The organism is Pseudomonas sp. R43(2017) (assembly GCF_002112345.1).
Classification (GTDB): Bacteria; Pseudomonadota; Gammaproteobacteria; order Pseudomonadales; family Pseudomonadaceae; genus Aquipseudomonas; species Aquipseudomonas kribbensis.
Genome location: NZ_NEHJ01000001.1, coordinates 611728 through 669398 on the forward strand (window position 1 = coordinate 611728; position 57671 = coordinate 669398).

Genomic DNA, 57671 nt, shown 5'->3' on the forward strand with positions numbered 1-57671 from the left:
TGCGAAGCATTCGAACGCCGTGCGGGGCAATGGCCACCGTTGCCGCCAACCCTTCAGGAAGCCTCGCAAATCACCACCGATACGGCCATGGCCCGGCTCGCACACAGCTTCACCGAGGTGGCCGGCGAGGTCTGGGCAACACCGGGCTGGCGGGTGATCTGGACCCACGACCAGTCATTGCAGCCTTCACCGTTGTTTCGCAGCCTGCTGCTCAAGCCAATGCCGCACGCACGGTCGATCGAGACGTTGCTGCCATGGCGAAACGTGCTGCAAAGCTGCGCGCTGATCTGCCCGGAACGGCAGATTGCAGCGCTTTCACGGATCCTGATCGCCGCCGGTGTCACCCGGATTGCTCCGGTGTCGGCGATTCACGATGGCTACGAAGGCGAACCCCATGACGGTGTCTATGCCTTGCAGCGCCTGAGCCGGCGAGTCTCGGTAAGTCTGTCACCGACACAGCTGCCCTCCCATGCTTCGCTCGACGGCGCACCCACTGCGCCCTGCCTGACGAACCTGCCGATCATGAGCAAGGAAGATTTCATCGCTCGCCCGATCAACCCGACGGCCCAGCTGTATTTCCGCTCCGGCGGCAGCAGCGGCGTGCCGGCGCTATCGGGTTTCAGTTATCGCGATTTCCACCGGCAGATGCGCGCTACGGCCGACGGTCTGTTCGCCGCCGGACTCGATCCGGGCCGGGACCGGGTGATGAACCTGTTTTTCAGCGGCGGTCTGTATGGCGGTTTTTTCAGCTTTTCCAAAGTACTGGAGCAACTGGACGTTACACACCTGCCGATGGGTGCCCCGGCCGATGATGATTACCGGGAGATTGCACAATTGATCGTCGATCAGCGGGTAAACACGCTGATCGGCATGCCAAGCACCCTGCACCGCTTGTTCCTCAACGAACAAATGCGTCTGCGCGCCTATGGCGGGGTCGAAAAAGTATTTGTGGGCGGCGAGCACCTCGGCGAACAGAGCCGCCATTTGCTGCAGGATTGCGGCGTCAGCCTGATCCGCTCGGCGATCTACGGCAGTGTCGATGCTGGCCCGCTCGGTCACGCGTGCTCAGCCACCGGCGACGGTGTGTTTCATCTTTTGAGCGATATCCAGCACCTGGAAATTGTCGCGTTCGAGGCCGATCGTCCTGTCCATGACACCGAAACCGGTCGCCTGGTGTTCACCTCCATCGAACGGCAAGGTCAGAACGTGCAGCGTTATGACGTCGGCGACAGCGGTCGCTGGGTGCCCGGACAGTGTGGCTGCGGCCTGACGACGCCCCGTTTCGAATTGCTTCAGCGCCATGGCAGGCTGGTGCGCATCGGCACCGATTTCATCTGTCTGTCAGAGCTGGCGCAGCACCTGCAGAGCGAATTCCAGGTGATCCTCGAACATGCCCCCGACGGACTCGAATGCATGAAATTCAGAAGTCCGCTCGAACCCCGCGAGGTGCATGAACGATTGCTGGGCTATGCGACGCTGGCCACCCTCGTGCAGACCGGGCTGCTGACGGTAGAGGCACAAATGTGCGCCATCGACGGTTTCACCCGAAACAAACACAGCGGCAAGACGCCGCTGCTGATCGATAACCGGAGAGTTCGCGCGTCCTCCGTTCTGCAAGGAGCACACCATGAAGCCAGTAACTGATTGGCAAGAGCTGGTGGCTTTTGCGCGTCAGCATTCAAGCTTTTACGCCAGCCACTTCAGCGAGGTGCCCGAGCAGATAACGTCGCTCTCCGAACTGCCGGTCATTGAGCCTGCGCACTACTGGAAAGGTAGCCACGACCTCGACCACTGGCCGGTGCTGACCGCAGGCCTGGATAACGCATTGGTCTTCAAGACCGGCGGGACGACCGGCGATGGCAAATTGTCGGTTTTCGGGCGCTGTGAATGGCAAACGCTGGTGGAAGATTTCGCAGGCAGCCTCAAGGGTCGGTTGAACAAGGGTGACCGGGTCGCCAACCTGTTTTTCGTCGGCGATCTGTATGCCAGTTTCATCTTCACCCACGATGCCCTGGCCCATGTACAGCCGGGCATCGTGGAGTTTCCTTTCACCGGCCACGTCGATCCGGCCGTCCTGGCAGAGGCGATTTTCCGGCACCGGATCAATGCGCTGACAGGTTTACCCGCGCATTTGCTGTCCTTTGCCGCATGGCTGGAGCGCCAGGGACGGCGGCTGGAGTGCGTCGAATCCCTGCTCTATGCAGGTGAAAGCCTGTTCCCGGCGCAGTTGCAACTGCTCGGTCGGGTATTCCCCAATGTGCGGGTTGCCTCCATGGGTTACGCCAGTGTCGACGCCGGCTTCATCGGCGCCAGCCATTTCGACTGCGCATTGGGTGAACATCGAATGACGCAGGGCCACAGCGTGCTGGAAATCCTCGACGAGCAGACCGGCGAAGTGATCGAGGAATGCGATCGCACCGGACGTCTGGTGATGACCAATCTCACCCGGCGGTTGATGCCGTTGATTCGCTACCCGGTCGGCGACCGCGCCTGCTGGCGAGAGGTTGCGCAAACCCCCGCACGCAAATTCGCATTGATGGGCCGTTGCGCCGACAGCCAGCGAGTCCGGGTGGGCATTCTGACGTTACTGCCTGATGAAATTGGCAATGCCGTACAACGCATTACCCGCAGTGACGACTGGCAACTGGTGATCGAGCAGACCGGGACAAAGGACATCCTCACCCTGAAGTGGGCTCCGGATGCTGTGCGACCCGCGTCGGCGGAATCAGAGCGGATGCTGCGCAGCGCATTGATCGAGCGCTATCCGTTGATTTCGCAATTGAACGCCGATCATCTGCTGGATTTACAGATTGACTGTTGCACCGTTCAGGACCTTTCACGCCACCCACGCTCCGGCAAGCGCCAGCGCGTGCTGGACCTGCGTGTCTACAACAGTCCCCGTGCGGAGCTTCGCTGATGGAGCGCGTAACGCTGCGGAACTACCGCAACGGCGACGCAAAAGCCGTGAGCAGGCTGTTTCGCAAGATCTATGGCGACCTCTACGCCCAGTCCCACGTTTATCTGCCCTGCATGATTGACCGCAACCATGCGCAAGGCCGCTGGCATTCACGGGTGGCGGTGAACGGAGATCAAGTGTTGGGGAGCGCGACATTGCTTCACGCCGAAGATTCGTCTGTCGCCGAACTGGCGCTCAGCGTGGTTGCCTCCGAAACCCGCGGCCAGAATATTGCCACCCGGCTGGGGCGGCAGCTGTTGATCGATGCCCGGACGCTGGGATTGCGGGGTGTGACGATCAAACAGGTGACCTGCCACCCCTACACACAGCGCATGGCAGCCCGCCTCGGCTTTCACAATACGGGATGGCTGCCCGACGGTGTCCCGTCTCCGCATGACGCCTCGGCACGGGAGTCGCTCGTCATCGGTTACCTTCCCATTGATGGAAACCGGCGGCCGCTACCGGCACTGGCATGGCCCGACAGCTGTCGGGACTTCATGCTGCAGATGTGCAGTGTGTTCGGGACGCAGGAAAAGGCTGCGCCATGGGTGGGCGAACCGGCGCATCTTGAACAGCGATGGGATCGTTATGAAGGGACTTTCAGGGCGCTGGATGGCTGTTTGCTCAGGCAGTTGCAGGAACTGCCGGCGCATTGGCTCATTTCAATCCGGTTGAGGCTGGCGCAGGGGTTTGACAGCGCGTGGCACGCGTTGACGACGGCGGGTTTCGTGTTCAGCGGACTGGCGCCAGATGAACGAGGTGCAGGATGGCTGGCGTTGTTTCATCGCGGCGCAAAACCACCCTCGCTGAAGTTGATTTGCCCGCAGATGCAGCGGCTGCACGATGACCTGCAATTGAAAATGGCGAGCGTGGCGCACTAACGAAAAGCCCCCTTTATCGGGGGCTTTTCGTTGCTGGGTCATGCCTTGGCGCTGACACCTTTGTCGGTCGGCGGAGGCGGACGATCACCACCCTGCCCGTAGACTTTCAGGTTCTGCAGTACGTAAATGGCTTTCTTGTACTCGGGAATCAACCCGTTGGCGTACTTGTTGCCCTTGAGATTGTTGTTCTGAATGGTGTCCAGTTGTGTGGCGAAATATTCCAGTGCGTTGAACTTGGTGTCCGGGTCTTTCTGAATGCCGAAACGATCGAACTTGTCACCGGCATTGAGCAGTGTCATCGCCGTGATATCCGTAATGAGTCCCCGACTGCGCAGGAAGTCAGTCAGTTTACCCAGTTGCTTGGGCGTCACGTTTTCCGGGTCGAAACCCTTGACGCTCTTGTGAATCCCCTGCTTATCCATCTCCCGGGTGTTGAGTACGGTCGGATCGTTGCCGACTTTCGCCAGCATCTGCTTGACCTTCACACTTTGTGAAACCGGTTTGCTCGATGGCGAATTATCGCGGACCAACAAACCTGCCTTGGGCTGCCAGGCGCCGGTATAACCAACGGTCATGAGCGTGCTCCTTGCGGAAAGAACATGAAAATATCCTTGTGGAACGTCTTGAATTGCCCGGAGTATCGGCCGGCAAACCGATGGCACCAATCTGTTTTTCACTTTTTTACAAATTTCGTACATTCTCGATACAAACAGGCAGAAGCCCCGCAGGCGCTGGCCTTGAGCCTTTTAAAGAGCCTGGCTTGATTCGACTTTTTACTCTAACGAACGGGCTGGTTAGTTTGAATGTGTCGAGCCTGTTACTTGCCGATCTTCGTTTCAACACTTTTTAGTACGTGAGTACCTAAAGCTTCCTCTCGCAACGACGATACGTAAGGGATACCCCTACTGTTTTGCTCCTTGCCCCTAACAAGAAACGAAGGACCGGTCTCCATGCCCGCATTCCGTACCATTCAGGCTCGCTATACGTTGTTTCTGGTTCTGTTCATCCTGTTGCTGTCGGTCCTGACCGTGGTGGGTATCAGCCAACTGGTCGCCCCCAAGCTGCGGCATACCGAAGAGCAAGTGGTGCTCAACCGAATCGCCGAAGTCGCCGAACAGATCCAGGGCGAACTGAACAAGGTTCAATCCCAGCAGCGCAGCATCACCCAGACCATCCCGCTGCTCGACAGCGCCGCCATCGATACGGTGCTGCCGGGGCTGGTGGACCAGTACGGTGAACTGAAGGTGTTCGGCGGCGGTATCTGGCCACTGCCCGGCCAGCGTGAGTCGGGTCGCAACAAGTTCAGCACCTTCTGGCACCGTGACAGTTCCGGCAAACTCGCCGTGAACACTTTCTGGAACAGCGACGCAGCGCCCAATTACTACGACCAGAGCTGGTACAAGGGCGGCCTGCAGACTCCGCGTGGCCAATGCGCCTGGGCCGCCGCCTATAAAGATGATGCCAGTGCCGAGCCGCGCACCAACTGCGCCATGGCCATCCAGAAAAACGGCACGACCTGGGGCGTATCGACCATCGACGTGACCCTGGGCTTCTTCAACGACCTGGTGGCGCGCAAGGAAAAAGACCTCAACGCCGAAATGCTGATCGTCGAGGCCGACGGCAAGATCATCAGCAACAGCTCGCGCATCAATGGCCCGATCGTGCTGAAAAACATCAGCGAACTGGTCGGCAGTTCACCGTTCGCCAGTCAGGTAAAGGCTGGCCTGCAACAACGTGATCAGGCCCAGCGCGTCGAGTTCGACAACAACGGCGTAGCCAGCACCTTCTTCATGCGCCCGATCGAAGGCACGCCGTGGTTCCTCGCCACTGCACTGCCGACCAAAATGCTCACCGCGCAACGTGATGACGTACTCAGCAGCCTCAGCCTGTTGCAGATTCCGCTGGTGATCCTGCTGGTGCTGCTGCAGGTCTACGCGATTCGCCAACTGGTTACGCGCATGAAAGCGCTCAAGGCCAACATCGATTCGCTGTCCAGCGGCGATGCCGACCTGACCCGTCGCATCACCATCCGCGCCGAAGACGAGCTCGGCGCGATCGGTCACTCGGTCAATACGTTCATCGCCTATCTGCAGAACATGATCGGCGAAGTCACCCAGGCCACCGGCGCCATGGCATCCAGCCTCGACAACCTGCAACGCACCTCGGCGCACACCAGCCAGATCCTGCTGCGCCATGCCTCGGAAACCGACCAGACTGTCACCGCGATCAACGAGATGAGCTCGACCGCTGAAAGCGTCGCGCAGAATGCTGCCGAAACCGCTGCGTTTACCCAACGGGCCAACGAAAATGCCGACCGCTCTCGGGTCGTGGTGGGTGAAGCGACCAGCAGCGTCGTCGCGCTGATCGATGAAGTGGCCAGCGCCACCCACAAAGTCGAAAACATGCAGCAGGACGCCCAGCGCATCACCGAAATCCTCGGTGTGATCGGCGCCATCGCCGGCCAGACCAACCTGCTGGCACTGAACGCCGCCATCGAAGCCGCCCGGGCCGGTGAACAGGGTCGCGGTTTTGCCGTGGTTGCCGACGAGGTGCGCGCCCTCGCCGCCCGGACCCAGGCCAGCACCTCGGAAATCAACGAAATGCTGGCCCGCCTGACCCAAGGCGTGAGCTCGTCGGTCAGCGCCATGGAAAACACACAGGCCAGTTGCCAGTCGGCTGCCGACGCCACCGCACGCGTCACCACCGGACTCGATGACATGGCCGGTTCCGTCAGCCATATCAACAGCCTCAGCGCCCAGATCGCCACCGCCGCCGAACAGCAGAGCGCCGTTACCGAGGAGATCAACCGCAGCATGGTGCAGATCCGCCACATGGTGGATGAGCTGGTACAAAGCGGTCATGCCAGTGAAACCAATACCCGCCAGCTCCTGGAGGCCAACGGTCGGGTGAGCGCAATCATGGGTCGGTTCAAGGTCAGCTGACAAACTTGTCATCTCGCGCTCAGGAGGCTGTCAGCTTTGATCTACGATCATGCTGACAGCCTGCCTTGTATCAACTGGAAACACTCCGTTGATGCCCGGTCGGAAAAACCGGTCAAAATGCGTTCTTTTTGACCGTCACCCGAGTCGAGAATCCTGCATGAAAAACCCTGTGCGTCTGGCCGCCCTGAGCGCCCTGCTCCTTTCCTCCCTGGCGCAAGCCGCCGACCTCATTCCGATCGAAGTCCATCGCGACGCCAACTGCGGCTGCTGCAAGAAGTGGATCAGCCATCTGGAAGCCAACGGCTTCAAGGTCGAAGATCATGTCGAAGCGGACATGAGCCGCTTCAAGCAACAACACGGAGTGCCACCACGCCTCGCGTCCTGCCACACGGCAATCATCAACGGCAAATTCGTCGAAGGCCATGTCCCGGCGGAACAGGTGCTGGCCCTGAGCAAACGTGACCATCTGCTTGGCGTGGCCGCGCCGGGCATGCCGATGGGCTCGCCGGGCATGGAAATGGATGGCATGAGCGATGCCTATCAAGTGATCGGCCTGAAGAAGGACGGTGCCGACGTGGTGGTGGCGGATTACCCGGCCCATTGATGACAGCGGGTTACATCGGGCTGTTCTTCGCCGCGTTTGGCGCGGCCACACTGCTGCCGCTGCAATCGGAAGCCGTGCTGGTCGGGTTGCTGGTCAGCGATCGCTATTGGTTGTGGGGACTGTTGGCAGTGGCGACGCTGGGCAATGTCCTCGGCTCGCTGGTGAACTGGTGGCTGGGACGTGGACTGGAGCGGTTTCAGGATCGACGCTGGTTTCCCGTCAGCCCGAAGCACATGGAGCGCGCCCGTGTTCACTATCAACGTTATGGACACTGGTCGCTGCTGCTCAGCTGGCTGCCGGTCATCGGCGATCCCCTGACACTGATCGCCGGGGTCATGCGCGAACCGCTCGGGCGATTCCTGTTGATCGTCACCCTGGCCAAAGGCGCCCGTTACGGCGTGCTGGCCATGCTCACCCTGGGCTGGCTCGGTTGAACGATCACGCGCGGGCATTGCCTGTGTTTAACGTCGCCCTAATCCGGCCGTTCCAGCATCGGCCGATTTCCTGTGGAGTTGTCCCATGTCTGTGTCGCTGAACCGCTGGCTGCCCGGCCTGCTGCTGACCGCTGCCCTGCCCCTGCTGGCTCACGCCGAAGGCCCGCAATATGGCCCGGAATTGCAGGGTTTCGATTATCCCTACACCCTCAAACACTTTGCCTTTCAGTCCCAAGGCCAGTCTCTGCAAATGGGTTACATGGACGTCGCCGCCCACGGCAAGGCCAACGGACGCACCGTGGTGCTGATGCACGGCAAGAATTTTTGCGGCGCGACCTGGGACAGTTCGATCCAGGCTCTGAGCGAGGCCGGTTACCGGGTGGTCGCCCCGGATCAGATCGGTTTCTGTACCTCCAGCAAACCCGATCATTACCAGTACACGTTCCAGCAACTGGCGGCCAACACCCAGCAATTGCTCAAGGCGCTGGGCATCCAGAAAGCCACTCTCCTCGGCCACTCCACCGGCGGCATGCTGGCCACCCGCTATGCCCTGCAATACCCGGATCAGGTCGAGCAATTGGCGCTGGTCAACCCGATCGGCCTGGAAGACTGGAAAGCCCTCGGCGTGTCGTATCGCAGCGTGGACCAGTGGTATCAGCGCGAACTGAAGGTCACTGCTCAGGGTATCCGTGACTATGAGCGCAGCACCTATTACGACGGTCGCTGGAAACCTGAATTCGACCGCTGGGTGGACATGCTTGCCGGCCTGAGCAACGGCCCGGGCAAGACTCAGGTCGCATGGAACTCCGCGCTGATCTACGACATGATCTTCACCCAGCCGGTGTACTACGAGTTCAAGGACCTGAAGATGCCGACCCTGCTGCTGATCGGTACTTCCGACACTACAGCCATCGGCAAGGACATTGCGCCACCCGAGGTGAAAGCGAAAATCGGCCACTACGAGGTGCTGGGCAAGCAGGTCGCCAAGCTGATTCCCCAGTCCACGCTGGTGGAATTCCCCGGCCTGGGCCACGCCCCGCAGATGGAAGAACCGGCGCAGTTCCACCAGGCGCTGCTCGGCTGGCTGAACAAAACCAATCCAGTTCGTTAAGGAGTCAAGGCTGATGGCGGTGCAGATTGCAGTGATCGATGACTGGCAGGACGTGGCGCGGGACGTGGTCGACTGGTCGGTGCTGAACAGTCTCGGCGAAGTGACCTTTGTCCATGAGTACCCGGCGGACAACGCCACGCTGGCCGAACGACTGGGCCGGTTCGAGGTGATTTGCGTGATGCGCGAACGCACGCGCTTCGATGAAGACCTGCTCAAGCGTTTGCCGAACCTCAAATTGCTGGTCACCGGCGGCATGCGCAACGCGGCGCTCGACATGCCCGCCGCCGCCCGCCTCGGGATCAAGGTCTGCGGCACCGACAGCTACAAACATGCCGCACCGGAACTGACCTGGGCGCTGATCATGGCCGCCACCCGCAATCTGGTGAACGAAGCCAACGCCTTGCGCGCCGGCCAGTGGCAGCAGGGACTGGGTGGTGACCTGCATGGCAAGACCCTGGGCATTCTCGGGCTCGGCAGCATCGGCCAACGGGTCGCGCAATTCGGTCAGGTGTTCGGCATGCGCGTCATTGCCTGGAGTGAAAACCTCACCGCCGAGCGCGCCGAACAGGCCGGCGTCACCTATGTCAGCAAGCAGCAATTGTTCGAACAGGCCGACGTGCTGTCGGTGCATCTGGTGCTCAGCGACCGCAGCCGTGGATTGGTCGATGCCCGGGCGCTGGACTGGATGAAACCCACCGCTCTGCTGGTCAACACGGCGCGCGGGCCGATTGTCGACGAAGCGGCGCTGATCAAGGCTTTGCAGAAACAGCGCATCGGTGGTGCGGCGCTGGATGTATTTGATGAAGAACCGCTGCCGGCACTGCACCCGTTTCGCACACTGGACAATGTGCTGGCCACACCTCATGTCGGGTATGTCAGCCGACAGAACTACGAACAATTCTTTTCGCAGATGATCGAGGACATTCAGGCGTGGTCTGCGGGAGAACCGATCCGTCTGCTGAATTGATCCACGCCTGCTTCGCGGACAGCCCATGCCCGCGAAGCAGCATCCGCTGCCCGCACACCAACACAACTGTCCGCACCGCAACAGTGCATCCGCACGATCCTTGCGCCCGAAAACGTGACCGACCGGTCACCGTTTTGCACCGTCCGCCCCTTCAAACATGCACTTCGTCGGTGCGATGCCCCGCTCAAAGCCACGGTTTCCGTGGCCCTGCAACACATTGTCGAACAATTCGTCCGATTGCCCTGGCCCGCTCTAGGATCTGGCCTAGACTGGTTTTCGCGAGGCGAAACCGACCGGTCACAACGCGGAAATTTTGTCGAAACTTTTGCTGATCGCGACGGGTCATCTGAAAGACAGGGCCAAAGCGACTGGTTCATTCCTTGCAACGGCCTCTTCACCCATTCTGCTTGCGCGTGTTGGGTAGCGTTTGCTCACCGATGCGTGGCGCGTTTGCGCCCGGCCACAGGATTTGGCCATGGACATCGCTTGTTCAAGACAAGAATCAGATCAACAAAACGGGAGATTCATATGATCAGTGCGGCATTGGATATTCAGGGAGAGCGCGCTCACCAGCCGGTCGGCGAGTCGAGCACCGCGAGCGTTCCCGGCAGCCGGTCGATCAACGTCCCGGGCACCAGGACGCTGGCACCGGTAGCCAGTCAGAATCCCAACAAGAAGAAAGTGTTGTTCGTGACCTCGGAAATCGCCGATCTGGTGAAGACCGGCGGTCTTGGTGACGTTTCTGCCGCCCTGCCCCGCGCGATGGCGCATCTGCATGATGTCCGGGTGCTGATCCCCGGTTACCCGCAAGTGATGAACAGCGAGAATCCGATTCATATCATCGGTGAACTGGGCGGCCATGCCGCGCTGCCGCCCTGCAAGATCGGGCGCATGGACATGCCTGACGGTCTGGTCATTTATGTGTTGATCTGCCCTGAACTCTACGCCCGCGACGGCGGCCCTTACGGTGCCAACAACGGTCGCGACTGGCCGGACAACCACATCCGCTTCGCCCGCCTGGGCCTGGCCGCCGCCGATATCGCCGCCAACCTCGCCCAGATCCACTGGTGCCCGGATCTGGTGCACGCCCACGACTGGCCGGCCGGGCTGGCGCCTGCCTACATGCACTGGCGCGGACAACGCACGCCGACCCTGTTCACCATTCACAACCTCGCCTATCAAGGCGTGACCAGCCTCGGTTCGTGCCCGGAACTCGGGATTCCCGCCCATGCCCTGCAACAGGAAGGCATGGAGTTCTACGGCAAGATGTCGTTCCTCAAGGCCGGCATGGCCTATTCGAGCCACATCACCACGGTCAGCGCCACCTATGCGCAGGAAATCACCACCCCGGATTTCGGCTGCGGTCTGGACGGTTTTCTCGCCGCCAAGACCCAGCAAGGCTTGCTCAGCGGCATTCCCAACGGCATCGACGAGAGCTGGGACGCCGCCACCGATCCGCACCTGTTTGCGCCGTTCGCCATCGGTGACTGGGAAGGCAAAGCGATCAACGCCGCCCATGTGCGCGAGCTGTTTGGCCTGAAAGACTCCGAAGGCCCGCTGTTTGCCGTGGTGTCACGGTTGGTCTATCAAAAAGGCCTGGACCTGACCGAAGCCGTCTCCGAGTACATCGTGCAGAACGGTGGCCAGATCGCGATCATCGGACGTGGCGAACCCGAAGAAGAACAGGCCATGCGCGAACTGGCCCTGCGCTTCCCCGGCCAGATCGGCGTGCGCATCGGCTTCAATGAAACCGACGCCCGACGGATGTTCGCCGGCAGCGACTTCCTGCTGATGCCGTCACGTTACGAACCTTGCGGCTTGAGCCAGATGTACGCCCAGCGTTTCGGCTCGCTGCCGGTGGCGCGCAACACCGGCGGGCTGGCCGACACCATCGAAAATGGCGTCACCGGGTTCCTGTTCAACGAGTCCACGGCCGACAGCTACCGCGAGGCCCTGAGCCGCGCGTTCAAGGTATTTGCCTTTCCGGACCTGCTGCACGCCATGCGCTGCCGGGCGATGGCGGCACCGTTCAACTGGTGCCAGGCCGTCGAACCCTACGCCGAACTCTACGAACAACTGGTGGCCAAGGCGCTGGGTAAAACGCACCACAAATAACCAGGGAGGTTTTCAACGATGCCGTCACGGTCCCCTGAAACCTGGCCCCACGGCGCGATCATGCTGGATGCCGACCACACGCAATTCGCGTTGTGGGCGCCGGATGCGTTTTACGTCAGCGTCGAGCTGGACAATGGCCAGTCCCTGCCGATGCTGCCGCAGGGCGATGGCTGGTTTGTGATCAAAAGTCACTGCCCCGCCGGCCGTCGCTACCGCTATAACATCGACGGCGAACTGGAGGTGCCCGACCCGGCCTCCAGGGCGCAGGACGGCGACCTCGACCGTCACAGCGTGGTGGTCGATCCGCACGCTTATCACTGGCGGCACAGTACATGGCAAGGCCGGCCATGGAACGAAGCGGTGATCTACGAACTGCACGTCGGCGCCCTCGGCGGTTTTGCCGAAGTCGAACAACATCTGGCGCGACTGGCCGGGCTGGGCATCACCGCCATCGAGCTGATGCCGATCGCGCAGTTTCCCGGCGAGCGCAACTGGGGCTACGACGGCGTGCTGCACTTTGCGCCGCAGGCTTCCTATGGCACGCCGGAACAGCTCAAACACCTGATCGACAGTGCCCACGGTTATGGCCTGGCGGTGATTCTCGACGTGGTCTACAACCACTTTGGCCCTGATGGCAACTATCTGCACCGCTATGCCAAGGGCTTTTTTCGCGAAGACAAACACACGCCCTGGGGCGCGGCCATCGATTTCCGTCGCTGCGAAGTGCGGGACTTCTTCGTCGAAAATGCGTTGATGTGGCTGCTGGAATACCGCTTCGATGGCCTGCGCCTGGACGCGGTGCACGCCATCGAAGACCCGGATTTCCTGCAAGAACTGGCGCAACGCATCCGGCAACAGATCGATCCGTCCCGGCATGTCTGGCTGACCGTGGAGAACGAACACAATCAGGCCAGCCTGCTGGAAGACGCCTACGATGCCCAGTGGAACGACGACGGCCACAACGCGCTGCACGTACTGCTGACCGGTGAAACCGATGCCTATTACGCCGACTACGCCGAGTATCCCACCGAACAACTGGCTCGCTGCCTGAGCCAGGGTTTTGTGTTTCAGGGTCATCTGACCCGCCACGGCACGCCCCGTGGCGAGCCGAGCGAACATCTACCGTCCACCGCATTCGTGCTGTTCCTGCAGAACCACGACCAGATCGGCAACCGCGCCTTCGGCGAACGCCTGCATCAACTGGCCGATCCTCGCGCCCTGCAAGCCGCCACCGTGTTGTTGCTGTTGTCACCGATGATTCCGTTGATGTTCATGGGCGACGAGTTTGCCGCCGAGCAACCCTTTCTGTTTTTCACCAGTCACCACGGCGAACTCGCGAAGTTGGTGCGCGAAGGCCGGCGCAACGAATTCGCCGCGTTCAGTGCGTTTGCCGATCCACAGCGCCGCGAGCAGATTCCCGATCCCAACGCCGAGCAGACCTTCCACGCCTCGCAACCGCGACTGATCGGCAGCGGCACGCCGAAACAGCAAGCCACCCTGGCGCTGTATCGACAGCTGTTGCAGTTGCGCCACCAACACATCATTCCGCACTTGCCCGGTACCCAGGCGCTCGGCGCTCAAGTGCTGGGGCCTGGCGCCGTCAGCGCGCGCTGGCGTCTGGGGAATGGCAGCGAGCTGCGAATCGACCTGAACCTCGGCGACAGCCCGGTGGTCAACCCACCACAGGCCGAATCGGTGTGGCTGCTGCGCCAGCCGCCCGCTGCCGACCTGACGGATGAAGGGCAACTGCCTCCGTATTGCGCGCTCGTCAGCCTCACGGCCGCAACCCCTTTGCCACCCCTGGATGGAGAGCGCCTATGAGCGATGCGCAACTGGAAATTCTCGCCAGCCGAGCCGGCCTCGCGGTCGACTGGATCGACGCCAATGGCCGTCAGCAAAAAGTCGCCCCGGCGGTGCTGCGCAATGTCCTTACCGGGCTCGGTCACCCGGCCGGCTCGGCCCAGGAAATTGACGCCAGCCTGCTGGAACTGCAACAAGTGCAACAGGACCGCCAATTGCCGCCGCTGCTGACCGCCGATGTCGGCGTGGGCCTGGACCTGGCGCGTTACTTCGAACCCGAAAGCCCCTGTGAGATTCATCTTGAGGACGGCACGCGGCTGTCGCTCAAACTCGATGCCGATGCGGTGCTGCCCGGCGAAATTCCGGTCGGCTATCAGCAAGTCCATATCGCCGATCAACATTTCACCCTCGCCGTGGCACCCGAACGTTGCTACAGCGTGGGCGATGCCGTGGACAACCCGATCCCCCGCGCCTGGGGCCTGAGCGTGCAGCTTTACAGCCTGCGTCGCCCCGGTGACGGCGGTTTCGGCGACACCCAAGCGTTAGAGGAGCTGGCCCGCAGCGCCGGCGAACGCGGGGCCGACGCCCTGGCGATCAGTCCGTTGCATGCAATGTTTAGCGCCGATACCGGTCGCTATAGCCCTTATTCGCCGTCCAGCCGCCTGTTCCTCAATTCCTTGTATGCCGCGCCGGGGACGATTCTCGGCGAGCGCGCCCTGCGCGATGCCATCGACGCCGCAGGTCTGAATGATCAGTTCCAGCAACTGGAGAACCTGAAACTGATCGACTGGCCCAGCGCCGCCGACGCCAAGCAAAAACTCCTGCAAGCGCTGTATGAAGGCTTCATCCGTGGTGAACATCCGTTGCAGGCGGATTTCTCCAGTTACCGCGACGCGGGCGGCGAAGCGCTGGAAAATCACTGCCGCTTCGAAGCCATCCAGGAAATGCGCGCCGCCCGTGGCGAGAACCTCGACTGGCGCGAATGGCCCGAGCACTGGCACGACCCACGCGGCGCGGCACTCAGTGCGTTTGCCGAGGAATACGCCGAACGCATCGGCTACTTCGCGTTTTGCCAGTGGTTGATCCACCGCTGTCTTGAGCGCGCGCAAAACGCCGCCCGCAGCGCCGGCATGGGCATCGGCCTGATCGCCGATCTGGCGGTGGGTGCTGACGGTGCCGGCAGCCAGGCCTGGAGCTTTCAGGACGAATTGCTGGCGTCGCTGACGGTCGGTGCGCCACCCGACATCCTCAATCGCTCCGGCCAGGGCTGGGGCATCTCGGCGTTCTCCCCGGAAGGTCTGGTGCGCAATGGTTTTCGGGCGTTCATCGACATGCTGCGCGCCAACTTCGCCCACGCCGGCGGCCTGCGCATCGACCATGTCATGGGCCTGCAACGGCTGTGGGTGATTCCCAACGGCGCAGCGCCGGCGGACGGCGCGTACCTGTATTACCCGGTGGACGACCTGCTGCGTCTGCTGACCCTCGAATCCCATCGCCATCAAGCGATCGTGCTGGGCGAGGACCTCGGCACCGTGCCCGATGGCCTGCGGGAAAAACTGGTCGCCCGGGCCATGCTCGGCATGCGCGTGCTGTTGTTCGAACAGGACAACACTTGGTTCAAGCCGATCCTCGACTGGCCGGACAACGCTTTGGCCACCACCAGCACCCACGATCTGCCGACGCTCAATGGCTGGTGGCATGGCCGGGATATCGACTGGAATGCCCGACTCGGGCTGATCGACGCCAACGGCGAAATCGACTGGCGCCGCTACCGAGAGCGCGAACGCGACGGTTTGCGCAACGCCCTGAGTCAGGACCCGCAGAACTTTCGCGAGGAGTCCCACGAGGCCGATCAGGTGGTCGACGCCAGTGTCCGCTTCCTTGGCCACACCCGCGCGCCGCTGGTGTTGCTGCCGCTGGAGGACGCGCTGGGCCTGGACGAACAGGCCAATTTGCCCGGCACCATCGACACTCATCCGAACTGGTCGCGGCGCCTGCCGGGCACCAGTGACACCTTGCTCGATGGCGTCGATGCCGCGCGGCGTCTGGAACTGCTCGCCTGTGCCCGCCTTCAGGCCGCCGAGCGTGACCAATGAGTGCAGTGCAAAACCTGACCTTGCGCGCCACGGTGCGTCTGCAGTTTCACAAGGGTTTCACCCTCGATGAGGCGGTGCCGTTGGTGGCGTACTTTGCCCGCCTCGGCATCAGCCATGTTTATGCCTCCCCGCTGCTCGCCGCCCGCGCCGGCTCCATGCACGGCTACGACGTAGTCGACCCGACCCGGGTCAACCCGGAACTCGGCGGCGAACCAGCCTTGCGCCGGCTGGTCGCGGCCCTGCGCGAACACGGCATGGGGCTGATCCTCGACATCGTCTCCAATCACATGGCGGTCGGTGGTGGTGACAATCCGTGGTGGCTCGATCTGCTGGAATGGGGCCGGCTCAGTCCCTATGGCGAGTTCTTCGATATTCAATGGCACTCGCCTGATCCGTTGATGGAAGGCCAGTTGTTGCTGCCGTTCCTCGGCAGCGATTACGGTGTTGCGTTGCAGGACGGCACGCTGCCGCTGGTGTTCAACGCCGAGTCCGGGACTTTTCACGTCGAGCATTACGAGCATCACTTCCCGATCTGCCCCGGCGATTACGGCGAACTGCTCAAAGCCAACGAGCCGGCGAACGAAGCACTCAAGTCACTGGCCGATCGTTTCAGCAGCCTCAGCTACCAGACCGATGCCCGCTCGCTGGCCATCCCGCTCAAGGAAGAGCTGCAGCAACTGGCAAGCGACCCGCACATCCTGCAAGCCATCCAGCGCAACTTGACGCATTACGACTCGAAAACCGACGAGGGCTTCCAGCGTCTGCATCAACTGCTGGAACGGCAAAGCTATCGCCTGGCCAGTTGGCGCACCGCAGCGGACGACATTAACTGGCGGCGCTTCTTCGACATCAACGAACTCGGTGGTCTGCGGGTCGAGCGGCCAGCGGTGTTCGAGGCGACCCACCGCAAGATCTTCCAGTTGATCGAAGAAGGCCTGATCGACGGCTTGCGCATCGACCACATTGACGGCCTCGCTGATCCACGAGGTTACTGCCGCAAACTGCGGCGACGCCTCGACTTTCTGGCACCGGGGCGACACTTGCCGATCTACGTCGAGAAAATTCTCGGCGACGGCGAAACCCTGCGCACCGACTGGGCGGTGGATGGCAGCACCGGTTACGAGTTCATGAATCAACTGTCACTGCTGCAACACGACCCGGCCGGCGAGCATGTACTCGGCGACTTGTGGCAGCGCCGCACCGAGCGCCCCGCCGCATTCATCGAAGAAGCAAGGCTGGCGCGTCAGCAGATTCTCAATGGTTCGCTGGCCAGCGATTGCGAAAGCGTTGCCCAGGCGCTGCTGCAAGTGGCGCGGGACGACCTGATGACCCGCGACCTCACGCTCGGCTCGATCCGCCGGGTGTTGCAGGCGTTGATCGTGCACTTCCCGGTGTATCGCACCTACATCAGCGCGATGGGCCGCTCGGCGCAGGACGAGGTGTTTTTCCAGCAGGCCATGGAAGGTGCGCGGCAGACACTGAGCGAAAGCGACTGGCCGGTGCTCGAGTCCGTGGCCGGTTGGCTCGGCGGCCAGCCGTGGCGGCGCAAACCCCGTGGGCGTTCGCGCAAGATCCTGCGCCACGCCTGCGTACGCTTTCAGCAACTCACCTCGCCTGCTGCCGCCAAAGCCGTGGAAGACACGGCGCTGTATCGCTCGGCGGTGCTGCTGTCGCGCAATGACGTGGGCTACAACACCGAACAGTTCAGCGCCCCGGTCAGCGACTTTCATGCGACCAACCAGCAACGTCTGGCGACATTCCCCGACAACCTGCTGGCCACCGCCACACACGACCACAAGCGCGGCGAAGACACCCGTGCACGGCTAGCCGTGCTCAGCGAGCGCAGCCACTGGTACGCCGAACAGGTCGAGCTGTGGCGCGCCCTCGCCCGGCCACTGCGTAATGACGATCAGATGCCGTCGTCCGCTGACGAATTGATCCTTTATCAAGCGTTGCTCGGCAGTTGGCCGCTGGAGCTGCACAACGACGATCAGGGCGGATTCACCGACTACGCCAGACGCATCTGGCAATGGCAGCAGAAAGCCCTGCGCGAAGCCAAACTGCAAAGCAGCTGGAGTGCGCCGAACGAAGCCTATGAAAACGCCGCCCAGTCATTCACCGAGCAGCTTTTGCTGGCTCCTGAAGGTGAACTGCTGCGCGGGGCGCTGGCCAAGAGCGTCAACAGCATCGCTGCTGCCGGCGCCCTCAACAGTCTGGCGCAAACCTTGCTGCACATGACCGTGCCGGGCGTGCCGGATCTGTATCAGGGCAACGAGTACTGGGATTTCAGTCTGGTGGATCCGGACAACCGCCGGCCGGTGAACTACGACTTGCGAGAGCAATCCGTGAAACCCGCGCCCGTAGCGGAACTGCTGTCGAACTGGCGCGACGGGCGCATCAAGCAAGCATTGATCGCGCAAGTACTGAACTTGCGCGCCGAACACACCGAGCTGTTTCGCCGAGGTTCGTACCAGGCCCTCGAGGTGCTGGGCAGCCAGGCGCACAACGTGCTCGCGTTTGCCCGTGAGCACGAGGGGAAACGGGCCATCGTCATCGTGCCGATCCGTTGCGCGACCCTGCTGGAAAACGGTGCCGCCCCGCAGGTCGATGCGCTGCGTTGGGGCGATACGCGGGTGGAATTACCGTTCGCCGCCTCCGACGAAAATCTGAAGGGACTTTTTTCAAGCACCGCAGTCACAAAAAACAGGGAGCTGGAGGTCAGCGCTGCGCTGGGGGACTTCCCGGTCAATCTGTTTATCCAACACTTCTAGAAGCATGAGTACAGTTCAGGAGCATTGCGATGAGTACCGACGATAAACGCATCCGCGAATTCGCCTATCAGATCTGGGAATCGGAAGGTAAGCCAGAAGGTCAGGAATCACGCCACTGGGAGATGGCGCGCAAACTGGCCGAAGCCGAGGCACTGGCTCCGAAAAAATCGCCGAAGGCGGCCGCTGCCAAAACGGCGAGCACCAAGGCCTCTGCGCCCAAGGCAACGACGGCCAAGCCTAAAGCCACAACGGCAAAAGCCAAGCCAGCCAGCGCCGCCAAAGTGATTCCCCCGGGCGAAAAAGCCGCCGAGAAAAAGCCCCGCGCACCGCGCAAGCCCCCGGCCATCTGAGGCTTTTCCAACCGTAGAACTGAATGACCGTGTGGCGGGTTCGCTCGCCACAGCGTGTTCACTCGCCCTTTAAAAATGCCCACCCCGATTTGCAGGAGCAATCATGACCCGTCCAAAGAAAGCCGAGCCCGCCGCACATGCCGAACCCACGCGAATCCGCGAGGGTCTGCCCTTCCCGCTCGGTGCGACCTGGGATGGGTTGGGGGTGAACTTTGCGCTGTTTTCCGCCAACGCCACCCGCGTCGAACTGTGCATTTTCGACGATGTCGGCGAAGTCGAACTCGAACGCATCGAACTGCCGGAATACACAGACGAGATTTTCCACGGCTATTTGCCCGACGCCCATCCGGGGCTGATTTATGGCTACCGGGTCTACGGTCCCTACGACCCGGCGAACGGTCACCGCTTCAACCACAACAAATTGCTGATCGACCCCTACGCCAAGCAGCTGGTCGGCCAGTTGAAATGGTCCGAGGCGCTGTTCGGCTACACCATCGGCCACCCGGACGCCGACCTCAGTTTCGACGAGCGCGACAGCGCGCCCTTCGTGCCCAAATGCAAGGTCATCGACCCGGCACATACCTGGGGCAACGACCACCGCGTCAGCGTGCCTTGGGACAAGACCATCATTTATGAAACCCACGTGCGCGGCATCAGCATGCGTCACCCCGCCGTGCCGGATAACGTGCGCGGCACGTTTGCCGGGCTGATGGTCGACGATGTGCTGGAACACATCCGCAAGCTCGGCGTGTCGACCGTTGAGTTGTTGCCAATCCACGCCTTCGTCAACGACCAACACCTGCTGCACAAGGGCATGACCAATTACTGGGGCTACAACAGCATCGCCTTCTTCGCCCCGGACCCGCGTTACCTGGCCAGCGGCAAGATCGCCGAATTCAAGGAGATGGTCGCGCACCTGCACGAAGCCAATCTCGAAGTGATCCTCGACGTGGTCTACAACCACACTGCCGAGGGCAACGAGCAAGGCCCGACCCTGTCGATGCGCGGGATCGACAACGCCTCGTACTACCGGTTGATGCCGGACGACAAGCGCTTCTATATCAACGATTCCGGCACCGGCAACACCCTGGATCTAAGTCACCCGTGCGTGCTGCAAATGGTCACCGACTCGTTGCGTTACTGGGCCAGCGAAATGCACGTCGACGGCTTCCGCTTCGATCTGGCGACCATCCTCGGGCGCTACCACGACGGTTTCGACGAACGCCACAGCTTCCTCGTAGCCTGCCGTCAGGACCCGGTGCTGCGTCAGGTAAAACTGATTGCCGAGCCATGGGACTGCGGGCCCGGTGGTTATCAGGTCGGCAACTTTCCGCCGGGCTGGGTCGAATGGAACGACAAATTCCGCGACACCGTGCGCGCGTTCTGGAAAGGCGACGACGGTCAGCTCGCCGACTTCGCCAGCCGCATGACCGCTTCCGGCGAGATGTTCAACCAGCGTGGCCGCCGTCCTTACTCGTCGGTTAACTTCGTCACTGCCCACGACGGTTTCACCCTCAACGACCTTGTCTCCTACAACGACAAGCACAACGAGGCCAACGACGAAAACAATCAGGACGGCAGCAACAACAATCTGTCGTGGAACCACGGCGTCGAAGGGCCAACCGACGATCCGGAAATCAACGCGCTGCGTCACCGGCAGATGCGCAACTTCTTTGCCACCCTGCTGCTGGCCCAAGGTACACCGATGATCGTTGCCGGCGACGAATTCGCCCGCACCCAGGACGGCAATAACAATGCCTACTGCCAGGACAGCGAGATCGGCTGGGTCAACTGGGACCTGAGTGAGGACGGCAAGGCGCTGCTGAAATTCGTCAAGCGCCTGATCAAGCTGCGCCTGACCTACCCGATCCTGCGTCGCGGGCGGTTTCTGGTGGGCGAATACAACGAAGACATCGGCGTCAAGGACGTGACCTGGCTGGCACCGGACGCCACGGAGATGACCACCGAGCACTGGCACGATGCGCACAACCGCTGCCTCGGCATGTTGCTCGATGGCCGCGCCCAGGAAACCGGTATCCGCCGCAAGGGCGCCGACGCGACGTTGCTGCTGGTGGTCAACGCCCATCACGACATCGTCAACTTCACCTTGCCGGAAGTGCCTGAAGGCAGTTTCTGGACCTGCATGGTCGATACCAATCAACCGTCGATCCGGGGTCAGGAGCGCTTCGATTTCGGCCATCAGTACTCGGTCACCGGGCGCTCGCTGCTGTTGTTCGAACTGCAACGCGACGAGGAAGACTGAGATGGATCTTTCGGACTATTTCTCGCGTCACACGCCGGACTACCGGGATAGCGCAGCGCTGGGGCGGTGCCTGCGGGAAATGGTCGAAGCGGGCCTGGATCGTCTGCCGTTGCCCGGCAGCGGTCGCACGCTGGAGCGCTGGCAACGACTGTCCGAGGTCGGCGGCCATGATCTGGGTTTGTGCAAACTCTACGAAGGTCATACCGATGCCTTGGCGATCATCGAGCAGCTCGGCGGCACACCGACACCCGACAGTACGTGGGGCATGTGGGCGGCCGAACCACCGCAGGCGCGGGTCCGGGTCAGCCGTTCGGGGCAACTGGTGCGGTTGAACGGGCGCAAGGCCTGGTGCTCCGGGGCGGCGGTGCTCACTCATGCCCTGCTCACGGCGTGGGATGACGAGGATCGACAGCAACTGGTGGCGGTGGCACTCGATCAACCGGGTGTACGCGTGACCGATCAGGGCTGGCAAGCCATCGGTATGGCGGCCACTGGCAGCGTCGAGGTGCTGTTCGATGATGTGGAGGCCCAGGCGATCGGCGACCCCGGCGACTACCTGCAACGTCCGGGTTTCTGGCACGGCGGGATCGGGATCGCCGCGTGCTGGTACGGCGCCGCGAAAGAGATCGCCGAGCGCTTGCGCCAGCAGTGTGCACGACATGAAGAGCCTCATGCGCTGGCCAGTCTCGGCGCCGTCGACAGCGCCTTGCACGCCGCGTCTCAAGTGCTGCGTGTCAGCGCTCTGGACATCGACAGCGATCCCGGGGCCGACGCCGAATTGCTGGCCCGTCGCGTTCGCGCCGTGGTCGAGGATGCCGCCGAACAGGTCGTCCGCGAGACCGGACGGGCACTGGGGGCCGGGCCGTTCTGCAAGGATCCGCACTTTGCCCGCCTGGCGGCCGACCTGCCGGTTTACCTGCGCCAGAGCCACGCCGAACGGGATCTGGCGGTACTGGGTCAATTGATTGCGCAACAACCACGCGGGGGCTGGGCGTTATGAAACGCAACCCGATCGTCGGCGAGGGAACCTCCCTGCATGAATGGCAGGGCTCACGTCGTCTGACGGCGTTGGACAGCATCGACATTCTCGACCTGGTGCCGCCGGGATCGAGGGCCGTTGTGATTGCTCCACACCCGGACGACGAGGTACTGGGATGCGGCGGACTGCTGCAGCTGCTCGCTGCGGCGGGGCGCACACTTCAACTGATTTCGGTCACGGATGGCAGCGCCAGTCATCCCGGCTCGGATCGCTGGCCGGTGGAGCGCCTGAGCGTGGTGCGCCCGCAGGAATCCGCCGAAGCCCTGCGTCGTCTCGGCCTGCCCATGCACCAGTTGCAATGGTTGCGCGGCGGCTTCCCCGACACGCAAGTCGCCGCGCGCGAGTCGATGCTGTGCGAATACCTCATCCACTACCTGCAACCCGACGACGTGATCTTCACAACCTGGCGCGAGGATGGCCACAGCGACCACGAAGCCGTCGGCCGCGCCAGCATCAAAGCGGCGCAACACGTGGGCGCGATTTGCCACGAACTGCCGGTCTGGACCTGGCACTGGGCAACCCCCGAAGACGCCATCGTGCCCTGGGAACGGGCGCGCAAAATCCTGCTCAGCCCGGCGCAGGTCGCGCGCAAGCGTCATGCGGTGCATGCGTTTGCCAGCCAACTGGAGGGCGATCCCGACGCGGGCCTGCCACCGGTGCTCGCGCCCTATGTCATCGATCGACTGCTGCAACCGTTCGAGGTGGTCTTCCTGTGAGTGTCGAGAATCGCTACTTCGAAGGCCTGTTCGCGGGCAACAACGACCCCTGGGGATTCCGCCAGCGGTGGTACGAGCAGCGCAAACGCCTCGTGACCCTGGCGGCCCTGCCCCGCCCGCACTACCGGGCAATCTTCGAACCCGGGTGCGCCAACGGTGAACTGAGTGCGGCACTGGCCGAGCGCTGTGATCGGCTGTTGTGCTGCGACACGTCTACCGCTGCGGTCAATCTGGCCCGAACCCGACTGAGCCTGTTCGACCACACCGAGGTGCGCCACGGTCGTCTACCTGGCGACTGGCCTGAGGAAAAATTCGACCTGATCGTCTTCAGCGAAATCGGCTACTACCTCGATCGACAGGATCTGACAGAGGTCATCCGCCGCGTCAGCAATTCACTGACCGCAGACGGGCAATTGCTCGCTTGTCACTGGCGGCCGCCTATCGAAGGTTGCCCGCTCAATGCCCGTCAGGTTCACGACCTGATCCATGAGCACTTGCATCTGCCGCGACTCGTCCTGCATCAGGAAGCGGATTTCCTGCTCGAAGTCTGGAGCCGCGAGCCCCGCTCGGTGGCCGCACTGGAGGGGTTGCGATGATTGGCATCCTGATTCCTGCCCACAACGAAGAAGACTGGCTCGATGACTGCCTCTGCGCCGCCCTGCGCGCGGGTGACCATCCTTTGCTGGCGGGTGAACCGGTGGAAATCCTGGTGGTGCTCGACAGTTGCACAGATCGTTCGGCGCACATCGTCAGCCAGTACCCGGTGCTGGCGCTGAACATCGACGCGCGCAATGTCGGGCAGGCTCGCGCCATTGGCGCACAACAACTGCTTGAACGCGGAGCGCGCTGGATTTCCTGCTCGGACGCCGACAGCCGGGTCGCCGAAGACTGGCTGGTGGCACAACTGGGGCTGGGCATGGATGCCGTGTGCGGCACGGTGACGGTCGAACGCTGGCATGAATCGTTCGATGAAGCGGCGCAGATTCGCTATCACCGTGATTACCAGGCCTGCGAAGGTCACCGGCACATCCATGGCGCGAATCTGGGTGTCAGTGCGCAAGCCTACGTCCGCGCCGGAGGGTTCGAGCCGTTGCCCTGTGACGAGGACGTGCAACTGGTCCGGCAACTGGAGCGTTGCGGGGCCAGCATCGCCTGGAGCCATCGCCCGCAGGTCATTACCAGCGCACGCCTGGACAGTCGCGCACGCGGTGGTTTTGGCGACTATCTGCGACACTTGGCACAGACTGAATAAAAAAAAGCGGAGCAGATTGATCTGCGACGCGACGAACCGTCCTTCTTGAGCAATACTCTGCATCGCGGCAATCCAGGGTTCGGAGCGCTGCCGGGTAATCAACCAGTCTTCAGGGGTCGTACATGCGTGGTCGTGTGCGACTGAAGGCCAGACACAACAAGGACGTCCTGCCTCATGAAACCGTTATCTCTCAACGAAAGCGGCCTGCCGGCGCAAATATGGAACAGCGCCGCGCAACTCGACAATATTCCGGTCATCAACACCCACAGCCTCGTGCCGCCCGGTGCCCGTGCGGTGGTCATTGCGCCCCATCCCGGCGATGAAGTGGTGACCTGCGGCGGCCTGCTGCAACTGTTGTCGGCCCTCGGCCATCCCCTGCAATTGCTCTCGATCACCGATGGCAGCGCCAGTCACCCCGGCTCGCGCCAGTGGTCAGAAAAACGCCTGAGCGTGTTCCGCCCCCAGGAGAGCGTCGAGGCCCTGCGCCGTCTGGGCCTGCCGATGCACAGCCTGAAATGGGTGCGCGGCGGTTTCACCGACAATGCCCTGCTCGATCAGGAAACCCAGCTGACGGAATTCATTTCCCGCTACCTGCGCCCCGGTGACGTGGTGTTCAGCACCTGGTGCGAGGATGGCAGCGCCGATCATGAAGTGGTCGGCCGGGCCAGCGCCAAAGCCGCCCGACAGGCCGGCGCCACGTACCACGATGTGCCGGTCTGGGCCTGGCACTGGCCGGAACGTGATCAGGCACAGATCCCGTGGCACCGCGCCCGCAAGCTGCGCCTCGACACCTGGACCGTCGCACGCAAGAGCCACGCCACACATGCCTACGCCAGCCAGTTGAACGGCGAGCCGGCCATCGGCATTGCACCGCTGTTGCCCAAGGCTATTCTGGAGCGCATGCGCCTGCCTTATGAAATTGTCTTCGTCGACTGACAGGCGGGCGCGGGCAGTCACTCAATGTGAACTGCCCGCGCCCGGATCAGTCGCAAGAAGAGGCAGTCATGATTCATAGGAGCGACCGTGTCCAGCGATCCCAAGCGTCATGCCATCGACGTGTCCGCCATTCATCGCCTGCGGGTGTTGACGGTCAATACACACAAGGGTTTCACCGCACTCAATCGGCGTTTCATCCTCCCGGAGCTGCGTGAAGCGGTACGCAGCACCAGCGCCGATCTGGTGTTTCTTCAGGAAGTGGTGGGTGAACACGAACGGCACTCGAACCGTTACAACGAGTGGCCGCAAACCTCGCAATACGAGTTTCTCGCCGACAGCATGTGGAGCGATTTCGCCTACGGGCGCAATGCCGTCTACCCCGACGGCCACCACGGCAATGCGCTGCTGTCGAAGTACCCGATCCGCGAATACCGCAACCTCGATGTCTCGATCACCGGCCCCGAACGACGGGGCCTGCTGCATTGTGTACTGGACGTACCGGGGCATGCCGAGGTGCACGCCATCTGCGTGCACCTGAGCCTGCTGGAAAGCCACCGGCAATTACAGCTGCAGCTGCTCTGCCAGTTGCTCGAATCCCTGCCGGACGATGCACCGGTGATCATCGCCGGCGACTTCAACGACTGGCAGATGCAAGGCAACGTCGCCCTTGCCCGTCGCGACTACCTGCATGAAGCCTTCGAGCGCCATCACGGGCGGCCGGCCAAGACCTACCCGGCGCGCTTTCCGCTGCTGCGGCTGGACCGGGTCTACCTGCGCAATGCCAGCAGTCATGACCCGCAGATTCTTGGCAGCAAACCCTGGACGCATCTGTCGGATCATCTGCCGTTGGCAGTCGAAGTGCACATTTAAGGCATAAATGCCGCATTACTGCAGTTATGCCCTCATCCACTGTCAGTTCTGACAGTAGTCGATTGTCACAAGCCTTGTTAGGTTCAAGCCATTGCGCCGCGCGTCGGCGCCAATGAGCGGAGACCTTCCATGAAAGCTCCCGGCCCCTACACCACCCGCCACTACAGTCTGCTGGCTGTTTCCATCTGGTTCTTGCTCGAATCGCCGGATCCGGCGTTCGCCCTTTGCACCTTCAACCCGACGCCCGGCGATGACGCGTACACCTGCGACAGTCCTGGCAGCACGCCGCTCACTGACCTGTCGGGAAACAACAGCCTGACGTTCCCTGCCAATGGCAACGGCAACATTCCCGGCAACGTCACATTCGGTGCCGGAGCCGACCGTGTACTCATGCAGTCGGGCGCCATCAGGGGCGTTCTCGACATGGGCAATGGCAACAATGTGCTGCAGATCGACAACGGCACCATCAGCGGCGCGGTTCACCAGGGTAATGGCGTGGACACGTTCATCATGCACGGCGGCACCATCGCTTCGTTGACCCAGGGTGATGGATTCGACCGCTTCACGATGACAGGCGGAACCATCACCGGCGCCTTCGAAGACGGCGATTTCGCGCAAATGAGCGGCGGTACCATCGGCCGTGTCGACATGAAGCTCGATGACAATGTCTTCGAACTGTCCGGAGGACAGATCATCGGCAATCTGGTGACCGGCTTCGACAATGACACCATCCGTGTTTCCGGCGGACGGATCGGGGGAAACCTCAGCGTCAGTGGTGGCAGCGACAGCATCACGCTCACCGGTGGCGAAATCGTCGGCGAGATACGGGCCGGCACGGGCGATGACCGGTTAGTGTGGGACGGTGGCGGTATCGTGCGCTCGGCGATCCTCATGGGGGACGGCAATGACAGTGCGATCCTGCGCAACCTCGACGACAGCCTGCTCGCGCTGACGCCACGGATCGATGGCGGCAATGGCAGCGATGTGCTGACGTTCGACAACAGCCGCACCGCGCTTGCCCCGCACTTTACCAATTGGGAAACGGTAAACCTGAACAACGGCTCACGGATGGATCTGGGCGCAGACAGTCTGACCCTTGGGGATGCCACCACAGGCCGGGGCGTACTGAATATCGACGCCAGCAGCACGCTGGCGTCGGTTCAAGGCGCCGTCTCGCCTGCCGTGGCCGGACAACCCGTGACCCTCAACAACGCTGGCGTCATCGACATGACCGCCAACAACAATCGCACCAGCGATACCCTGACGGTGCAAGGCAACTACGTCGGCGCCGGTGGTCAATTGCGATTGCAGAGCGTGATTGCCGGCGATGACGCCCCCAGCGACAGACTGGTGGTCAGCAACGGTAGTCTTACCGGCACGACAGCCATTACCGTGACCAACCTGGGCGGCAATGGCGCCCTGACCGCACAGAACGGCATTCAGCTGGTGCAGGCACTGGGCAGCACACTCAGTAGCGACAGCGCGTTTTCCCTGACCAGTCCGGTGTCGGCCGGCGCGTACGATTACCGACTGTTCAAGGGTGGGGTGACGGCAGGCACGGAAAATAACTGGTATCTGCGTTCGGCCATCGTTGCACCGGCAGTGGTAAGCGTGCCCAATCCAGATCCTGGCCTTGCGCCGATACAGGTTCCGGTGGTGGCCACTCCCGTGGCAGCCGTCGCTCCCGCCGGCAGCCCGCCGTTACCGGCGCTGCCTGCCGCCATCCCCGGCGCCGCGCCGATCGCCCTGTACCGTCCGGAGGTTCCCGTCTGGTCAGTGCTGCCCCCGGCCGCAGCGCAATTGACGCTGAATGCACTGGGGACGTTCCATGATCGTCAGGGCACTCAGCAACTGCTGGACCAGACCGGAACCTTCAGCTCCGGATGGGCACGGATCTATGGCAAGATCCTCGACCAGACCTGGGCAGGTACGGTGACCCCGCGCCTGGACGGTTCGCTCAGTGGCGTACAGGTTGGTCATGATCTTTACAGCGAGCATTCGGATGCCATGACCTGGCGAGTCGGCCTGTTCATCGGTCACAGCCGTTTGCGAGGCGACGTCAGCGGTTTCAGCGACGCCATCGAAGACAACAGGGCTGGCAATATCAAACTGCAGGGCGACAGTTACGGGTTGTACTGGACGCTGATCAACCCGCAGGGGGCTTACCTCGACACCGTACTGATGGGCACCCGCTTCGATGGCGACAGCCGCTCGGTTCGTGGCGCACGACTGGATAATCGCGGCCACGCCCTCAGTGCTTCGGTCGAAAGCGGGTATCCGCTTCCCATCAACGACCGGTGGCTGATCGAACCCCAGGTTCAGGTCATCCACCAGACTGTCTCCCTCGACAGCCAGAACGACGGAATCTCACGGGTATCCTTCGACTCCGACAGCAGCCTGACCGCTCGGCTGGGAGCCCGTATCGTCGGACATTACCGTCTGCGGGGTCAGACGCTGGAGCCCTACTTGCGCGCAAACCTTTGGCACACCTTTTCCGGGACCGACTCCGTCACCTTTGCAGACACCGATGTCATCCGCAGCCAACAGAGGGCCTCAACGGCGGACATCGGTCTGGGCGTGGCGCTGCGCCTGGATCCGTCAATCAGTGTCTACGCCAGTACCGATTACAGCCGCAATATTGACAGCAACGAGCAGCGCAGCGTGGCCGGCAACCTGGGTATCCGTATCGACTGGTAGACCGACCGTCGGTTGCTGGCCCCCTCTACCCTGCCGCTTTCGTGGTGATACTCCATACAAACAAGAACTTATATAGATAAACAAAAACAGAAGGTTGTGACTCCCGATTCGGACCAACCGCTCATCGTCCATTTTCTTGACGCAATGTCAGCCGTCTTCTTAGCTCTACCGTACTACCCCCGGAATCACTACTCGGGGCGAGCCTTCGGACACTCGTGAAACGGGCTGCCCCAGGTTCGCCTCGCTCCATTCGGTCGCCCCTCATTCGGGGTAGGAGAGACGCCAAGGCGAGATACCGCATGCGCTAGCAAGGTAGACCTTCATGAAAACCTCACTCACCCCACACGAGATCAAAATCACCTTTTGCACCGTTTCAAGTTCTATCTTGCTCTGCTCATCCATGGAGGCACAGGCGGGTCCTGTGGCGGATGAGACCACCCCCTGGTATCGCCAGGACGTGCCGATCATGACGCTGCCCGCGACCGTCATCACGCCCGATCCGCAACGCCTGAGCCCGCGCCCTGACCTGCGCGGCACGCATTTGCTCACCGAGGATCTCGCCCCCTCGGACTGGGATCAGCTTTACGGGCAGCCCTCTCGCCTGGCACAGACCGACATCCTCGGCACCGGGTTTGCGGTGCCCGGCTCGGGAGAAGTCAAAGGGCCGGCCGTGCTGACCTTGCATGGCAGCGGCGGCGAGACCCAGCGCATCGGCCTGATCGGCGGCCTGAATCAGATCCAGGGCAACAGCAACGGCCTGATCGTCAACCGCGCCCTCGCCGACCCGACCACCGACACCCTCAATCTGCAGGGCCAGAGCCTCGGCGCCTATTACAGCCTCACGGGTTCCGCAGGCTGGCACGTGGATCTGTCGGCCAGTGGCGGCCGGGTCAGTGGTTTCAGCCGCAATGAACAGGGCGCGCGCCTGGCCACGGAAGGCAGCGCGATGACCCTTTCGGTGGAAGGTGGCTACCCGATCGGTCTTAGCGAAAACTGGGTAGTCGAACCCCAGGCGCAGTTGATCAATCAGCGCATCACTCTCGACACGCCTTACGCGGGCTCGGGCAATGCTTCATCGACTGACATTTCGTCCTGGAGCGGCCGGGTCGGCGCCCGCCTGAAAGGCAGTTACGACCTGAGCGGTCTGCCGGTCGAACCCTACGTGCGCACCAACCTGTGGCACACGGTGTACACCGGCAACGCGGTGACGCTCGATCAGGTGGACAAGATCAGTAGCAGCCGCAAGTCGTCGACGGTGGAACTCGGTCTGGGCCTGGTGGCGAAGGTCACGCCGAGCGTGAGCCTGTATGTCAGCGCCGACTACAGCAGTGATGTGGATGACAACGATCTGAACGGGCTGATCGGCAGTCTGGGGGTGCGGATGCGGTGGTAAGTACGCTCCTGCGGGAGCAAGCCGTTTGCTCCCGCAGGTTTATCGTCAACCCTCGGGCTTGAGGATCAACACCGCCAGCGGCGGCAGATTCAGCTCCAGCGACAACGCCTGTCCGTGACTGGCCACGTCTTCGGTAAACGCCCCGCCGCCGTTGCCATAGTTGGAACCGGCATAGGTGTCAGCATCACTGTTGAGCAGCTCCTTCCAGCGTCCGGCAAACGGCACGCCCACCCGGTACGACTGACGCGGCACCGGCGTGAAGTTGGCCACCACCAGCACCGGCGTTCCCTCCTTGCTCCAGCGCAGCCATGCATAGACGCTGTTGATCGCATCGTCACCGATCAACCACTGGAACCCCTGCGGCGCATCGTCCTGCTCGTGCAGCGCCGGCTCTTCGCGGTACAACCGATTCAGATCGCCAACCAGTTTCTGCACGCCTTTGTGCTCGGAATACTGCAGCAGATACCAGTCCAGTTGTTGATCGTGATTCCACTCGCGCCACTGGCCGAACTCGCAACCCATGAACAGCAGCTTCTTGCCCGGATGGGTCCACATGAAGCTCAGATAGGCCCGCAGGTTGGCGAACTTCTGCCAGCGGTCTCCGGGCATCTTGTCGATCAGCGAGTGCTTGCCGTGCACCACTTCGTCGTGGGAGATCGGCAGAATGAAGCGCTCTGACCAGGCGTACACCAGACCAAAGCTCAACTCGTTGTGATGATGGGCGCGGTACACCGGATCCTGCTGGATGTAATGCAGCGAATCGTGCATCCAGCCCATGTTCCATTTGTAGGCAAAGCCGAGGCCGCCCTGCTGGGTGCTTTGACTGACGCCCGGCCACGCCGTGGATTCCTCGGCGATCACCAGCGCGCCCGGTGCTTCCAGCGCCACCACATCGTTCAAGTGGCGAAGGAAGTCGATGGCTTCCAGATTCTCGCGACCGCCATGGCGATTGGGCACCCACTCCCCGGCCTTGCGCGAATAGTCGCGATAGAGCATCGACGCCACCGCATCGACTCGCAGCCCGTCGACATGGAAATGCTTCAACCAGTGCAACGCCGATGCCAGCATATAGCCGTGTACTTCGGTGCGGCCGAGGTTGTAAATCAGCGTATCCCAGTCCTGATGGAAGCCTTCCAGCGGGTTGCCGTACTCATACAGCGCCGTGCCGTCGAATTGCGCCAGGCCATGGGTATCGGTCGGAAAATGCGCCGGCACCCAGTCGAGAATCACCCCGATATCGGCCTGATGGCAGGCGTTGACGAACGCAGCGAACTCATCCGGCGTGCCGTAACGCGCACTCGGCGCGAATTGCGACAGCAACTGATAACCCCAGGAGCCACCGAACGGGTGCTCCATGATCGGCATCAGTTCGATGTGGGTGAAGCCCAGCTCCTTGACGTAGGGAATCAGTCGCTCAGCCAATTCCGGCCAAGTGTACTGACGGGCCACTTCGCCCAGATCGTCCAGTTCACATTGCCAGGAACCGGCATGCAGCTCATAGATCGACAGCGGCGCATTGTGTTGCTGGCGCTCGCGGCGGCCGGTCATCCAGTCCTGATCCTGCCAGTCGACCTGCAACGGCGAGGCGACTTTCGACGCGGTGTCCGGCGGCAGGCTGGTGGCCAGGGCCATCGGGTCGGCCTTGAGCGGCAGGATGCCGTGGGCACCAAGGATTTCGTACTTGTACAGATCCCCCGCCTGCAGGCGCGGAATGAACAGCTCCCAGACCCCGGACGGATGGCGCAGCCGCATCGGATGCCGGCGCCCGTCCCAGACATTGAAATCGCCCACCACCGACACCCGCCGGGCATTCGGCGCCCACACGGCGAAACGCACACCGTCGACGCCATCCACGGTTTTCAGTTGCGCACCGAGGCAACTGCTGAGGTCGCGGTGATTGCCTTCGGCGAACAGATACAAATCCATTTCACCGAGCAACTGGCCAAAGCTGTAGGGATCTTCCGCGACCTGTTCGCCACCGGCCCAACGCGTACACAACAGATAAGGCCGCGCCGATTCGAAATGCCCGACAAACAGCCCCGGCGTCTCGGTCGCCTCCAGCGGGCCGCGCTCCTCGCCGCTGTCCTTGTCCAGTACGCTGACACTCAATGCGCCGGGCAGGTACGCCCGGATGAACTGCCCGCCGGCACCATCGCCGTGGGGCCCGAGAATGGAAAACGGGTCCTGATGTTCTGCGCGCACCAGGGCATCGATGTCCCTGGCCCCGGGCAGCAAACGTTCTTTAACGTGACCCTGTTCCTTGTTCGAGAAACTCATGACTACTCTCCACCAAGATCGGAAAAGGGTTCCAGCCCCGTCAATAACCCATACAGACCGTGCAACGGCACGGGCAGCCAGGTGGGGCGATTTTCGGCTTCATAGGCCACTTCGTAGGCCGCTTTCTCCAGACCGAACAACGCCAGTGCGGCGTCGGCACCTTCAGGATCCTGCCAAGCATGATCAAGACTAGCTGCCGCGCGCTGATATGCCTCGACAAATGCCTCGCGGGCCTCACGCAGATAACGCTCGGCCACCCGTCGACGCGCCGCTTCGGCCTCGGGACTGTTGTCGACGTTATGCACGTTGATGGTCATCGCGGCCGCGTAATCGAAGGAACGCAGCACACCGCTGACATCCTTGTACGGACTGTGCTTGCCACGACGCTCGGCCAGTGGTCGCGCCGGCTCGCCTTCGAAGTCGATCAGATACGCATCGCCCTTGATCACCAGCACTTGCCCCAGATGCAGATCGCCATGCACGCGGATGCGCAAACCGCCGGCGGATTTCTTCGCCAGTTCCTGCACATGGGCGAGGATGGTTTTCTTGTGCTCAAGCAGTCGACCGACAAGCTTCTGATCCGCCGCATCGAGTTCGCCCTGATGCTGCTTGAGCAGTTTCAGCGCGTGTTCGACCTGAGCGCCGACATCCTTGCCGGTGGCTTGCGCATCCTTGGCCGAACTGACCTGTGGCGCGAAGTCCGGGTTGTCGGTGGGCGCCGCCAGTACCTGATGCATTTCCCCCAGACGCTGCCCCAGCATGCCGGCAAAATCCTTCAGTTCGCCGAGGGCGTTGTAGTGCTGCGACTGCTCGGACACAGCGTCCGCCAGCTCATCGCGCAACGCCCGCTCAAGGTTGTTCTGCGTCCATTCCCAGGCGTCGCCCTGATTGCTCAAATAGCCCTGGGCAATCATCAGCAGGTTGTCTTCGCCCTGCCCGTCGCGGCGAATCACCGAACCGAGCAGCGGGGAGATATTGGCAAATCCGGCGGCGGTCAGGTAAGCGCTCATCTCCAGTTCCGGGTGTACGCCAGAAGCGACTTTGCGGATCAGCTTAAGCACCAGACTGTTGCCGATCACCACCGAACTGTTGGATTGCTCGGCCGACAGATAACGCACTTCCGACTCGCTACCGAGTCCCAGGCTTTCCAGTTGCGGCGTGGACTCGAAACGGATTTCGCCATCGCTGGAGTCCAGCACCGTGCCACTTTGCATGCCTTGTAAAACCGCCCGAATAAACGCTTCAAGGCTGAACGCATCGGTAATCAGACCGACCTGACGTACCCGACGCACACGGGACAACGCCAGCTGCTGCGGCAACGCGGGCCCGACCTGATCTTCCGAGATAAAGCCGAACGGCAGTTGGTAACGGCTGGTCTGCCCACCGCTGCTGACTTCGATCTCGCTGAGCAGCACCGGATGCTGCGCGTCGCCGAAACGCACGCCATAAGCCAGCCGGACGTGCTCGATGGCCGCATCCTTGCCGGCGAACCAGCGGCGGTTCTGCAGCCAGCTCGGCAGGATGCCCTGTTCGAGGGTGGCCCGGGACGGCGCCTCCAGCAGTTCTTCCATGCGTTTTTTCAGCACCAGCGTGGTGAAGTCCGGCAGGCTCTGCGCCGGTTCGACGTGCCAGCTCGGCATCTGGTTTTCCGCCGCCAGGCCGAACCAGTAGAAACCATATGGCGCGAGGGTCAGCAGAAAGTTGAGCTGGCCGATGGGCGGAAAGGCGTTACCGCCAAGCATCTCCACCGGCACCATGCCGACGTAGGCCGACAGGTCCAGCTCCACCGCCTGGGCGCTTCGCGAAACGTTGGCCACACAGAGGATGATTTCGTGCTTGCCGTCCGGCCCGGTGTATTCGCGGGTGTAGGCCAGCACGCGGCGGTTGGCCGGCGAGAGCATTTTCAGGGTGCCGCGACCGAACGCCTTGGATTGCTTGCGCACCGTCAGCAGGCGTCGGGTCCAGTTCAGCAGCGAATGCGGATCACCGGCCTGGGTTTCGACGTTGACCGACTGAAAGCCGTACTGCGGGTCCATGATCGGCGGCAGCACCAGACTGGCCGGATCGGCCCGGGAGAAACCGCCGTTACGGTCGATCGACCATTGCATCGGCGTGCGCACGCCGTCGCGGTCGCCGAGGTAGATGTTGTCGCCCATGCCGATTTCATCGCCGTAATACAGGGTCGGCGTGCCGGGCATCGACAGCAGCAGACTGTTGAGCAGCTCGATACGGCGACGGTCGCGCTCCATCAGCGGCGCCAGACGCCGGCGGATGCCGAGGTTGATCCGCGCACGGCGGTCGGCGGCGTAGTAATTCCAGAGGTAGTCGCGCTCCTTGTCGGTGACCATCTCCAGCGTCAGTTCATCGTGGTTGCGCAGGAAGATCGCCCATTGGCAGTTGGCCGGGATCTCCGGGGTCTGGCGCAGGATGTCGGTGATCGGGAAGCGATCTTCCTGGGCCAGCGCCATGTACATGCGCGGCATCAGCGGGAAGTGAAATGCCATGTGACATTCGTCGCCATTGACGCCTTCAGCGTCGGTGTCACCGAAGTACAACTGGGTGTCTTCCGGCCATTGGTTGGCCTCGGCCAGCAGCATGCGATCCGGGTAGTTGGCGTCGATTTCGGCGCGGATCTGCTTGAGAACGTCGTGAGTCTCCGGCAGGTTTTCGTTGTTGGTGCCGTCGCGCTCGATCAGGTACGGAATGGCATCCAGCCGCAGGCCGTCGATGCCCATGTCCAGCCAGTAACGCATCACCGACAGCACGGCTTTCATGACTTGCGGGTTGTCGAAATTGAGGTCCGGCTGGTGCGAATAGAAACGGTGCCAGAAGTACTGGCCGGCCACCGGGTCCCAGGTCCAGTTGGACTTTTCGGTGTCGAGGAAAATGATCCGCGTGCCGTCGTATTTCTGGTCGTCATCCGACCACACATAGAAGTCGCGGGCCGCCGAACCGGGCTTGGCCTTACGCGCCCGCTGGAACCACGGGTGCTGGTCCGAGGTGTGGTTGATGACCAGCTCGGTAATGACCCGCAAACCCCGTTTGTGCGCCTCGGCGATGAAGCGTTTGGCGTCGGCCATGGTCCCGTAGTCGCTGTGTACGCCACGGTACTCGGCGATGTCATAACCGTCATCGCGTCGTGGCGACGGGTAGAACGGCAGCAGCCAGATGGTGTTGACGCCGAGTTCGGCGATGTAATCGAGCTTGGCGATCAGGCCTGGAAAATCGCCGATCCCGTCGTTGTTGGAGTCGAAAAAGGACTTGACGTGAACCTGATAGATCACCGCGTCCTTGTACCAGAGCGGGTCCTTGATGAAGGTGGCTGACTTGGGTTTCTTCGCCATGTGAAACTCCTGTTCAATGCATGAATGCGTCGGCCCGGATCAGGCAGCGGTAATGCGCCAGATCCCGAACGGCTGATAAGCCGGGTCGATCCGCATGAACTGGTACTTGCCGTGCCAGTCCCAGCGATGGCCGTTCATCAGGTCCTCGCCGTGGGTGGTGGCGTCGTCCGCCAAGCCCATTTCCCACAGTGGCAACTCGAAATTCGCCTCCTGCGGGTGATGCGGGTCGAGGCTGACGGCCACCAGGATGAAATTGCTGCCATCGGCGCTGCGCTTGCCGAAATACAGAATGTTGTCGTTCCAGGCGTTGTAGATTTTCAGGCCCAGATGACTGTGCAGCGCCGGGTTCTGCCGGCGAATGCGGTTGAGCTGGGCGATCTCGGCGATGATGTTGCCGGGCTGGTTGAAGTCGCGGACGCGGATCTCGTACTTCTCGGAATCGAGGTATTCCTCCTTGCCCGGCACCGGCGCCGATTCGCACAACTCGAACCCTGAATACATGCCCCACAGGCCCGAGCCCATGGTCGCCAGCGCCGCACGGATGAGAAATCCCGGGCGCCCTGATTGATGCAGGAACGCCGGGTTGATGTCCGGCGTGTTGACGAAGAAATTCGGCCGGTAGCATTCGCGCCAGGGCGATTCGTTGAGTTCGCTGAAGTAACTCGCCAGTTCAGCCTTGGTGTTGCGCCAGGTGAAATAGGTGTAGCTCTGGGTGTAACCGACCTTGCCCAGCCGCGCCATCATCGCCGGAGTGGTGAACGCCTCGGCGAGGAAGATCACTTCGGGGTGCAACGTGCGCACATCGGCAATCAGCCATTGCCAGAACGGCAGCGGTTTGGTGTGCGGATTGTCGACACGAAAGATCTTCACGCCCTCCTCGACCCAGCCGACGACGATGTCCCGCAGTTCGACCCACAGGCTCGGAATCGCTTCCGGCGCATAGAAGTCGACGTTGACGATGTCCTGGTATTTCTTCGGCGGGTTCTCCGCGTATTTGATCGTGCCGTCCGGCCGCCAGTTGAACCAGCCCGGATGCTGTTTGAGCCACGGGTGATCCTGGGAACACTGGATGGCGAAATCGAGGGCGATCTCCAGTCCATGGTCAGCGGCTGCCGCCACCAGTCGACGAAAATCCTCGCGGGTGCCGAGCTGGGAGTGAATCGCTTCGTGGCCGCCCTCTTCGCTGCCAATTGCGTAAGGGCTGCCAGGATCGTCGGGCCCGGCGGTCAGGGAATTGTTGCGGCCCTTGCGATGGCTGCGGCCGATCGGGTGGATCGGCGTGAAATACAACACGTCGAAGCCCATGTCCTGAATCATCGGCAGGCGCGAGTGCACATCGTTGAACGTGCCGTGGCGGGCGGGATCGTCGGTGATCGAGCGGGGAAACAGCTCATACCAACTGGCGAACTCCGCCAGTTCCCGTTCCACGTCCAGCGGAAATTCCGGGCTGATGCTCAGATACGGGCGGTGATCGGCCTCGGCCATCAATTGCGCACTTTGCGGGTGCAGAAACAACGCGACCTGCTCGGTTTCGAGCAGGCCGGACAATTCGTGGTGCAGCGCCGCCAGCCGCTCGCTGAGCTGGCCTTCGCTGCGTTCAGCCGCCTGCTGCACCATCGTGCGGCCTTCTTGCAGCTCAAGGCTGACCGGGACGGCGGCGAGGTGTTTTTTCTCCAGTTCGTACTGAAAACTGGCGAACTGGTCGATCCAGGCTTCGATCAGGTAAAGATAGCGACCCATGCGCTGGGGCCGGAACCGGCCTTCCCAGCCATTGTTGCCCTGATCACTCATGACTTCGCTTTGCCAGACTTCCTCGCCTTCCTCACGCCAGCGGATACGCACCGCCAGTTTGTCGTGGCCGTCGGCGAAGATCTTGCTGGTGACCACGATCTCGCGCCCGACCACCGCCTTGACGGCAAACTGCCCGCCATCGAGGGTCGGCCGGGTGTTTTCAATGACAATGCGCGGCAGCAGCAACGCCTGCGACAGCGGGATGTGCGGGTTGTAGCTCTGTTCGGAGGGTTTTTCAGCAGTCATTGAGCATCTCTCCTTAACGCCCCAAGGACGCTCGTTTGCCTGTTCGATACTCACGGCCGGATCTGTGCCCGACCATGAACGCTCTCAGGTTCCGAGCGAACCTCGGCGACAAAAGTTCACAGGGATTTGCCCCGTCACAAAATCGGATCGATTTCGCGCAGAAGTGGTCAACCCACTTAAGCACTTCTCACGCCATGTGCCACACGGAGGTTCATCTGATGACGATTCCGATCCCCGCTGAAACGCCCGACCCGAACATCGACAAACCGGTGCTGCCCGAAACCGAGCCGCAACCGATACCGGAACAGGAGCCACCGGGCACCACGCCACCGCCCAAGGAAGAGCCACCGTCGACCATGCCGCCGGTGATTGTCTGAATCCTTGAGACAGAACTGATCCTTTAGCGGGCATCGTCGTGATCCTTGTCGAAGAGCTTCACGATCCTCGGCATCACGCTGAAAATCCCCAGTGCCAGCAAGGTGCTGAACACCGCCGTCGCTTCGCGGCCCAATCCGGCCGCGACGCCGATGGCAGCGGTCATCCACAGGCCGGCCGCGGTCGTCAAGCCTTTAACGTGCCCCTCGTCGCCCTCCTGATTTTTCAGGATGGTGCCGGCCCCCAGAAAACCGATGCCGGCGATCACCCCTTGCACCACCCTGCTCATCGCATCGGCCTGTGAACCGGACAGCTGCGGCACCAGCACGAACAGCGCCGCCCCCAGCGCGACCAGCATGTGCGTGCGAACCCCGGCGGCTTTGCCCTTGTGCTCGCGCTCAAACCCGAGAATCCCGCCCAGCACCGCCGCCATCAACAGGCGCACGGTGATCCGCGTCAGTTGCGACGCATCACCAATGTCAGCGAATTCCTCTTGCAGGGTTTCCCACACTTCATGCCACCAGGCGTTCATCGCGCAATCCTTGTGAGGGTCAGATAGAGGATGGACAGCAGCGACCATTAATCGGTTGCGTAGAACCATCGGCCCGGGGCGAATCTCAACCTGTTATCGCCCCCCGAAAAAGGACAGCCCCATGACCGTACGCATCGAAAACCAGACCTGTTTTTTCGCCACCGAAAACGGTGAGCAGATTCGCCTGTGCGGAGACCTGACGGTGATCACCGACAGCGAGAAATCGATGTCTGCCGTGGAAATCGAAGGCCGGCGCATTTACATCACCGAGGCCGAAGCCGATGCCCTGACCGTCGCAGGCGCCAGGGACGGGCGCAAACACCTGAAAGCCACCGACAGTGATTCGGTGATTTGACTGACCCCGGTCAATAACCCGCGCAGCCGTCCGGGATAGGCGCCTGCGCCCTGCACCGCCGGCTGCTTCAAGTTGTCGCAGGGCCGGGCGCAAAACCCATCTGATACGCTTTTTATTGAAATACCTGAGCCTGTTATGCAAACAGATCGGCGCTCATAGTTCACTGGCCTGATGGAGGCTGATGAGCGAACGACCATGAGCGAACGAATCCCCGTCCGAACCGTAGAAGCATCTCCCCAGATAAAAAAAGTACCGGCGCGCCCAATGAAGGCGAAACACGCCACCAGCGACAACCAGATTTTCACCCGCAGCTTCACCGGCCTGTTCCGCACCTTGCGCATGAGCGGCGCGGGGTTTCTGTTCCTGCTGTTTTTCGGCACCGTGTGGCTGAACTGGGGCGGGCGTCAGGCGGTGCTCTGGGACCTTTCCGAAAGCAAGTTCCACATCTTTGGTGCGACCTTCTGGCCGCAGGATTTCATCCTGCTGTCGGCGCTGTTGATCATCGCCGCGTTCGGCCTGTTCGCCATCACCGTGTTCGCCGGCCGGGTCTGGTGTGGTTACACCTGCCCGCAGAGTTCGTGGACGTGGATCTTCATGTGGTGCGAGAAGATCACCGAAGGTGAACGCAACCAGCGCATCAAACTGCAAGCCGCGCCCTGGAGCCTGAACAAACTGGCGCGGCGTGCGGCCAAGCACACCCTGTGGCTGGCGATCAGCGTGCTGACCGGCCTGACCTTCGTCGGCTACTTCACCCCGATCCGCCCGCTGGCCGAAGAGCTGCTGACCTTGCAGATCGGCGGTGTCAGCCTGTTCTGGGTGCTGTTCTTCACCGCCGCTACCTACATCAACGCCGGCTGGCTGCGCGAAGCGGTGTGCATGCACATGTGCCCGTATGCGCGGTTCCAGAGCGTGATGTTCGACAAGGACACCCTGGCGATTTCCTACGACGCAGCCCGCGGCGAAAACCGTGGCCCACGCAAACGCGACGTGAAACCGGCCGAAGCCGGCCTCGGCGATTGCATCGACTGCCAGTTGTGCGTGCAGGTCTGCCCGACCGGCATCGACATCCGCGATGGCCTGCAAATGGAATGCATCGGCTGCGCGGCGTGCATTGACGCCTGCGATTCGATCATGGACAAGATGAACTATGCGCGGGGCCTGATCCGCTACACCTCCGAGCGCGAATTGCAGGGTGGCAAGACGCATCTGCTGCGTCCGAGGTTGATTGGTTACGTCGCGGTACTCGTGGTGATGATCGGCGCTCTCGCCCTGGCGTTGGTCGAGCGGCCAATGGTGTCGCTGGACGTGACCAAGGACCGTGGCCTGTTCCGCGAGAACGGACAGGGCCAGATCGAGAATATCTACACCCTCAAAGTCATCAACAAGACCCAGCAGCGCCAGGACTACAACCTGACCCTGGTGGACGGCGACGGCTTCCAGCTCCAAGGCAAGACCGAACTGAGCCTGGCCCCGGGCGAGATCGTCGATGTGCCGGTGTCGGTGGCCATGACCACGGAACGCCCGGCCAGCAGCTCGCAAACCTTGAGCTTCAAGATTGCCGACAGTGATGAGCCTGAGGTTTATAGCGTGGCGAAGAGCCGGTTTGTTGCGCCGATGAATCGATGATCCCTTAGACTGCGGCGCGGCCATTCGCGAGCAAGCTCGCTCCCACAGAGGAATACGGTCAACTGTGGGAGCGAGCTTGCTCGCGAATGAAGGCGACACGGTCTTCCAGAAAGAAATCAATCCGGACCCAAGATGAAACGCTACGAAAAATTCGCCGACGACATCGCTGAACTGATCCGCTCCGGCGTCCTCGGCCCCGGCCAGCGGGTGCCGTCGGTGCGCTACGCGAGCCAGACCTATGGCGTCAGCCCGTCCACGGTGTTCCAGGCCTATTACCTGCTGGAACGTCGCGGCCTGATCCGCGCCCGGCCGCGCTCCGGCTACTTCGTCAACACCCACGCCCCGAGCCCGTTCTCGGAGCCGGTGATCAGCAGCCAGGTCAATGAATCCACCAAGGTCGATGTCAGCGAACTGGTGTTCTCGGTGCTGGAATCGATCAAGGACCCGAGCACCGTGCCGTTCGGCTCTGCATTCCCCAGCCCCGAATTGTTCCCGCTGCAACGCCTGTCACGTTCGCTGGCCAGCGCCGCCCGGGAGATGGACCCGCGCATGGTGGTCACCGACATGTCGCCGGGCAACCCGCAACTGCGCCGGCAGATCGCCCTGCGCTACATGGTCGGCGGGCTGATGTTGCCAATGGAAGAACTGCTGATCACCAACGGCGCCCTCGAAGCGCTGAACCTGTGCCTGCAAGCGGTGACCGAACCCGGCGATCTGGTCGCCATCGAAGCCCCGGCGTTCTACGCCAGCCTGCAAGTGCTGGAGCGGTTGAAGCTCAAAGCCGTGGAAATCCCCGTGCACCCGCGCGACGGCATCGATCTCGGCGTACTCGCCCAGACCCTGGAGCGCCATCCGATCAAGGCCTGCTGGTGCATGACCAGCTTCCAGAACCCGATGGGCGCGACCATGCCCGAAACCAAGAAACAGGAACTGGTGGAACTGTTGAAACGGCATCAGGTGCCGCTGATCGAAGACGATGTCTACGCCGAACTCTATTACGGCCAACAAGCGCCGAAACCGGCCAAGGCTTTCGACACCGAAGGGCTGGTGATGCATTGCGGCTCGTTCGCCAAGAGCCTGGCCCCCGGCTACCGCATCGGCTGGGTCGCCGCCGGGCGCTACGCGCAGAAGATCGAACGCCTCAAACTGATGACCTCGCTGTGCGCCTCGATGCCGGCCCAGGCGGCCATTGCCGACTACCTGCAACACGGTGGCTACGACCGTCACCTGCGCAAATTGCGCTACGCCCTCGAAGAACAGCAAAGCGCGATGCTCGCGGCCATCGCCCGCTACTTCCCGGCCCAGACCCGCGTGAGCCAACCGGCGGGCGGCTACTTCCTGTGGCTGGAACTGCCACCGCAGATGGATTCGTTGAAGTTGTTTCAGATGGCGCTGGCGCAGGGGATCAGCATTGCGCCGGGGCCGATCTTCTCGCCGACCCAGCGCTTCAGAAATTGCATTCGTTTGAACTACGGCAGCCCGTGGACCGAGGCTTCGGAGAAAGCAATGGAGACGTTGGGGCGGATTGTGCGGTCGTTTTGACAGACTGATGGCTCTGCATTGATCCCATCGCGAGCTTGCTCGCGATGGGGCCAGTTCGGGCAATGCAAGTTCTGGGACTTAACGCCCGCCGCCAAGATCGACAAAAGTCCCGGTCGCATACGAAGCCTTGTCCGACAGCAACCACACAATCGCCTCCGCCACTTCATCCGGCCGCCCGCCACGGGCCATCGGAATCGCCGACTCCAGCTTGCTGACCCGGTCCGGATCGCCGCTCAGCGCGTGGAAATCGGTATAGATGTAGCCCGGACGCACCGCATTGACCCGAATCCCCTCACCCGCCACTTCCTTGGACAGACCGATGGTGAACGTGTCGAGGGCACCCTTGGACGCCGCGTAGTCGACGTACTCGTTCGGCGAGCCCAGGCGCGCGGCCACCGAAGACACGTTGACGATGCTGCCACCCTGCCCGCCGTGTTTGGGCGACATGCGCAGGATCGCGTGCTTGGCGCAGAGGATCGGCGCCAGGACGTTGGTTTTCATGATTTTGAGGATGCGGAATTCGGACATTTCGTCGACCCGCGATTTGTGCCCGACAGTGCCGGCGTTGTTCACCAGTGCGGTGACCCGGCCCAGCTCGGTGTCGACCCGGTGAAACAGGCCGATCACTTCGTCTTCGATACTGACGTCGGCGCGAACGGCAATGGCGGTGGCGCCGCGCTCGCGTACCTGATCGAGTACGTGATGGGCCGCCTGTTCGTCAGACTGATAATTGATGCAGATCCGATAGCCTTGCTCGGCAGCCAACAGCGCCGTGGCGGCCCCGATTCCGCGCCCGCCGCCGGTGATCACAATGACTTTATCCATGCTGGCCTTCCCCCCAATGCACACGTAACAGTCGGGGCAAGAATAACCGTCATTGCGGGGTTTTGCATGGCCTGCGTCAGCGGTTCAGCTCGCCGCCAATTGTTTGCCGCGCTCGATATCCTGCAGGAAGCGATCGGCCGGCATCGGATGGCCCAGCAGATAGCCTTGCAGCGAATCACAGCCCAGTTGCGTCAGGAAGTCCTGCTGCACGCCGGTCTCCACACCTTCGGCGACAATACGCAGGCCCAGTGCCTGACCCAACGCAACAATCGCCGAGACAATCGCCGCGTCATCGCTGTCATGTTCCAGATCACGGACAAAACCGCGATCGATCTTCAGCTCGTTGGCCGGCAGGCGCTTGAGGTACATCAGGCTCGAATAGCCGGTGCCGAAGTCATCGATGGAAAGATCGACACCCATGTCGGACAGTTCCTGCAGCACTGTCATGCTCGCGTCGGCGTCGCTCATGGCGGTGGTTTCGGTGATTTCCAGGGTCAGGCTGTTGGCTGGCAAGTGGTGCGTGGCCAGGGCTTTGGCCACGCTGCGCACCAGTCCGGTGTGACAGAACTGCAAGGCCGACAGGTTCACCGCGATCCGCCAGTCGGTGTAACCCAGCACGTACCATTCGCGCATCTGCCGGCAGGCTTCGTTGAGCACCCATTCGCCGATCGGAATAATCAGCCCGGTCTTCTCGGCGAGGTCGATGAACTTGTCCGGCATCAGCATGCCGTGGAGCGGGTGCTCCCAACGCAGCAACGCTTCGGCACCGACCGGGTGACCATCGGCGGCATGGAACTTGGGCTGGTAATGCAGGCTGAACTGATTGTGTTCGAGCGCCGCGCGCAGGTCCTGCAACAGTTGCAGTTGCTTGCGGGCGTTGCTGTTCATCGAGGCGTCAAAGAAGCTGTAGCCGTTCTTGCCGCCGCCCTTGGCGTGGTACATCGCCGCGTCGGCATTCATCAGCAGTTCCTGGGCGTTCTGGCCGTTACCCGGATATACCGCGATACCGACGCTGGCAGAGATCTGCAGCTCATGCTCGGCGACCCGGAACGACTGCGCGATCAAGCCGACCTGACGCGCCGCCAGGCCCAGCGCATCGTCGGGCTCGCTCAAACGCACCAGCAGCACGAATTCATCGCCGCCGATCCGCGCCAGCGTGTCGAGGCTGCGCAGATCTTCGCGCAGACGCACCGCCACTTCACGCAGCAACTGATCACCCATGTGGTGACCGAACGCGTCGTTGACCGGTTTGAAGCCGTCCAGATCGATGAACATCAGCGCAAAACAGCCGCCCTGCTCGTTGACCTTTTTCATCGCCTGATTGATCCGGTCGTCCAGCAACATACGGTTCGGCAGGCCGGTCAACGTGTCGTGCAGGGCCAGTTGGGTGAGCTCGCGGTTGGCCACGGTCAACGAATGGGCCAGATCGGCGGTTCGCGCTTCGAGGCGGGCATCGAGAATCGATGTCAGCAGCGCAATGGTCAGCACCGCCAGCGTGGTGATCAGCACCAGGTTGTCCAGGCCATTGCCGTTCAGACCGCTGAGCGCCGCACCGCAGAAACTGCCGTCGGGAAAACGCGCCGCCGCCATGCCGGTGTAGTGCATGCCGACAATCGCGATCCCCATGACGATGGCAGCACCGGCACGGAACAGGCGCACATAAGGCGATTGCTGACGCAGGCGGAAGGCAATCCACAATGCCGCCGCCGAAGCGCCAACCGCGATCAACAGCGAAGCGCCAAACAGGGTCGGGTCGTAATCGATGCCCGGCTGCATGCGCATCGCGGCCATGCCGGTGTAATGCATGGCGCTGATGCCGGCGCCCATGATCAAGGCACCGAAGGCCAGTTGCCAGGCCGGCAGTTTCGGCTGGCTGACCAGCCACAAGGCAAAACCGCAGGACAGCACCGCGATTAACAGCGACAGCGCGGTGATCGGAATGTCATAGCCCAGGCTGATCGGCAGTTTGAAGGCCAGCATGCCGATGAAGTGCATCGACCAGACGCCAACCCCCATGGCAAAGGCGCCGCCGGCCGTCCATAAATGCACGGCGCGACCCTTGGCGGTGGCGATGCGCCCGGTAAGGTCGAGCGCGGTGTAAGACGCGAGGATCGCCACACACAGCGAAATGAAAACCAGCGTGAAGGAATAACTACCGATGAGCATGGGAATTCTCGTGACCACCCCGCCGTACTGCTTCCGTTCTCAGCGGGGCCAAATGCGCCGATTGTACTGATTGCACAGAAGAACGCACTGACAAAGTAATCAAATGGCCATCAAGCCGATGAAACGCTTGTTTGATCGTTCGACAAGGCTCTAAACCGGCAGTCACGGCACTGATCATTCCCACGCTTTGCGTGGGAATTCAGCGTCAGGGATTCTGGCTGGTTTCCAGTTGCCCGTCCCAGCCACCGCCCAGCGCCGCAATCAACTGCACGCTGGCAATCAGTCGACTTTGCAGGATGTTGAGCACGGTGCGCTCGTTGCTCAGCGCTGTCGCCTGCACCACCACCACGTCGATGTAGGCAATCAGCCCAGCCTTGTACTGATTCTGGGTCAGACGCAGAGAATCCCGCGCCGCATCCAGCGCCTCCTGGCGTACCGCCGCCTCGTCCTCGTACACCTTCAACTGCACCAGGTAGTTTTCCACCTCGCGGAAGCCGTCGAGTACGGTCTGCCGGTATTTGGCAACGGTCTCGTCGTACTTCGCTTCGGTGCGATCGACTTCCGCCGAGCGACGGCCGCCGTCGAACAGCGGCAGGCTCATTTTCGGCCCCACCGACCAGAAACGGTTCGGCAGACTGATCAGATCCCGCGAAGTACTGCTGCTGTAGCCGCCGCTCATGCTCAGACTGAAGTCCGGGTAATACGCCGCTTTCGCGACACCGATATTGGCGTTCGCTGCGATGACCGAGCGTTCCGCCGAGGCGATGTCCGGGCGCCGCTCCAGCAGTTGCGACGGCAGACTCAACGGAATCTGCGGCAGCTTCGGGATGTCCTGGGTTTCGGCAATCTTGAACTGTGCCGGCGGCTGGCCGGTGAGCACCGCGATGGCGTTTTCGAACTGTGCCCGCTGCCAGATCAGGTCCACCAGATCGCCCTGGGTGGATTTGAGCTGCGTCTGTGCCTGCGCCACCGCATCACGACCGGAAATTCCGGCGTTGTACTGGTTCTGGGTCATTTTCAGCGAACGCTCGTAGGCCTCCACCGTCGACTCGAGCAAACGCTTCTGCTGATCGATCACGCGTAATTGCAGGTAGTTCTGCACCAGCTCCGACTGCTGGCTCAGGCGCATCGCCGCCAGATCGGCGAAGCTGGCCTGAGCACTGGCCTCATTGGCTTCCAGACCACGACGCAACTTGCCCCAGACATCGGCTTCCCAACTGACGCCAAGTTGGGCGTTGTAGGTGTCACGAATACCGCTGGAAGAACTGCTCAGGCTCGAACTGCTGCTGCCGGTCCCCTGGCTGGAGCGGGTCTTGCCCAAGCTCAGGTCGAGCGTCGGGTAGAACGCACCGCGCGCGTCGCGCACCAGGGCCTGGGCTTGACGGTACTGCGCCTCGGACTGGGCGACGGTCTGGTTGGAACTGTTGAGCTTCTCGATCAACTCGTTGAGCTGACGGTCGCCGTACAGCTCCCACCAGGCGCCGCGGGCCAGAGAGTCGGCCGGACTGGCCTGACGCCAGCCCTCGGCCTCTTTGTATTGGGCGACTTCGGCGGTTTGCGGGCGCTGGTAGTCCGGGCCGACGGCGCACGCACTGAGCATCGCCACACACAGCGACAGGCTCAGCAGACGCGAGCCGCGAACACTGGCCAGTTGGATAAGCGAACGGTCATTCATAGCGGAGTTTCCAGTGCGGCATCGGTACGTACGCCACGCCATTTGTTGAAGCGATGGCGGGCCTTGTCGAGATAGAGGTAAACCACAGGCGTGGTGTAAAGGGTCAGGATCTGGCTGAAGATCAGCCCGCCGATGATGGTCAGGCCCAGCGGCTGGCGCATTTCCGCGCCTTCGGCGCGACTCAGCAACAACGGCAAGGCGCCGAGAATCGCCGCCAGCGTGGTCATCAGGATCGGCCGCAGACGTTGCAGACAGGCACTGCGAATCGACTCCAGCGGCGCCATGCCCTGATGACGCTCCAGTTGCAGCGCCAGGTCGATCATCAGGATCGCGTTCTTCTTCACCACACCGATCAGCAGGAACAGCCCGAGCAGCGAGATCAGGCTGAACTCGCCGCCCAGCACGTAGATCGACAGCAGCGCGCCGACCCCGGCCGACGGCAGTGTCGACAGAATCGTCAGCGGGTGAATGTAGCTTTCATACAGCACGCCCAACACCAGATACACCGCCAGCAGCGCGCCGAGGATCATGAACGGCTGGCTCTTCTGGGTGGCCGCGAAGGCATCGGCGGTGCCGGCCATTTTCGCGATCACGTCTTCCGGCAAGCCGACCTTGGCAATCGCCCGCTCGATAGCGGCACTGCCCTTCTCCACCGTCACGCCCTCGGCCATGTCGAAGGAAATGCTCTCGGAGGCGAACTGGCCTTCGTGGCTGACCCGGTCGTCTTCCAGGCTGCTTTCATAGTGAGCAATGGTCGACAGCGGAATCCGCGCACCATCGGCCGTGATTACCTGCACCTGATTGAGGGTGACCGGGTCCTGGGCGTATTTCGGATTGACCTCCATCACCACCTGGTACTGGTTGAGGCTGTCGTAGATCGTCGAAATCTGCCGCTGACTGTAGGCGTTGTTGAGCACGGCGGTGACCATGTTCATGTCCACGCCCAGACGCTTGGCCTGGTCGCGGTCGACGATCAATGTCACCTGCTGCGCACCACGCCCTTCGCGGGCGTCGATGGCAGTCAGTTCGGGCAAGGCGCGCAACGCGGTGACCACTTTCGGGTACCACTCGCGCAAGGCGCCCAGATCACCGCTTTGCAGGATGTAGCTGTACTGCGAAGTGGTCTGCTCGCGACCGCCGCCAAATTGCAGGTCCTGGTCGGCCATCAGCATCAGTTGCGCGCCAGGCACCTTGGGCATTTCCTTGCGCAGGCGCTCGATGACTTTCTGCGCCGAGATGTTGCGGTCCTTGATCGGCTTCAGGCGCACCAGCATGAAGGCGTTATTGGTGCCGTTGTTGCCGCCGATGAACCCGGCAACGCTCTCGACCGCTTCGTCCTTGAGCACGGCGCGGCGGAAGGTCTCCATTTTCGGCTGCATCACGCTGAACGACAGGCCGTCGTCACCGCGCACGAAACCGATCAACTGGCCGGTGTCCTGTTGCGGCAGGAACGTCTTCGGCACCACCACGTACAGCGCGACATTGACCCCGACTGTGATGATCAGGCTCAACAATGTCAGGCGTCGGTGACGCAACACCCAATCGAGGCTGGTGGCGTACTTGCCGACCATCCAGTCGTTGGTACGACGGCTCCAGCGTTGCAGACGGTTTTCCTGGCCTGGCGTGTGCGGCTTCAGCCAGCGGGCGCAGAGCATTGGCGTCAGGGTCAGGGAAACCACCAGCGACACCACGATGGCGGCGGCCAGGGTGATGGAAAACTCACGGAACAGGCTTTCGATGATCCCGCCCATGAACAGGATCGACAGGAACACCGCCACCAGCGACACGTTCATCGACAGCAGGGTGAACCCGACTTCCTTGGCCCCCAGATACGCGGCCTTCATCGGTTTGACGCCTTCGTCGATGTGCCGGGAAATGTTCTCCAACACCACGATGGCATCGTCCACCACCAGCCCGGTGGCGAGAATCAGCGCCATCAGCGACAGGTTGTTCAGCGAGAATCCGTAGAGGTACATCACCGCAAAGGTACCGACCAGCGACACCGGCACCGCCAGGGTCGGGATCAGCGAAGCGCGGAAGTTACCGAGGAACAGGAACACCACCAGGATCACCAGCGCCACGGCGATCAGCAGAGTCATTTCCGCTTCATGCAAAGTGGCCTTGATCACCGGCGAGCGGTCCATCGCCAGATTCAGCTTCACGCTGGCCGGCAGCACGGCCTGCAATGCCGGCAACTGCGCCTTGATCTCGTTGACCGTCTCGATGATGTTGGCGCCGGCCTGGCGGTTGATCACCAGCAGCACCGCTGCGTCATCGTTGAAGAAACCACTGTTGTAGCGGTCCTCCACGCCGTCGGTGACCTTGGCCACGTCCTTCAGACGCAGGGCGGCACCGCCGTTGTAGTGGATGATCAGCGATTCGTAGTCCTTGGCTTTCTCCAGCTGGTCGTTGGCCTGGATCTGCCACAGACGCTGATCGTCCTCGACGGAGCCTTTCGGTCGGCGGACGTTGGCGCCGGCGATGGTCTTGCGCACATCGTCCAGCGCCACGCCGTACTGGTTCAGCGCCTGGGGTTCGAGTTCGATGCGCACTGCCGGCAGCGAGCTGCCGCCGATCTGCACTTCGCCGACGCCCTGCACCTGGGACAGGCTCTGGGACAGGATGGTCGAGGCCAGGTCATAGAGCTGGCCTTTTTCCAGAACATCCGAAGTCAGCGACAGCACCATGATCGGCGCTTGCGACGGGTTGACCTTCTTGTAGGTCGGCATGCTGCGCATCCCGCTCGGCAACAGGTTGCGCGAAGCGTTGATCGCCGCCTGCACCTCCCGCGCCGCACCGTTGATGTCGCGGTCGAGGTCGAATTGCAGAATGACCCGGGTCGAGCCCTGGCTGGAGCGGCTGCTCATGGTGTTGACGCCGGCGATGGCGCCGAACGAGCGTTCCAGCGGCGTCGCAACAGTGGACGCCATGACTTCCGGGCTCGCGCCGGGCAGGCTCGCCTGGACCACGATCACCGGGAAGTCCATTTGTGGCAGCGGCGACACCGGCAGCAGGCCGAAGCTCACGCCGCCCAGCAGCATGATCGCCAGGCTCAGGAGCATGGTCGCCACCGGGCGTTTGATGAAAGGACCGGACAGGTTCATGGCTGTTCTACCGGCTCCACGGCCGAAGGCGCACGGCCCCAGCGCCGACCGAGGCGGTCGAAGTACAGGTAGATCACCGGCGTGGTGAACAGCGTCAGGATCTGGCTCAGCAGCAATCCGCCGACCATCACCAGACCCAGAGGCTGACGCAATTCAGCACCGGAACCGGTGGCCAGCATCAGCGGCACCGCACCGAACAGCGCCGCCAGCGTGGTCATCAGGATCGGACGGAAGCGCAGCAGCGCCGCCTGATAGATCGCCTGTTCCGGCGCCATGCCCTGGTTGCGCTCGGCGTCGAGGGCGAAGTCGATCATCATGATCGCGTTCTTCTTGACGATACCGATCAGCAGGATGATGCCGATGATCGCGATCATGCCCAGGTCATTGCCGCTGAGCAGCAGCGCCAGCAAGGCGCCGACCGCCGCCGACGGCAGGGTCGAGAGAATGGTGATCGGATGGATGTAGCTCTCATAGAGCACGCCCAGCACGATGTACATGGTCACCACCGCCGCCAGGATCAGCAGCAAGGTGCTCGACAGCGAGGCCTGGAAGGCTTCGGCCGCGCCCTGGAACTGGGTCTGCACGCCGATCGGCATGCCGATGTCCTTTTGCACCTGCTCGATGATGTCCACCGCATGCCCCAGCGCCACGCCGTGGGCCAGGTTGAAGGACATCATCACCGCCGGGAACTGGCCGATGTGAGTAATTGCCAGTTGCGCCTGACGCTCCTCGACATGGGCCAGGCTCGACAACCGCACCTGTCCGCCATCGGTGGTCTTGACGTGAATCTGATCCAGCGCCTGCGGGCCGATCTTCTCCCCGGCCTGGGCCTGCAGCACCACGCGGTACTGGCTGGCCTGGGTGTAGATGGTCGAGATCTGCCGCTGGCCGAAGGCGTCGTACAGTGCGTCGGTGATGTTCGCCACCGACACGCCAAGGCGCGAGGCCGCGTCACGGTCGATCACCAGAAACACCTGCAACCCCTTGTCCTGCAAATCGCTGGCGACGTCGGTCAGTTCCGGGCGCTGGGCCAGTGCCTCGACCAAACGTCCGCTCCACAGGCTGAGCAGTTCGGCGTCCGGCGAAGACATGCTGAACTGGTATTGGGTGCGGCTGACACGGTCTTCGATGGTCAGGTCCTGCACCGGCTGCATGAACAGACGGATGCCCACCAGTTTGTCCAGTTGCGGCTGCAGGCGGGTGATCACCTCGGCGGCGGTCAGATCACGCTGACCGTGAGGCTTGAGGTTGATCAGCAGACGACCGCTGTTGAGTGTGGCGTTGTCACCGTCGACGCCGATATAGGACGACAGGCTTTCCACCGCCGGGTCTTCGAGAATCACCTTGGCCAGCGCCTGTTGACGCTCGCCCATGGCGGCAAAGGAAATCGACTGCGGCGCTTCGGAAATGCCCTGGATCACCCCGGTGTCCTGCACCGGGAAGAAGCCCTTGGGTACCACCATATAAAGGAACACGGTCAGCGCCAGGGTGCCGATGGCCACCAGCAGGGTCAGCGGCTGGTGCTTGAGCACCCACTGCAACTTGCGCCCGTAGGCGGCGATCATCCAGTCGATGAACGCGCCACTGGCCCGGTAGAAACGGCCCTGTTCATGCTCTTCCGGCTCACGTTTGAGCAGACGCGCGCACATCATCGGCGTCAGGGTCAGCGAGACCACCAGGGAAATCAGGATCGCCACCGCCAGGGTGATGGCGAACTCGCGGAACAACCGCCCCACCACATCGGCCATGAACAGCAGCGGAATCAGTACCGCAATCAGCGACAGGGTCAGGGAAATCAGGGTGAAGCCGATCTGCTTCGCGCCCTTGAGCGCAGCCTGCATCGGGCTGTCGCCTTCTTCGATGAAGCGGGCAATGTTCTCCAGCATCACGATCGCATCGTCGACCACGAAACCGGTGGCGATGGTCAGAGCCATCAGTGTCAGGTTGTTGACCGAGAACCCGGCCAGGTACATCACGCCGAACGTACCGATCAGCGACAGCGGCACGGCCACGGAAGGAATGATGGTCGCGCTGGCCCGACGCAGGAACAGGAACGTCACCATCACCACCAGCGCGATAGCGATCAGCAGTTCGTGCTGCACGTCGGTGACCGAGGCGCGGATGGTCTGGGTACGGTCGGTCAGCACGGTCACTTCGAGGCCGGCCGGCAGGTTGTCGGTGATGCTCGGCAGCAGCGCCTTGATCCGGTCGACCACTTCGATCACGTTGGCGCCCGGCTGACGCTGGATGTTCAGCAATACCGCCTGATTCTGGTTGGCCCACGCCGCCAGTCGCTCGTTCTCGGCGCCGTCGACGATCTGCGCGACATCCTTGAGCCGCAGCGGCGCGCCGTTCTTGTAGGCCAGGATCAGGTTGGCGTAGTCCTTGGGCGAAGTCAGCTGGTCGTTGGCGTCGAGCATCGACACCCGGGTCGGGCCGTCGAAGTTACCCTTGGGCTGGTTGACGTTGGACGCGCCGATCAGCGTGCGCACGTCCGACAGGTTCAGGCCGTTGGCTGCCAGTGCCTCCGGGTTGACCTTGATCCGCACCGCCTGGCGCTGGCCGCCGGCGATGCTGACCATGCCGACGCCGCTGATCTGGGCGATCTTCTGCGCCATGCGCGTATCGACCAGATCGTTGAGCTTGGGCAACAGCATGGTTTTGGAGGTGATGGCCAGGGTCAGCACCGGGGTGTCCGCCGGGTTGACCTTGTTGTACACCGGCGGCGCCGGCAAATCGGTCGGCAGCAGGTTGGTGGCTGCGTTGATCGCGGCCTGCACCTGCTGTTCGGCGACGTCCATGTTGATGTCGAGGCTGAAACGCAGAGTCAGCACCGAGGCGCCGCCGGAACTGGTCGAAGCCATTTGCGTCAGGCCCGGCATCTGCCCGAACTGGCGCTCAAGCGGCGCGGTGACGGCACTGGTCATCACGTCCGGACTGGCGCCCGGGTACAAGGTCATGACGCGGATGGTCGGGTAATCCACCTGCGGCAAAGCCGAAACCGGCAGCAGGCGATAGGCGATCAGGCCGGCCAGCACGATGGCCAGCATGCTCAGCGTGGTGGCGACCGGGCGGAGGATGAACAGACGCGAAATGTTCATGCGCCCTTCTTGGCCTTGTCGGTGACGGCAGCATCAGGTGCGCTGGCGGCGGACTTGCCTTGCAGGTGTCCGGTCGGCGTGGTGGGTACATCCTGACTGTCGTTGACCACCTCCACTTCACTGCCTTCCTTCAAGCGGTCGGTGCCTTCCAGCACCACGCGGTCGCCGGCGGCCAGGCCTTCGGTGATCACGGTGTTCTGCCCGTCGCTGGCACCGATCTTCAACTGGCGGATGGTGACTTTCTTGTCGCCGTCCAGTGCGTAGACGAAGGTGCCGTTGGTGCCGAACTGGATGGCTGCCGACGGTGCCAGCACCACACCCTTGAGGGTATCGGCCAACAGGTGGACGTTGACGAACTGGTTGGGGAACAGCGACTGATCGCGGTTTTCGTAGCGCGCCTTGAACTTCAGGGTGCCGGTGGTCACGTCGATCTGGTTGTCGAGGCTTTGCAGCACACCAGTGGCTTGAATTTTCGTGTCGCCACGGTCCCAGGCTTCGGCCGGCAGTTTGGCGCCGCTGTGGTAGCGGGCCAGTACGGTTTCCAGGGTGTTTTCCGGCAGCGTGAAGACCACGCTGATAGGTTGGGTCTGGGTGATGACGGCGAGGAACGTGGTGTCATTGGCCGCCACCAGGTTGCCGACGTCGAGTTGACGCAGACCGACGCGACCGGCAATCGGTGCGCGGATCTTGGTGAATTCAAGGTTGAGCTTGGCGTCGTTGACCGCCGCCTGATTGGTCTTCACGGTGCCGAGGAACTGACCGACCTGTGCTTCGGCGGTGTCCAGGGTCTGCTTGGCGATGCTGTCCTCTTTATACAGGCCACGATAACGCTCGACATCGACCTGGGCGTTTTTCAGCTGAGCCTGATTCTGCAGCAAGGTGCCTTCGGCCTGAAGCAAGGCGTTCTGGTACGGGCGCGGGTCGATCTCCGCCAGCAGGTCGCCGGCCTTGACCATCTGCCCTTCTTCGAAATAGATCTTCACCAGTTCGCCGCCGACCCGGCTGCGCACATTGATGGTGTTGAGCGCGGTCACGGTGCCGAGCGCCTTGTAGTACAGCGGGAAGTCCCCGGTGACCGCCGGCGCCACGCGTACCGGAATCGGCCCGCCCGCCCCGCCGAAGCCCGGACGCATCATCCCCGAACGACCGGTATGACCGGCCGCGGCTTTCTCGCCGCCCTCCTTGTGGGTCGATCCGGCGGGCCAGAATTTCCAGCACAGACCGGCGATGACCAGCAGGACAAGCAGGCTCAGCAGCCAGCGACGGGAGTTTCGGGAAGACGATTGCATGGAGTGATTAACCATTGGGCGCGTGGGCTTCTTTTACGGGAGGCTGAACGATAAGCACTGGTGGGGGTAAAGCAAAGCAGCTTTACCGGCAATTTACCTTCAACTTACGTTTCAAGGTGTGAGCCAAAACACTGATACACAAATGAAAACGGCCTGGACAGGGCCAGGCCGTTAACAATTGTAAAAGCGCTTATTTCAGAACACTTACTTCAATACAGCGAGCGCTGCATCGTAGTTCGGCTCTTCAGCGATTTCCTTGACCAGTTCGCTGTGCAGCACGTTGTCGTTTTCGTCCAGAACAACCACCGCACGGGCAGTCAGGCCTTTCAGCGGGCCGTCAGCGATGGCCACGCCGTAGTTCTGTATGAATTCGGCGCCACGCAGGGTCGACAGGTTCTGTACGTTTTCCAGGCCTTCGGCGCCGCAGAAACGGGCCTGGGCGAATGGCAGGTCAGCCGAGATGCACAGCACCACGGTGTTGGCCAGTTCGTTGGCCTGAGCGTTGAACTTGCGCACGGAAGTGGCGCAGGTCGGAGTATCGACGCTTGGGAAGATATTCAGCACTTTGCGCTTGCCGGCGAAGTCTTTCAGGGTGACGTCGGACAGATTGCCGGCTACCAGGGAAAAGGCTGGCGCCTTGGAACCGGCTTTTGGCAGCTCGCCGTTGACTTGAACCGGGTTGCCTTTGAGAGTGACTTGAGCCATGAACGGAGTCCTTCTTAACGTTGTTGGGAAAGCATGCAAGAGGCGGAAGTTAACCACGAAATTGTCCGACGACCTATGCCTGAACTGAAATTGTCATGTGTAACCCCCCAGGATTGGATACAACCCTGAGCGCTAACCGAGCAATTGCAGCATGTTGCGATGCCGGGCCTCGAAGATCCGTCGCATATAACCGTTCACCAGCAGTCCTTCGCTGAACGCCCCGCCAATCGCCGAATACGTCACGCGGTCGGTGTACAGCGTACCGCCCTCGCCCGCTGCCACCCGATGTTCATGACGAAAGGCACGCAAAGGCCCCTTGAGCATTTCATCGACAAAATGCGTGTCGCCGACTTCGCGGATCGTCACCGTCCAGTTCGACGGGATCAGGTTGAACATCCAGTGCCGGAAACGAAATTGCCGGCCTTCCTCGATGCGCAGGTTGTTCTGGTCGATATCCCCCAACGGCGTAACGCGTTCGGGAAAGATCTTCGGGAAATTGACGCCCTCCAGACAGAAATCGAGCACTTCTTCCGGGGTGCGATCGGGGATCAGCGTGGTGAGTTCCAGGGTGGGCATGGCGGACACATTCCGTATGAAGGCGATGCTTGTTAAAACGCGGTTCTGCATCTTTTCTTTAACGAGCTGTCGATTCAAGCCCTGGCCGTTCGACAAAGCAGTGAATCCCCCCCATTTCTCACGGAGAAACACCATGCGCTTCATGATCATTGTCAAAGCCAGCCAGGATTCCGAAGCCGGCGTGATGCCCAGCGAACAGTTGCTGACCGACATGGGCAACTACAACGAAGAACTTTCCAAGGCCGGCATTCTGGTGTCCGCCGATGGCCTGCACCCGAGCAGCAAGGGTGCCCGGGTACGTTTCAGCGGCGAAAAACGCAGCGTGATCGACGGCCCGTTCGCCGAAACCAAGGAGCTGATCGCCGGTTACTGGATCTGGGACGTGAAGTCGAAGGAAGAAGCCATCGAGTGGGTCAAGCGCTGCCCTAATCCCATGCCGGGCACCGAGGCCGAGATCGAAATTCGTCAGATATTCTGCCCGGAAGACTTTGGTGCGGAGTTCACCCCGGAACTGCGGGAGCAGGAAGAGCGGATTCGCGAACAGGCCAAAAAGCACTGACAGCCCCGTTCTCGCAAACCGGCCTCCACGACTCACGCCGTGGAGGCCATCAGGCCCGTCTTATCTGGACTTCATTTTCAGATAGGACTGGTGCATGTCCGACGCCCAGCCATCGATCACGGCTTTCACGTCATCGGCCTTCATGACCTGAGAATCGTTTTCCAGAGGTTTGCCGGTGCCCTTGCGCACGACCTGCGCTACCACCTTGTTGTTGCCGCCATCGATGAACACCGCTTCGGTGGCCAGGGTGGTTTCCTGATCGCGACTGCCGCTGGCGGTCGTGACCGCTGCCGCCACCAGGGCAATCGGGATCACTTCATAGGCATGCAGACCTTCGGTCTTGCTGCTGACGGCGGTGATGGCCGCGCGCACCACGATCACGCCCGGGCCGGGGCCGCTGGCCAACGGCAGGGATTTGCCCACTTCACGCTTGAGCGCCTGATCATAGTAAGCCGTGATGCCGTTGAGGGTCTGTTGCGGGATTTTTACCGTTGGCTGAGGCTTGGGATAGAGCTGAGTCGGTTCGATGTAGACGCTGGTGAACTTGTTGATATCGAGTTTGGGATCGACCCAGCGCATCACCTCGGCACCGGACGGTGACTTGGCCTCCTTGAGTTGGCTGTAGTCCTTGAGGAAGCCTGAATACTCATCCGGAGCGACGGTCTTGCTGGAGCAACCCACCACGCCAAGCGTGGCAATGCACAGGGTGCTCATCATTAGGGCTAGCTTCATGCTGTAACTCCTGTCAGAAGGCCTGATTTATTGCATCGGGGAGTTACAGGTATAGCTAAAACCACAGGCTTTGCGCTTGCCGGACGGGAAATGAATCCCGCCCCGGCCTGAAGCACGGTAGAACCCGATTTCAGATCAGATTCACCAGGTCGACGTCTCCCCACTGCGCAACGCCATCTCCCGCCGGCTGTGAAGCCGCATCGCCTTGATCAGCGACACCGTGCCCACCAGCAGCAGCGCTGCGCCAAACAGGAAGTCGATGTTGTACAGCTGGAAATCCTGCACCGGCCCCACCAGCACCGTGCGCACTACGCCGATGCCCACCAGCGTCGCGAGGAAGTCGATCCCCGGCTCGTCACGGTAGAACACCAGCAGCAACGGCAGGCATAACACCAGCAACATCAACAGCACCACAACCTTGAACGCGCCTTTGCGCTCGACGCTGAACGCGCACTCGTGGTGGCCGTAGGCTTTGTAGTCCTCGTCGCGGACCATCACGTTTTTCTCGTTGATGTAGTCGGCGCGGTTGTACTTCTGGATCGGCGTGAAGGTGTTGGACATCTCCATCAGCGTGGTGATGTTCTTGAAGCGCAGGTCGACGCGCTCGTTGCCCTTGACGTAATACAGGACGGGCTTGTAGCCATAACGATAGGTGTCG

At 61.9% G+C, this 57671-nt stretch carries 41 protein-coding genes and 2 pseudogenes (2 of these 43 only partly in view); 28 read left to right on the forward strand and 15 right to left on the reverse strand.

Annotated elements, in window-relative coordinates; genetic code table 11:
* The 3 genes in view from CAG02_RS02660 to CAG02_RS02670 are tightly spaced (each overlapping or abutting the next) and all read left to right on the forward strand, a layout consistent with a single transcriptional unit that may run on beyond the window.
* On the forward strand, window positions 1-1644 hold the 3' portion of the coding sequence (locus CAG02_RS02660) for an acyl-CoA reductase (RefSeq protein WP_085708195.1). The gene continues 807 nt to the left of window position 1, outside the view; the window shows 1644 of its 2451 coding nt (coding positions 808-2451); its start codon lies beyond the left edge, outside the window; the stop codon is at window positions 1642-1644.
* Window positions 1628-2917 carry a phenylacetate--CoA ligase family protein gene (locus tag CAG02_RS02665; protein ID WP_085708196.1) on the forward strand — a complete coding sequence of 430 codons (1290 nt, stop codon included), beginning with the start codon at window positions 1628-1630 and terminating at the stop codon, window positions 2915-2917. Before CAG02_RS02660 ends, CAG02_RS02665 begins: the two co-directional genes overlap by 17 nt.
* Window positions 2917-3837, forward strand: coding sequence for a GNAT family N-acetyltransferase (locus CAG02_RS02670; protein WP_085708197.1), 921 nt, complete (start codon window positions 2917-2919; stop codon window positions 3835-3837). The genes CAG02_RS02665 and CAG02_RS02670 overlap by 1 nt, the downstream gene beginning before the upstream one ends.
* Window positions 3838-3875: 38 nt before the next feature.
* Here CAG02_RS02670 and CAG02_RS02675 read toward each other — a convergent pair whose 3' ends face one another.
* Window positions 3876-4412: a hypothetical protein gene (locus CAG02_RS02675; RefSeq protein ID WP_085708198.1), complete on the reverse strand. Its 537-nt coding sequence runs from the start codon at window positions 4410-4412 to the stop codon at window positions 3876-3878.
* Window positions 4413-4787: 375 nt separating this feature from the next.
* Between CAG02_RS02675 and CAG02_RS30150 the strand changes: the two are divergent.
* The 20 genes and pseudogenes from CAG02_RS30150 to CAG02_RS02770 all read left to right on the forward strand — a co-directional run.
* Window positions 4788-5918 (forward strand): annotated as a pseudogene (locus tag CAG02_RS30150) (cache domain-containing protein); the annotation flags it as partial.
* A gap of 333 nt (window positions 5919-6251) precedes the next feature.
* Window positions 6252-6779, forward strand: a pseudogene (locus CAG02_RS30155) (methyl-accepting chemotaxis protein); the annotation flags it as partial.
* Between the two features lie 157 nt (window positions 6780-6936).
* Entirely contained in the window at window positions 6937-7383 is a 447-nt protein-coding gene (locus CAG02_RS02685) for a DUF411 domain-containing protein (protein ID WP_085708200.1), read from the forward strand.
* Window positions 7383-7817, forward strand: coding sequence for a YqaA family protein (locus tag CAG02_RS02690; protein ID WP_085708201.1), 435 nt, complete (start codon window positions 7383-7385; stop codon window positions 7815-7817). The genes CAG02_RS02685 and CAG02_RS02690 overlap by 1 nt, the downstream gene beginning before the upstream one ends.
* An 85-nt stretch (window positions 7818-7902) precedes the next feature.
* Window positions 7903-8928, forward strand: coding sequence for an alpha/beta fold hydrolase (locus CAG02_RS02695; RefSeq protein ID WP_085708202.1), 1026 nt, complete (start codon window positions 7903-7905; stop codon window positions 8926-8928).
* Between the two features lie 13 nt (window positions 8929-8941).
* A complete protein-coding gene (locus tag CAG02_RS02700) occupies window positions 8942-9895 on the forward strand; it encodes a D-2-hydroxyacid dehydrogenase family protein (protein WP_085708203.1) in 954 nt (317 codons plus the stop codon).
* Between the two features lie 528 nt (window positions 9896-10423).
* Entirely contained in the window at window positions 10424-12010 is a 1587-nt protein-coding gene (gene glgA / locus CAG02_RS02705; RefSeq protein WP_085708204.1) for a glycogen synthase GlgA, read from the forward strand.
* A gap of 18 nt (window positions 12011-12028) precedes the next feature.
* Window positions 12029-13831: a malto-oligosyltrehalose trehalohydrolase gene (gene treZ, locus CAG02_RS02710; RefSeq protein WP_085708205.1), complete on the forward strand. Its 1803-nt coding sequence runs from the start codon at window positions 12029-12031 to the stop codon at window positions 13829-13831.
* The gene (gene malQ, locus CAG02_RS02715) at window positions 13828-15906 is read left to right on the forward strand and encodes a 4-alpha-glucanotransferase (RefSeq protein ID WP_085708206.1); all 2079 of its coding nucleotides are present in this window, start codon (window positions 13828-13830) and stop codon (window positions 15904-15906) included. The genes treZ and malQ overlap by 4 nt, the downstream gene beginning before the upstream one ends.
* A complete protein-coding gene (locus CAG02_RS02720; protein WP_085708207.1) occupies window positions 15903-18677 on the forward strand; it encodes a malto-oligosyltrehalose synthase in 2775 nt (924 codons plus the stop codon). Before malQ ends, CAG02_RS02720 begins: the two co-directional genes overlap by 4 nt.
* Window positions 18678-18706: 29 nt before the next feature.
* Entirely contained in the window at window positions 18707-19027 is a 321-nt protein-coding gene (locus CAG02_RS02725) for a DUF2934 domain-containing protein (protein WP_085708208.1), read from the forward strand.
* 103 nt (window positions 19028-19130) lie between these two features.
* Window positions 19131-21290, forward strand: coding sequence for a glycogen debranching protein GlgX (glgX, locus tag CAG02_RS02730; RefSeq protein ID WP_085708209.1), 2160 nt, complete (start codon window positions 19131-19133; stop codon window positions 21288-21290).
* 1 nt (window position 21291) lies between these two features.
* Window positions 21292-22290 (forward strand): acyl-CoA dehydrogenase family protein, encoded by a 999-nt coding sequence (locus tag CAG02_RS02735; protein WP_085708210.1) that lies wholly within the window; start codon window positions 21292-21294, stop codon window positions 22288-22290.
* Complete coding sequence (locus tag CAG02_RS02740) at window positions 22287-23045, forward strand: PIG-L deacetylase family protein (RefSeq protein ID WP_085708211.1); 759 nt, start codon at window positions 22287-22289, stop codon at window positions 23043-23045. The genes CAG02_RS02735 and CAG02_RS02740 overlap by 4 nt, the downstream gene beginning before the upstream one ends.
* Window positions 23042-23641 carry an SAM-dependent methyltransferase gene (locus tag CAG02_RS02745; RefSeq protein WP_085708212.1) on the forward strand — a complete coding sequence of 200 codons (600 nt, stop codon included), beginning with the start codon at window positions 23042-23044 and terminating at the stop codon, window positions 23639-23641. The genes CAG02_RS02740 and CAG02_RS02745 overlap by 4 nt, the downstream gene beginning before the upstream one ends.
* Window positions 23638-24297, forward strand: a complete 660-nt coding sequence (locus CAG02_RS02750) for a glycosyltransferase family 2 protein (protein ID WP_085708213.1) — start codon at window positions 23638-23640, stop codon at window positions 24295-24297. The genes CAG02_RS02745 and CAG02_RS02750 overlap by 4 nt, the downstream gene beginning before the upstream one ends.
* Window positions 24298-24471: 174 nt before the next feature.
* Entirely contained in the window at window positions 24472-25233 is a 762-nt protein-coding gene (locus CAG02_RS02755) for a PIG-L deacetylase family protein (protein WP_085708214.1), read from the forward strand.
* Window positions 25234-25320: 87 nt separating this feature from the next.
* Window positions 25321-26103: an endonuclease/exonuclease/phosphatase family protein gene (locus CAG02_RS02760; RefSeq protein ID WP_085708215.1), complete on the forward strand. Its 783-nt coding sequence runs from the start codon at window positions 25321-25323 to the stop codon at window positions 26101-26103.
* Window positions 26104-26232: 129 nt separating this feature from the next.
* Window positions 26233-28800 carry an autotransporter outer membrane beta-barrel domain-containing protein gene (locus CAG02_RS02765; RefSeq protein ID WP_085708216.1) on the forward strand — a complete coding sequence of 856 codons (2568 nt, stop codon included), beginning with the start codon at window positions 26233-26235 and terminating at the stop codon, window positions 28798-28800.
* 322 nt (window positions 28801-29122) lie between these two features.
* Complete coding sequence (locus tag CAG02_RS02770; RefSeq protein ID WP_085708217.1) at window positions 29123-30193, forward strand: autotransporter outer membrane beta-barrel domain-containing protein; 1071 nt, start codon at window positions 29123-29125, stop codon at window positions 30191-30193.
* 45 nt (window positions 30194-30238) lie between these two features.
* Here CAG02_RS02770 and glgB read toward each other — a convergent pair whose 3' ends face one another.
* The 3 genes from glgB to CAG02_RS02785 are packed head-to-tail and all read right to left on the reverse strand — an operon-like array spanning window position 30239 to window position 37851.
* Entirely contained in the window at window positions 30239-32470 is a 2232-nt protein-coding gene (glgB, locus tag CAG02_RS02775) for a 1,4-alpha-glucan branching protein GlgB (protein ID WP_085708218.1), read from the reverse strand.
* A 2-nt stretch (window positions 32471-32472) separates the two neighbouring features.
* On the reverse strand, window positions 32473-35814 hold the full coding sequence (treS, locus tag CAG02_RS02780; RefSeq protein ID WP_085708219.1) for a maltose alpha-D-glucosyltransferase: 3342 nt from the start codon (window positions 35812-35814) through the stop codon (window positions 32473-32475).
* Between the two features lie 39 nt (window positions 35815-35853).
* The gene (locus CAG02_RS02785; protein ID WP_085708220.1) at window positions 35854-37851 is read right to left on the reverse strand and encodes an alpha-1,4-glucan--maltose-1-phosphate maltosyltransferase; all 1998 of its coding nucleotides are present in this window, start codon (window positions 37849-37851) and stop codon (window positions 35854-35856) included.
* A gap of 218 nt (window positions 37852-38069) precedes the next feature.
* Here CAG02_RS02785 and CAG02_RS29760 point away from each other — a divergent pair, with 218 nt between their 5' ends.
* Window positions 38070-38228 carry a hypothetical protein gene (locus CAG02_RS29760; protein ID WP_167443771.1) on the forward strand — a complete coding sequence of 53 codons (159 nt, stop codon included), beginning with the start codon at window positions 38070-38072 and terminating at the stop codon, window positions 38226-38228.
* Window positions 38229-38251: 23 nt separating this feature from the next.
* On the opposite strand, the gene CAG02_RS02790 is transcribed toward CAG02_RS29760, so the two are convergent.
* The gene (locus tag CAG02_RS02790) at window positions 38252-38758 is read right to left on the reverse strand and encodes an MgtC/SapB family protein (protein ID WP_085708221.1); all 507 of its coding nucleotides are present in this window, start codon (window positions 38756-38758) and stop codon (window positions 38252-38254) included.
* A 121-nt stretch (window positions 38759-38879) separates the two neighbouring features.
* Between CAG02_RS02790 and CAG02_RS02795 the strand changes: the two genes are divergently transcribed.
* From CAG02_RS02795 to mapR, 3 genes are all read left to right on the forward strand, one after another.
* Window positions 38880-39113: a DUF3203 family protein gene (locus CAG02_RS02795; RefSeq protein WP_085708222.1), complete on the forward strand. Its 234-nt coding sequence runs from the start codon at window positions 38880-38882 to the stop codon at window positions 39111-39113.
* A gap of 195 nt (window positions 39114-39308) precedes the next feature.
* Window positions 39309-40739: a cytochrome c oxidase accessory protein CcoG gene (ccoG, locus tag CAG02_RS02800; RefSeq protein WP_085708223.1), complete on the forward strand. Its 1431-nt coding sequence runs from the start codon at window positions 39309-39311 to the stop codon at window positions 40737-40739.
* 132 nt (window positions 40740-40871) lie between these two features.
* On the forward strand, window positions 40872-42281 hold the full coding sequence (gene mapR / locus CAG02_RS02805; RefSeq protein ID WP_085708224.1) for a GntR family transcriptional regulator MpaR: 1410 nt from the start codon (window positions 40872-40874) through the stop codon (window positions 42279-42281).
* Between the two features lie 78 nt (window positions 42282-42359).
* On the opposite strand, the gene CAG02_RS02810 is transcribed toward mapR, so the two are convergent.
* From CAG02_RS02810 to CAG02_RS02845, 8 genes are all read right to left on the reverse strand, one after another.
* Window positions 42360-43106, reverse strand: a complete 747-nt coding sequence (locus CAG02_RS02810) for an SDR family oxidoreductase (protein ID WP_085708225.1) — start codon at window positions 43104-43106, stop codon at window positions 42360-42362.
* A gap of 84 nt (window positions 43107-43190) precedes the next feature.
* Window positions 43191-45272 (reverse strand): bifunctional diguanylate cyclase/phosphodiesterase, encoded by a 2082-nt coding sequence (locus CAG02_RS02815; protein ID WP_085708226.1) that lies wholly within the window; start codon window positions 45270-45272, stop codon window positions 43191-43193.
* A 205-nt stretch (window positions 45273-45477) separates the two neighbouring features.
* A complete protein-coding gene (locus CAG02_RS02820) occupies window positions 45478-46947 on the reverse strand; it encodes an efflux transporter outer membrane subunit (protein ID WP_085708227.1) in 1470 nt (489 codons plus the stop codon).
* Window positions 46944-50051: an efflux RND transporter permease subunit gene (locus CAG02_RS02825; RefSeq protein ID WP_085708228.1), complete on the reverse strand. Its 3108-nt coding sequence runs from the start codon at window positions 50049-50051 to the stop codon at window positions 46944-46946. Before CAG02_RS02825 ends, CAG02_RS02820 begins: the two co-directional genes overlap by 4 nt.
* Window positions 50048-53152, reverse strand: a complete 3105-nt coding sequence (locus tag CAG02_RS02830) for an MdtB/MuxB family multidrug efflux RND transporter permease subunit (RefSeq protein WP_085708229.1) — start codon at window positions 53150-53152, stop codon at window positions 50048-50050. Before CAG02_RS02830 ends, CAG02_RS02825 begins: the two co-directional genes overlap by 4 nt.
* Window positions 53149-54456, reverse strand: a complete 1308-nt coding sequence (locus tag CAG02_RS02835; RefSeq protein WP_085708230.1) for an MdtA/MuxA family multidrug efflux RND transporter periplasmic adaptor subunit — start codon at window positions 54454-54456, stop codon at window positions 53149-53151. Before CAG02_RS02835 ends, CAG02_RS02830 begins: the two co-directional genes overlap by 4 nt.
* A 189-nt stretch (window positions 54457-54645) precedes the next feature.
* The gene (tpx, locus tag CAG02_RS02840) at window positions 54646-55146 is read right to left on the reverse strand and encodes a thiol peroxidase (RefSeq protein WP_085708231.1); all 501 of its coding nucleotides are present in this window, start codon (window positions 55144-55146) and stop codon (window positions 54646-54648) included.
* A gap of 132 nt (window positions 55147-55278) precedes the next feature.
* Window positions 55279-55722, reverse strand: a complete 444-nt coding sequence (locus tag CAG02_RS02845) for an SRPBCC family protein (RefSeq protein ID WP_085708232.1) — start codon at window positions 55720-55722, stop codon at window positions 55279-55281.
* 133 nt (window positions 55723-55855) lie between these two features.
* On the opposite strand from CAG02_RS02845, the gene CAG02_RS02850 reads away from it, so the two are divergent.
* Window positions 55856-56281, forward strand: coding sequence for a YciI family protein (locus CAG02_RS02850; RefSeq protein WP_085708233.1), 426 nt, complete (start codon window positions 55856-55858; stop codon window positions 56279-56281).
* Window positions 56282-56341: 60 nt separating this feature from the next.
* On the opposite strand, the gene CAG02_RS02855 is transcribed toward CAG02_RS02850, so the two are convergent.
* Both CAG02_RS02855 and CAG02_RS02860 read right to left on the reverse strand, forming a co-directional pair.
* Window positions 56342-57013, reverse strand: coding sequence for a DUF3313 domain-containing protein (locus CAG02_RS02855; RefSeq protein ID WP_085708234.1), 672 nt, complete (start codon window positions 57011-57013; stop codon window positions 56342-56344).
* Window positions 57014-57154: 141 nt separating this feature from the next.
* Window positions 57155-57671, reverse strand: the 3' portion of a protein-coding gene (locus CAG02_RS02860; protein ID WP_085708235.1) for a hypothetical protein. It continues 458 nt past the right edge of the window; the window shows 517 of its 975 coding nt (coding positions 459-975); its start codon lies off the right edge, out of view; the stop codon is at window positions 57155-57157.

Coding starts and splice junctions, on each gene's coding strand:
- CAG02_RS02665 (WP_085708196.1), top strand. CDS start 1,628: ATGAAGCCAGTAACTGATTGGCAAGAGCTGGTGGCTTTTGCGCGTCAG.
- CAG02_RS02670 (WP_085708197.1), top strand. CDS start 2,917: ATGGAGCGCGTAACGCTGCGGAACTACCGCAACGGCGACGCAAAAGCC.
- CAG02_RS02675 (WP_085708198.1), bottom strand. CDS start 4,412: ATGACCGTTGGTTATACCGGCGCCTGGCAGCCCAAGGCAGGTTTGTTG.
- CAG02_RS02685 (WP_085708200.1), top strand. CDS start 6,937: ATGAAAAACCCTGTGCGTCTGGCCGCCCTGAGCGCCCTGCTCCTTTCC.
- CAG02_RS02690 (WP_085708201.1), top strand. CDS start 7,383: ATGACAGCGGGTTACATCGGGCTGTTCTTCGCCGCGTTTGGCGCGGCC.
- CAG02_RS02695 (WP_085708202.1), top strand. CDS start 7,903: ATGTCTGTGTCGCTGAACCGCTGGCTGCCCGGCCTGCTGCTGACCGCT.
- CAG02_RS02700 (WP_085708203.1), top strand. CDS start 8,942: ATGGCGGTGCAGATTGCAGTGATCGATGACTGGCAGGACGTGGCGCGG.
- glgA (WP_085708204.1), top strand. CDS start 10,424: ATGATCAGTGCGGCATTGGATATTCAGGGAGAGCGCGCTCACCAGCCG.
- treZ (WP_085708205.1), top strand. CDS start 12,029: ATGCCGTCACGGTCCCCTGAAACCTGGCCCCACGGCGCGATCATGCTG.
- malQ (WP_085708206.1), top strand. CDS start 13,828: ATGAGCGATGCGCAACTGGAAATTCTCGCCAGCCGAGCCGGCCTCGCG.
- CAG02_RS02720 (WP_085708207.1), top strand. CDS start 15,903: ATGAGTGCAGTGCAAAACCTGACCTTGCGCGCCACGGTGCGTCTGCAG.
- CAG02_RS02725 (WP_085708208.1), top strand. CDS start 18,707: ATGAGTACCGACGATAAACGCATCCGCGAATTCGCCTATCAGATCTGG.
- glgX (WP_085708209.1), top strand. CDS start 19,131: ATGACCCGTCCAAAGAAAGCCGAGCCCGCCGCACATGCCGAACCCACG.
- CAG02_RS02735 (WP_085708210.1), top strand. CDS start 21,292: ATGGATCTTTCGGACTATTTCTCGCGTCACACGCCGGACTACCGGGAT.
- CAG02_RS02740 (WP_085708211.1), top strand. CDS start 22,287: ATGAAACGCAACCCGATCGTCGGCGAGGGAACCTCCCTGCATGAATGG.
- CAG02_RS02750 (WP_085708213.1), top strand. CDS start 23,638: ATGATTGGCATCCTGATTCCTGCCCACAACGAAGAAGACTGGCTCGAT.
- CAG02_RS02755 (WP_085708214.1), top strand. CDS start 24,472: ATGAAACCGTTATCTCTCAACGAAAGCGGCCTGCCGGCGCAAATATGG.
- CAG02_RS02765 (WP_085708216.1), top strand. CDS start 26,233: ATGAAAGCTCCCGGCCCCTACACCACCCGCCACTACAGTCTGCTGGCT.
- CAG02_RS02770 (WP_085708217.1), top strand. CDS start 29,123: ATGAAAACCTCACTCACCCCACACGAGATCAAAATCACCTTTTGCACC.
- glgB (WP_085708218.1), bottom strand. CDS start 32,470: ATGAGTTTCTCGAACAAGGAACAGGGTCACGTTAAAGAACGTTTGCTG.
- treS (WP_085708219.1), bottom strand. CDS start 35,814: ATGGCGAAGAAACCCAAGTCAGCCACCTTCATCAAGGACCCGCTCTGG.
- CAG02_RS02785 (WP_085708220.1), bottom strand. CDS start 37,851: ATGACTGCTGAAAAACCCTCCGAACAGAGCTACAACCCGCACATCCCG.
- CAG02_RS29760 (WP_167443771.1), top strand. CDS start 38,070: ATGACGATTCCGATCCCCGCTGAAACGCCCGACCCGAACATCGACAAA.
- CAG02_RS02790 (WP_085708221.1), bottom strand. CDS start 38,758: ATGAACGCCTGGTGGCATGAAGTGTGGGAAACCCTGCAAGAGGAATTC.
- CAG02_RS02795 (WP_085708222.1), top strand. CDS start 38,880: ATGACCGTACGCATCGAAAACCAGACCTGTTTTTTCGCCACCGAAAAC.
- ccoG (WP_085708223.1), top strand. CDS start 39,309: ATGAGCGAACGAATCCCCGTCCGAACCGTAGAAGCATCTCCCCAGATA.
- mapR (WP_085708224.1), top strand. CDS start 40,872: ATGAAACGCTACGAAAAATTCGCCGACGACATCGCTGAACTGATCCGC.
- CAG02_RS02810 (WP_085708225.1), bottom strand. CDS start 43,106: ATGGATAAAGTCATTGTGATCACCGGCGGCGGGCGCGGAATCGGGGCC.
- CAG02_RS02815 (WP_085708226.1), bottom strand. CDS start 45,272: ATGCTCATCGGTAGTTATTCCTTCACGCTGGTTTTCATTTCGCTGTGT.
- CAG02_RS02820 (WP_085708227.1), bottom strand. CDS start 46,947: ATGAATGACCGTTCGCTTATCCAACTGGCCAGTGTTCGCGGCTCGCGT.
- CAG02_RS02825 (WP_085708228.1), bottom strand. CDS start 50,051: ATGAACCTGTCCGGTCCTTTCATCAAACGCCCGGTGGCGACCATGCTC.
- CAG02_RS02830 (WP_085708229.1), bottom strand. CDS start 53,152: ATGAACATTTCGCGTCTGTTCATCCTCCGCCCGGTCGCCACCACGCTG.
- CAG02_RS02835 (WP_085708230.1), bottom strand. CDS start 54,456: ATGGTTAATCACTCCATGCAATCGTCTTCCCGAAACTCCCGTCGCTGG.
- tpx (WP_085708231.1), bottom strand. CDS start 55,146: ATGGCTCAAGTCACTCTCAAAGGCAACCCGGTTCAAGTCAACGGCGAG.
- CAG02_RS02845 (WP_085708232.1), bottom strand. CDS start 55,722: ATGCCCACCCTGGAACTCACCACGCTGATCCCCGATCGCACCCCGGAA.
- CAG02_RS02850 (WP_085708233.1), top strand. CDS start 55,856: ATGCGCTTCATGATCATTGTCAAAGCCAGCCAGGATTCCGAAGCCGGC.
- CAG02_RS02855 (WP_085708234.1), bottom strand. CDS start 57,013: ATGAAGCTAGCCCTAATGATGAGCACCCTGTGCATTGCCACGCTTGGC.